Here is a 52,945-nt window from a genome sequence, read left to right on the forward strand (position 1 = left end):
CGCCCACACCGAACCCGGAAAGCACCCAGCCCATCCCCGCGGCGCCCCACCCGCGCTCGTCGGCGAGCAGCGTCAGCCCGACGTTGAACGGTCCGACGAACCCGAGGTCCCCCAGGGCGATGGCCAGGACCAGCGGAGCGAGAACGCGGTGACGGCGGATGTACCGCAGGCCCGCCACCAGGTCGGACCAGGCGGTGCCGCCCCGCCCGTCCACCGCGTCGTCCGGCGGCAGCTCCCGCATCCGTACGGAGACCAGCAGCGGCACGGACACGGCGATCAGCAGCCCCGCGAGCCCGAACGCGGCCGCCGCCCCGCCCACCGCGACGCCGAGCCCGCCGAGCGGCGCGCCCACGACGACGGCGAACCGGTACGCGAGACCCCGCATGCCCTGCACCCGGGCGAGCTGCCCCCGGCCGGTGATCCGGGCGGGCAGCGCCCCGACGGCGGGCACGAACACGGCGTCCACGATGCCGAAGACCAGGGCGAGCGCCGCGAGCGGCCACAGCCCCGGGCCGGTGAGGAACAGCAGTGCCGCCACCGCGAGCACGGCCGCGCAGCGCACGGCGTCACTGCCGATGACGACCCGGCGCGGCCCGAACCGGTCGGCGACCACTCCGCCGCCCAGCATCAGCACCGCGCGCGGGAGTGCGCTGACGGACATCACGAGCCCGGCCTGTGCGGGGGTGCCCGCCTGTACCGCGGCCCAGGACAGGGCGACGTAGTACACGCCGTCGCCGGCCATCGAGGAGGCGTAGGCGCCGACCCAGCGCAGGACGTTGCCGTCCCGGTGGGCGGGCTTCTCGGGGGTGGTGACCGTGGCCGTGCTCTCGAGCCCGGTGGTCATGCGGAGGTCCTCTCAGAGACGGAAGGGGAAGCCGTACGTGTGCACCGCGACGTTCTCCCGGCCCTCGGTGTCGCCGGCGGCCATGGCGGCCCGGCCGCGCTCCTCGTAGCGGCGCACGAGGGCGTTCATCTCCTTGGCCAGGTCGAGCAGTTCGTCGGGGGTCAGGTGCAGCAGCCACTCGGAGAAGTCGGACGCCCTGGTCCACGCGTCGCTCCACTGCGCGCGCTCGTCGAGGTGGCGGCGGACCATGTCGACCCGCTGTTCGAAGAAGAGGCGGCTGGCCGCGATGTGCGCGGCGGCCTTCTCGGGGGCGTCCCGGAAGTCCTCGTCGCGGACGCTCACACCGTCCGAGGCGGGCCGCCACCAGCGCTCGCGCCCGTCCCCGCGCGGCTCGGCCTCCTCGATCAGCCCGTGCGCGGCCAGCTTGCGCAGGTGGTAGCTGACCAGTGACACCGCCTCGTCGACCTGCTCGGCCAGCTGAGACGCGGTGGCCGTCCGCGCGAGGATCAGCAGCCGGTACAGCTGCGCACGCAGCGGATGCGCGAGCGCCTTGAGGGTGCCGACGTCCGTGATGCGGCGGTCTCTCTCGCGGTCTGCCATGCCCTCAGGCTAGATACGAAAGAAAAGTTGCACAATCTTTTTTGCGCAACTTTCCTTTCGCTTCCTAGGTGCTGTGCGAAGAGGACCGCGTCAGCGGACGGGATGCCCCGCGTCCCTGAGCGCCTGCTTCACTTCCCCGATCCGCAGGTCTCCGAAGTGGAAGACCGACGCCGCGAGGACGGCGTCCGCGCCCGCGGCGATGGCCGGCGGGAAGTGGTCGAGCTTGCCGGCGCCGCCCGAGGCGATCACCGGGACGGTGACGTGCTTGCGGACTGCCTGGATCATCTCCACGTCGTAGCCGTCCTTGGTGCCGTCGGCGTCCATGGAGTTCAGCAGGATCTCCCCCGCGCCCAGCTCCGCGGCCCGGTGCGCCCACTCCACGGCGTCGATGCCGGTGCCGCGGCGGCCGCCGTGCGTGGTGACCTCGAAGGAGCCCTCGGGAGTGCGCCGCGCGTCCACCGAGAGGACCAGCACCTGCCGGCCGAAGCGCTCGGCGATCTCCCGGATCAGGTCGGGACGGGCGATCGCGGCCGTGTTGACGCCCACCTTGTCCGCGCCGGCCCGCAGCAGCTTGTCGACGTCCTCCGCCGTGCGCACACCGCCGCCGACGGTCAGCGGGATGAAGACCTGCTCGGCCGTCCGGCGCACCACGTCGTAGGTCGTCTCGCGGTCGCCGGAGGAGGCGGTGATGTCCAGGAACGTCAGCTCGTCGGCGCCCTCGGCGTCGTACACCTTGGCCATCTCGACGGGGTCGCCCGCGTCGCGCAGGTTCTGGAAGTTGACGCCCTTGACGACCCGGCCGTTGTCCACGTCCAGGCAGGGGATGACTCGGACCGCCAGGGTCATGAATCCACGGCTCCTCTGTATGCCTCTAGTTCCACCGAGACCAGCACGCGCGGGTCGACGAAGCCCTCCACCACCAGCAGGGTGGCCACCGGGCGCACGGAGTCGAACAGCTCCTTGTGGGCCCGGCCGACCTCGTCGACGTCCCGGGGATGCGCGAGGTACACGCGCGTGCGGATCACGGACTCGATGCCGAGCCCGAACTCGGCGATCGCCTCAAGCGCGCTGGTGAAGGCCACCTTGGCCTGCTCGTACGGGTCGCCCTCGCCGTACAGCACATCGCCCTTGAAGGACGTGGTGCCCGCCACCAGCACGTGGTCGCCCGCCGCCACGGCGCGCGCGAAACCGAAGGTCTCTTCCCAGGACGTTCCGCTCTGCACACGCCGTACGGCTTCGGACTTCATGACGCCACAGCCTCCAAGGCCTCTTCCAGGGTGAACGCCTTCGCGTACAGGGCCTTCCCGACGATCGAGCCCTCGACACCGAGGGGGACCAGTTCGGCGATGGCGCGCAGGTCGTCGAGCGACGAGACACCGCCCGAGGCCACGACCGGGCGGTCCGTCGCCGCGCAGACGTTCCTCAACAGCTCCAGGTTCGGGCCCTGGAGGGTGCCGTCCTTGGCGATGTCGGTGACGACGTAGCGGGCGCAGCCCTCCTTGTTGAGGCGCTCCAGCGTCTCGTAGAGGTCGCCGCCGTCCCGGGTCCAGCCGCGCCCACGCAGGGTGGTGCCGCGGACGTCCAGACCCACCGCGATCCTGTCGCCGTGCTCGGCGATGACCTTGGCGACCCACTCCGGGGTCTCCAGGGCGGCCGTGCCGAGGTTCACCCGGGTGCAGCCGGTGGCGAGGGCGGCGGCGAGGGTGTCGTCGTCGCGGATGCCGCCGGACAGCTCCACCTTGATGTCCATCGCCTCGGTCACCTCGGCGATCAGCGCGCGGTTGTCACCGGTGCCGAAGGCGGCGTCCAGGTCGACCAGGTGCAGCCACTCGGCGCCCGACCGCTGCCAGGCGAGGGCGGCCTCCAGCGGGGAGCCGTAGGAGGTCTCCGTGCCGGACTCGCCGTGGACGAGGCGGACGGCCTGGCCGTCGCGGACGTCGACGGCGGGGAGGAGTTCGAGCTTGCTCACAGTGTTCCGATCCAGTTGGTGAGGAGCTGGGCGCCGGCGTCGCCGGACTTCTCGGGGTGGAACTGGGTGGCCCACAGGGCGCCGTTCTCCACGGCGGCCACGAAGGGCTTGCCGTGCGTCGACCAGGTGACCTTCGGGGCGTGCAGGGTCGGGTTGTGGGTCTCCAGGGACCAGTCGTGGACGGCGTAGGAGTGCACGAAGTAGAAGCGCGCGTCCGCGTCGAGGCCGGCGAACAGCTCGGAGCCGGCCGGTGCGTCGACGGTGTTCCAGCCCATGTGCGGCACGATCTCGGCCTGCAGCGGCTCGACCGAGCCGGGCCACTCGTCGAGGCCCTCGGTCTCCACGCCGTGCTCGATGCCGCGCGCGAAGAGGATCTGCATGCCGACGCAGATGCCCATGACGGGGCGCCCGCCGGACAGCCGCCGGTCGACGATCCAGTCGCCGCGCGCCTCCTTCAGGCCCTGCATGCAGGCGGCGAAGGCACCGACGCCCGGCACCAGCAGGCCGTCGGCGTTCATGGCCTTGTCGAAGTCACGCGTTATCTCGACGTCGGCCCCCACGCGCGCGAGGGCGCGTTCGGCGGAGCGGACGTTGCCGAAGCCGTAGTCGAAGACGACCACCTTCCTGGGTGCGCTCAATTCCACACCTCCAGCCGCATGATCCCCGCGACCAGGCACATCGCGGCGCCGATCGACAGCAGCACGATCAGCTGCTTGGGCATCTTCTGCTTGACGAAGGAGATGATGCCGCCGACCAGGAACAGCCCGACGACGATCAGGATGGTCGACAGCCCGTTCACAGCGCGCCCTTCGTGGAGGGGAGGATGCCGGCCGCGCGCGGGTCGCGCTCGGAGGCGTAGCGCAGAGCCCGCGCCAGGGCCTTGAACTGGCACTCCACGATGTGGTGCGCGTTGCGGCCGTAGGGCACGTGCACGTGCAGCGCGATCTGGGCCTGGGCGACGAAGGACTCCAGGATGTGCCGGGTCATCGTGGTGTCGTACTCGCCGATCATCGGCGCCATGTTCTCGGGCTCGGTGTGCACGAGGTAGGGGCGGCCGGACAGGTCCACGGTGACCTGGGCGAGGGACTCGTCCAGCGGGACCGTGCAGTTGCCGAAGCGGTAGATGCCCACCTTGTCGCCGAGCGCCTGCTTGAAGGCGGCGCCGAGGGCGAGGGCGGTGTCCTCGATGGTGTGGTGCGAGTCGATGTGCAGATCGCCCTCGGTCTTCACGGTGAGGTCGAACAGGCCGTGCCGGCCGAGCTGGTCGAGCATGTGGTCGTAGAAGCCGACGCCTGTCGACACATCGACCTTGCCGCTGCCGTCGAGATCGATCTCGACGAGCACCGACGTCTCCTTGGTGACCCGCTCCACGCGTCCCACGCGGTTCATGAACTCTGCTCCTTCTTCATTGCACGGACCGCGTCGAGGAACGCGTCGTTCTCCTCCGGGGTTCCGGCGCTGACCCGCAGCCACCCCGGGATGCCGTTGTCCCGGACCAGGACACCCCGGTCGAGGATCTTCTGCCAGGCCGTGTGGGAGTCCTCGAACCGCCCGAACTGCACGAAGTTCGCGTCGGACTCCACGACCTCGTAGCCGGCCGCACGCAGCTCGCCGACCAGCCGGTCCCGCTCCGCCTTCAGCTGCTCGACGTACTTCAGCAGCGTGTCGGTGTGCTCCAGTGCGGCCAGCGCGGTCGCCTGGGTGACCGCCGAGAGGTGGTACGGCAGCCGTACGAGCTGGACGGCGTCGACGACGGCCGGGTGCGCGGCGAGGTAGCCCAGGCGCAGCCCCGCCGCGCCGAAGGCCTTCGACATCGTCCGGGAGACGACGAGGTTCGGCCGGCCCTCGATGAGCGGCAGCAGCGAGTCGCCGTGGCTGAACTCGATGTACGCCTCGTCCACGACGACCATGGACGGCTTCGCCGCCTGCGCGGCCTCGTAGAGCGCTAGGACGGTCTCGGGCGGAACCGCGTTGCCCGTGGGGTTGTTGGGGGTGGTGACGAAGACGACGTCCGGCTCGTTCTCGGCGATCGACCGCTCGGCGGCCGGGAGGTCGATGGTGAAGTCCTCGTCGCGGGGACCGGAGATCCAGCCCGTGCCGGTGCCGCGCGCGATGAGCGCGTGCATCGAGTACGACGGCTCGAAGCCGATCGCCGTACGGCCCGGTCCGCCGAAGGTCTGCAGCAGCTGCTGGATGACCTCGTTGGAGCCGTTGGCCGCCCAGACGTTGGCGAGGCCCACCTCGTGGCCGGAGGTGTTGCTCAGGTACTCGGCGAGCCGGGTGCGCAGTTCGACCGCGTCCCGGTCCGGGTAGCGGTTGAGGTTCCGGGCGGCCTCGCGGACGCGCTCGGCGATCCGCTCGACCAGCGGCTCGGGCAGCGGGTACGGGTTCTCGTTGGTGTTCAGCCGTACGGGGACGTCCAACTGGGGCGCGCCGTAGGGGGACTTGCCGCGCAGCTCGTCCCGTACGGGGAGATCGTCGATTCGGAGGTTCACTTGCTCGTCGGTACCTTCCAGCCGAACCGTGCCTTGACCGCCGCGCCGTGCGCCGGCAGGTCCTCCGCCTCCGCCAGCGTGACCACGTGGTGCGCGACCTCGGCCAGCGCGTCCTTGGTGTAGTCGACGATGTGGATGCCGCGCAGGAAGGACTGGACGGACAGGCCAGAGGAGTGGCAGGCGCAACCGCCGGTGGGCAGGACGTGGTTGGAGCCGGCCGCGTAGTCGCCGAGCGACACCGGGGCCCAGGGGCCGATGAAGATCGCGCCGGCGTTCTTCACCCGGTCGGCGACGGCGGCCGCGTCGGCCGTCTGGATCTCCAGGTGCTCGGCGCCGTAGGCGTCGACCACCCGCAGTCCCTCCTCGACGCCGTCGACGAGGACGATCGCGGACTGGCGGCCCTTCAGGGCCGGGACGATCCGGTCCTCGATGTGCTTGGTGGCCGCGACCTGCGGCTCCAGCTCCTTCTCCACGGCGTCCGCGAGCGCGACGGAGTCGGTGACCAGGACGGCGGCGGCGAGCGGGTCGTGCTCGGCCTGGCTGATCAGGTCGGAGGCCACGTGCACGGGGTCGGCCGTGTCGTCCGCGAGGATCGCGATCTCGGTCGGGCCGGCCTCGGCGTCGATGCCGATCTTGCCGGTGAAGTAGCGCTTGGCGGCGGCGACCCAGATGTTGCCGGGCCCGGTGACCATGGTGGCGGGCGGGCAGGACTCGGTGCCGTGCGCGAACATCGCGACGGCAGTTGCGCCGCCGGCCGCGTACACCTCGTCGACGCCGAGCAGGGCGCAGGCGGCGAGGATCGTCGGGTGCGGAAGGCCGCCGAACTCGGCCTGGGCGGGTGAGGCGAGGGCCACGGACGGGACGCCGGCCTCCTGGGCGGGGACGACGTTCATGACCACGGAGGACGGGTAGACCGACCGGCCGCCGGGCGCGTACAGCCCCACCCGCTCGACGGGCACCCACTTCTCGGTGACGGTGCCGCCCGGTACGACCTGGGTGGTGTGGGTCGTACGGCGCTGCTCGCGGTGGACGAGACGGGCGCGCCGGATGGACTCCTCCAGGGCCGCGCGCACCGCCGGGTCGAGTTCGTCGAGGGCCTTCGCGAGGGCAGCGGCGGGCACCCGCACCTGGTCGAGCCTGACCCCGTCGAACTTCTCCGCGAAGTCGATCAGCGCCGCGTCGCCCCGATGATGCACGGCTTCGCAGATCGGACGCACCTTCTCGAGGGCGGCCTGAACGTCGAAGTCGGCTCGGGGCAACAAGTCGCGCAGGGCGGGGCCCTCGGGGAGGGCGTCGCCGCGCAGATCGATTCGGGCCAAGAAGGGATATTGCAGCACGGGCTCAATTCTCTCAGACCGGGGTCGGGCGTCGTTGGCGCGTATCAATGGCTGATACAGATCCGCCCCGGAAAACGCTCAGGAACCCGGAAGATCGCCTTCACGTCCAGTGATTCGGGTGTTACGCAACGGGCATCACCAGCTGTGCGAACACAGGACTGGAGGAGTTGTGACCGAGGGGGCCGGCCTGCGCGCCGGAGACCTGCCGGACGATCTGACCGCCGCCGAGGCCGGCATGTGGCAGGCGTTCCGCAACGGCAGTGTGTACGACCTCAGCAGCGGGGACGCGGTCGTCGACGATCCGCACGGCGGGCGCCCCTGGGGGCCCGAGCGGACCGTGCGGGCGCGGATCGTGTGCTGGCTGCTGCTGGACGGTCCGCCCGCGCTCGCGGGCCGGGTGTCCTCGCTGAAGCTGCGCGGGGTGCGGATCAGCGGCACGCTCGACCTCGCCGGCGGGATCGTGGTGCCGTACGTCGAGCTGCGCGGCTGCCGTTTCGATGGCGAGGTGCTGCTGCCGGAGGCGCGCTTCACCACCATGCGCATGATCGACTGCTCGGTGCCACGCCTGGAGGCGGCCCGCGTCCACACCGAGGGCGACCTGCATCTGCCGCGCTGCCGGTTCCTGGGCGGTGTGCGCCTGACCGACGCGCACATCGGCACCGACCTGATGCTCAACCAGGCCGTAGTCCACCCCGACCGCAGCGGCCGCTCCATCGCCGCCGACGGCATGACCGTCGGCCAGGACCTCCAGGCCGAGCTGCTGGAGTCGCACGGTGAGCTGAGACTGCGCAGCGCCAAGGTCGGCGTCAGCCTGAGTCTGCGCGGCGCCCGGCTGGCGAACCCGTACGGCCGGCTCGCGCTGAACGCGCCCCAGCTGACCGTGGAGCGCACGATGTACCTGACGCCGGCGGGTGTCGGCGCCTCGATGGCCGGCGGGGCGACTCCCGCGCGCGGGACGCGCATCCAGCGCTTCGAGTGCCAGGGCGGGCTCCGGCTGGACGACGGGCGCTTCGGGGACGCGGTCGACCTGGAGCGGGCCCGGTTCACCCTCACCGACGACCAGGAGCTGTCGCTGCGCCGGGTGCAGACGCCCGAGCTGCGCTTCCTCGGCGAGCGGCCGCAGCGCGGGAAGGTGGTGCTCTCGGGGGCGCGGGTGGTCAACCTGATCGACCGGGCGAGCGCCTGGCCCGGACCGGGGAACCTGCACATGGGCGGCTTCCAGTACGAGAACCTCGTACCGCAGGGGCCCTTTCCGCTGGAGGAGCGTCTGGACTGGGTGGCCGCCGCGACCGCCGAGTACAACCCGGAGCCGTACGAGCGGCTGGCCTCGGTGCTGCGGGCGGGCGGCGAGGACGAGGACGCGCGCGAGGTGCTGCTGGCCAAGCAACGCCGGCGCCGGGAGAGCCTGCCGCCGGCGGCCAAGCTGTGGGGGTACGCGCAGGACTGGACGGTGGCCTACGGCTACCGGCCCGGGCGGGCCGCGGTGTGGATGGCGGTGCTGTGGGCGGCGGGCTCGCTGGCCTTCGCGCACGCGAGCCATCCGCCGCTTCAGCCCGGGGCGCATCCGCCGTGGAACCCGGCGCTGTTCGCCCTGGACCTGCTGCTTCCCGTCATCGACCTGGGCCAGGTCGGCGTGTGGCAGCTCAGCGGGGGCTGGCAGTGGCTGGCCGCCGCGATGGTCCTGCTGGGCTGGATCCTGGCGACGACGGTGGCCGCGGGAGCGACCCGGCTGCTGCGCCGGAACTGATCATCACAGGACGTACACCGATCGCACAGTTGTTGAACAACGTACCTTTACGCGGTCTTGACCGCTCGGCATACAACTTTCGGCAACTTGCCCTTTCCGTCTGGCGCAGCCGTGACCTGCGGCCTTTCAATGGTCGACACCATGGCTCTGCTGCACCCCTTCAGCCGCACGGCCCGGACCTCCCGGACCGCGCCGCGCCCCGCCGCTTCCGCGCCCCCCGCGGACGCCTCCGGCCTGCCCGCCGACGACGAGGTACTGCTCGACGCGCCCGACGACCACCTCGGCGCCACGCTGGTCGCGGCCGCCCGGGGCGAGTACGGGCCCGCGTCCGAGCTGCTGGCCGGCACGCGCGTGCGTGCCGAGTGGGAGTACCGCGACCGGTACACGAGACGGCTGACGGCGTTCGCGCGCTCGCGCGGCGAGTGGCTGGAGCGCTGGTACGCCGAGACCCCCGAGGACCCGGACGTGCTGCTGCTGCGGGCCCAGCTCGCGGTGGACCACGCCTGGGTGTCGCCGGCCCGCGCGGAGCTGCTGCGGGACGTGAGCCCGCTGATCACGGCCGCCGCGCGGGGCGACGACCGCGACCCGGTGCCGTGGCGGATCGCGCTGGACCACGCGCGCGGGACCGGCGCCGGGCACAAGTACTTCTCCGAGCTGTGGGAGGCGGCCCTGCGCCGCGCCCCGCTGCACTACGGCTGCCACGCGGCCGCCCTGCGCTATCTCGCCGCCTCCTGGCGCCACTCCCACCAGGAGTGCTTCGACTTCGCCGACCGGGCCGCGCAGGACGCCCCGCCGGACTCCCTGATCCAGGCGCTGCCCTCGCGGGCGGCCTTCGGCTACCTGACCGACGGCTGCGCGGTGGAGGTGCCGCGCGAGCGGCTCGACGCGGCCGCGGACCGGGCGATCGCGCTGTCGGCCCGCTTCCCGGCGGCGGACCCGTGGCCGTCGGAGATCCGCAACAAGCTCACCTACGTCCTCGTACGCCTGGAACGCTGGCAGGAGGCGCTGGACCAGCTGCGGCTGATCGGTCCGTACGCCACCTCCTTCCCCTGGACTCATCTGTCCGAGGACCCGCTGGCGCTGTTCCTGAAGATGCGCGCCGAGGTCCGCGCGCGGGTGGCCCAGCAGGGGGCGGGAGGTCCGCGGACCGAGCGGGTCGAACGCACACACTCCCGCGACCACTAGGCTTCTGCGTCGTGACCACCGTCCGTCTTCCGCTCTTCCCGCTGAACTCGGTGCTTTTCCCGGGCCTCGTCCTGCCGCTCAACGTGTTCGAGGAGCGGTATCGCGCCATGATGCGCGATCTGCTCAAGACACCCGAGGAGGAGCCGCGCCGGTTCGCCGTCGTGGCGATCCGCGACGGCCACGAGGTCGCGCCGAGCGCGCCCGGCATGCCGGATCCCACGGCCGTGCCCGAGCGCGGCCCCGCGGCGGGCTTCGGCCCCGACCCGGCGAAGTCCTTCCACGCGGTGGGCTGCATCGCCGACGCGGCGACGATCCGGGAGCGGGCGGACGGCACGTTCGAGGTGCTGGCGACCGGGACCAACCGGGTGCGGCTGCTCTCCGTCGACACCTCCGGCCCGTTCCTGACCGCGGAGCTGGAGGAGCTCGCGGAGGAGCAGGGCGACGAGGCCGGCGCGATCGCCGAAGGGGTGCTGCGGGCGTTCCGCCAGTACCAGAAGCGGCTGGCGGGCGCGCGGGAGCGCTCGCTGTCGACGGGCGCCGAGCTGCCCGACGAGCCGTCGGTCGTCTCCTACCTGGTCGCGGCCGCGATGATGCTGGACACCCCGACCAAGCAACGGCTGCTGCAGGCGCCGGACACCGCGTCCCGGCTGCGCGACGAACTGAAACTCCTTCGCACCGAGACGGCGATCATCCGTAGCCTGCCGTCACTGCCGGCGTCGGAGCTGACGCGCGGGCAGACCAGCCTCAACTGACGACACAGCGAAGGCCGCGATGGCGAAGAAGTCCAAGAAATCCCCGGCGCAGGGCGGCACTCCGGCGACCGTGGCGCTGACCTCGGCCGGGGTGCCGTACACGATCCACGCCTACGACCACGACCCCGCCCACCCCTCCTACGGCGAGGAGGCGGCCGAGGCGATGGGCGTCTCACCGGACCGCGTCTTCAAGACACTGGTGGCGGACGTCGACGGCGCCCTGACGGTCGCCGTCGTCCCGGTGGCGGGATCCCTGGACCTGAAGGCCCTCGCCTCGGCGGTGGGCGGCAAACGGGCGGCGATGGCGGACCCGGCCCTCGCCGAGCGCACCACGGGCTACGTCCGGGGCGGCATCTCACCCCTGGGCCAGCGCAAGCGGCTCCCCACGGTCCTGGACGCCTCGGCCTCCGCGCACGCCACGATCTGCGTCTCCGCGGGCCGCAGGGGCCTGGAGGTGGAGCTGTCCCCCGAGGACCTGGCGAAGCTCACGGATGCGGTGGTGGCCCCCATCGGGCGTGCGTGACCCCTCGACGGCCCCGGCTGGTTCGGTTAAGAACGAGGGACATGTCGAAGAAAACGCGGAAACGCAAATGGCGCACCAAGAAGGGCCACTCGAACCACGGCCACCGTCCGGCATGACCCCCAGGCCCGTCGCCAAAGCCCCGCGGCCCGTCCGAAGCGCCGGTCCCGCGACCCAGGGCTTCGGCCACGGGCCCTACCGCAGCGGGGCCCCGTACGGATCCGTCTGCGCGGGGCTCTGCTGGTACGGCTCCGGGTCACGCGGGCCGAACAGCGCGGTCAGCCCGAGGTGCACCACCAGCGCGGCCAGCGATCAGGCCAACCACGGCCACCGTCCGGCATGACCCCCAGGCCCGTCGCCAAAGCCCCGCGGCCCGTCCGAAGCGCCGGTCCCGCGACCCAGGGCTTCGGCCACGGGCCCTACCGCAGCGGCGCCCCGTACGGATCCGTCTGCGCGGGGCTCTGCTGGTACGGCTCCGGGTCACGCGGGCCGAACAGCGCGGTCAGCCCGAGGTGCACCACCAGCGCAGCCAGCGACCACGCCAGCAGCGCCCCCTTCGCGCCCAGCTTCAGGGGTGCCGAGAAGGTGACGCCGTTGCCGGCCCGCTTGGCGTGCGCGATCACGTCCTGCGCGGGCCCGAGCCACACGCCGAGCCGCCAGGCCAGCAGGGATCCCAGCAGCCCGCCGACGCCGAGCGCCACCACCAGGGGGATCCCGCCGCGCCGGCGCACCAGGAACACCACGAGCGCGCTCACCACTCCGAAGGCCAGCGCGAGCAGCGTGAACGTGCCGTCCACGCCTATCGCCTGCTCCCCCTCGCTGTCGGCGAGGTAGACGATCCAGCGCTTGTTCACCAGGTCCCCGACGAGCGGCACGTGCGGGGCGAGCCACCACCACAGCACGCCGAGCAGGACCCCTCCGAGCGCCACCGCGACCGTGATCAGGGCGGCCTCGCGCACTTCGGTCTTCATCCCGGGCCCGTCCTGTCCGTACGTGCCGTCCCACAGGTGATCATGGCCCGAGGGCACCGCAGGTCCCCCGGCGGGCAGCTGCCAGGCCTGCTGCGGTGCGGGCGAACCCTGGGAAGACTGCGAGGACTGTTCATGGGGCGGCGGAGGCGGAGTCAACGGTGCGGTCACCCTGCCATCGTGCCAGGCCCGCCTGTGCGGCGCGTCACCGGACGGCCGCCCGACGGTAGGCCCAGGTGGCCACGGCCAGCGAGACGACCCCGACCCCGGCGCACACGGCGAGGTCACCGGCCACGAACGCCCAGTCGGGATCCCCTCCGAACGTCCGCGCGAACGCCTCGACACCGTAGGTGGACGGCAACAGATCCCGCGCCAGCCGCACGATCTCCGGCATCCGGTCGGCGGGCAGCACACCCAGAAGCAGCGCGGCGGACATCCCCAACTGCCCCAGCAGCGTGGCGAGTTCCGGCCGAGGCGCGAGCAGCCCGAGGGCCGCCCCGAGCCCGGACAGGGCCGCCCCCGCCAGCGGGATCACCGCGGCCAGCACCCACAGATGCGCCAGCGGCAGCCCGAACAGCACGCACCCGAACACCGCGGTCACCACGGTCCCCGGCACGGTGAAGGAGGCGTACGCCCCCGCCGCCCCCAGCACCACGGCGGCCGGCGGCACCGGCAGCGTCGCGTAGTGGTCGAGTCCGCCGCTGGCCCGCAGCTGCCCGAAGTACTGCGCGAGCAGGTTCAGCGCCACGAAGGCCACGACGAGCACCGAAGAGCCGGCGACCACCGACTCGGCCTCGCCGCCGCCGTCCACGACCCCCCGCATCAGGACCATGATCCCGATCGACTGGAAGGTCGCCACGAACAGCAGCGGGATCCGGGCGACCCGAGCGCGGGAGAGCTGAGCCCGGTACACGGCGACCAGCGCCGGCCACATCCGCGCCCGCGGCCCGAGCTCGGCCGCGCGACGCTCGCCCCCCTCCGCGCCCAGGGCGCCGGGCAGGACATCGGCGGGTACGACACTCACGTCGCGCTGCTCCCCTTCTCGCTCGGGCTCACTGGGGCAGTCTCCCGAAGGGTCCATACGGACGCCACGGTCCGCGCACTCACCAGGTCGCTCATGCCTTCACCAACCCCTGCTGTGCGGCGCCCCCCAGCGCCAGGTACACATCCTCCAGGCTGGGCGTGGCCAGCGTGAAGTCGTCGAGCGCGGCGAAGGCGCTGCCGCCGGTGACGGTGGCCACGACCGCCCGCGCCTCCTCCGGCGCGAGCCGCAGCGTCCAGCGGCGCCCGGCCTCCACGGCCCGCTCCCGCAGTGCGGTGACCTCGGGGACGTGCAGCGGCGCGTTCTCACGCCACACCAGTTCGACCCGGACCTCCCCGGCGACCTGCTCCTTGAGCCCGGCCGGGGTGTCACAGGCGATCACCCTGCCCTGGTCGAGGACGGCGACCCGGTCGAGGACGGTCTCGGCCTCGATGACGTTGTGGGTGACGAGCAGCACGGTCGTGCCGCGCTCGGCCCGCCGCCGGTCCACGGCCGCCCACACCGCCCGCCGCGCCACCGGGTCCATCCCGGTGGTCGGCTCGTCGAGCACGAGCAGCGGCCGCTCCCCGACCAGCGCGGCGGCGAAGCACGCCAGCCGCCGCTGCCCTCCGGACAGCTTCTTCAACGGCCGCCCGGCGATGGCGGTGAGCCCCAGTTCCTCGAGTACGGCGTCCTTCTCGTCCCGCGCCTGCCGCCCCTCCAGGCCGCGCAGCCGTCCGGTCGTCTCGGCGGCCAGCGACACGGTGAGCTCGTCGAGCGCGCTGGACTCCTGGCCGAGGTAGGCGAGGATCCGCGCGGCCCGCTCCGGATGCCGCACGATGTCGTGCCCGAGGATCTCCACGCGCCCCGCGTCGGGCCGCATCAGCCCGGTCAGCTGGCGGACCAGGGTGGACTTGCCGGCCCCGTTCGGCCCGAGCAGCCCGAAGATCTCACCGCGGCGGATGTCCAGCCGTACGTCGTCCGTGGCCCGCACCGCCGGCGTGCCCGGCGCCCCGCGCCGCCCGCGCACCGCCGGATAGGTCTTGGTCAGCCCGCGCACCGCGCACACGACATCCCCACCGTGCCGAAGTGCCTGTGCCGCGCGCGTACTCACAAAGGACGAGGGTACGGGGTCGCCGCCGTCCGCCCGCTCTCGGGTTGGTCCAGGACGGCACATCCACCGGTAAAGAACTACTCACCCGCGGGTGCGTGCTCGGCGGCCGTCCGGACGTCGATCTCCCGCCAGAACCCCGCCCGGATGGCGTAACGGTCATGCTCGTCGATCTGGTCGTCCTTGTGCGCCAGCAGCCCGAAGCGGGCCGCGTAGCGCAGCAGCTCGCCGTCGATGCGGTGCGGGACGCGCGGGTACATGGCGGACAGCTTCTGCAGATGGCTCTGATCCCCGAGCCGCTCCATCCACCGCCGCGCGAACACCTGTCCGACCTCGAACGGATCCCCGCCGACCGTGGTGATGTCCTCCTCCCGGTCGGCCCAGCGCTGCTCGGCCGTCGTCAGCTGCGCCAGCGTCGGCATCGAGGCCACCTCGGGCGGCTCGGCGGCCGGCCGGTCCACCCAGCCCTTGTCGGAGGACCAGCGCAGCGTCGCGCTCGCGGGCTGCGGGGCCGGCTGCACCCCGGGCGCGCGCAGCGCGGCGAGGTCCTTCGGCGTGGGCACGCCCTTGGGCGCGGGAACCCGCTCCTGCCTGCCGTTCTCCACGGCGGCGGCCGGGGCGTGCTCGGTCTCCTCGGCGGACCGCTCGGCCGCACCGAGCGCGGACTCCGGCAGCGGCGCGGAGAGGATCGCTGCGATCTCGGGCCGGGGCGCGGGCTGCGGCGCGCAGACCCCGCCGAGGTCCTTGGCCCGTACGGCCTTGGTGATCCAGGTCCGGTCCAGCACCCGCCGCTCGTCGGCCTCGGCGACCAGGTCCTCGGACTGGTTGTAGTCCCCGTCGGCCGCCTGCACCGCCCACAGGTGCACGGCCACCCCGTGCTCCTTGGCGGCCATCATGCCCGGCAGCAGATCGCCGTCGCCGGTGACCAGGACGATGTCGGAGCAGGCGCGGTTGCGGGCCAGTTCGGTGAGCTCCGCGTGCATGGCCGCGTCCACGCCCTTCTGGGCCCAGCGCCCGTCGCTGCGGGTCAGCGCGCCGAGCCGGACGGTGACGCGGGGCATCACCCGCAGCCGGCGGTGTTCGGGCTGGGGCACACGGTCCGGGGCGCCGTCGAACCAGTAGATGCGCAGCAGGGGCCGCTCGGTGTCGGACTCGGCGCGCTCACGCAGCCCCTGGATGAGGGCGGTGTGGTCGACGGTGATGCGGGAGCGGGAGGGCTCCCCGGCAAGGAGACTGGCGGCGGCCCCCAGCAGATACCCGGCGTCCACCAGGACGATGCAGCGGTCCACGCGATCCACCCTCTTTCCGGGAGGTTTGCTTCGGGCTTCCTTCGAGTCTGCCCGACTACGCAGGGGTTAACGGCCCGAACTCGATCTTCGGCGTGGCGTTTCGGAGTGCGTGGCGGGTCCGCACTCCCCGACAAGCCATGTCACAGACGGTAATTATCCGACATGCGCTTGTTGTCAGCCTATGTGAATCTGGTCCCGGCCCTGGCCCCTAGATCACCCACAGGAGGCAGATCACCATGGCCAAGAACAAGAAGCAGAACCGTAAGCAGCCGCAGTCCGAGCGCGGTCGGCAGCAGGCCGAGCAGATCCCCATGGAGTCGCCGGCCGAGCAGCACGTCCCGACGGTCACCCCGGGCGACATGGCCCGCAAGGGGCGGCAGAAGAGCTTCGGTCACAACTGACGCTGTGTAACGGGTTGTTGAGACCCAGGCACCACCGAGGGGCGCACCCGTGAAGGGGCGCCCCTCGCGCGTGGACGCCGTGCTCAGCCGGCCAGGCAGGACGGGCCGAGCAGCACCTTGAGGTCGCCGAAGAGCGCCGGGTCCGGCTTCACCCGGTGCCGGTCCAGTCGCAGCACCGTGGTCTTCGTCGGTCCCTGGAGCTTGATGCGGACCTCGCTGTCGCCCTTGTGGTGCGTGAGGATCTCGCCGAGGCGGCTGACCATCGGCGGGGTGACCCGGGTGGCCGGGATGGTGAGGATCACCGGCGCGTTGGTGCCCGCGTTGGACAGGTCGGGCACCTGCAGCTCCATCGCGACCAGCCGCGGCACGTCCTCGCGCTTGTCTAGCCGGCCCTTGACGAACACCACGGCGTCCTCGACGAGTTGGGTCGACACCAGCTGGTAGGTCGCCGGGAAGAACATGCACTCGATGGAGCCGGCGAGGTCCTCGACGGTGGCGATCGCCCAGGCGTTGCCCTGCTTGGTCATCTTGCGCTGCAGACCCGAGATGATGCCGCCGATGGTGACGACCGCGCCGTCCGCGTGCTCACCGCCGGTGAGCTGGGCGATGCCCGCGTCGGCCTTGTCGGACAGCACGTGCTCCAGGCCGAACAGGGGATGGTCGGAGACGTACAGACCGAGCATCTCCCGCTCCTGGGCGAGCAGATAGGTCTTGTCCCACTCCTCGGTGGTGAACTCGACGTCGAGGCCGAACCCGGGCTCGCTGGAGTCCTCCTCACCCATCCCGCCGAAGAGGTCGAACTGCCCTTCCGCCTCCTTGCGCTTGACCGCGACCACGTTGTCGATCATCGGCTCGTACTGCGCGGTGAGTCCCTTGCGGGTGTGGCCTAGCGAGTCGAACGCGCCCGCCTTGATGAGCGATTCCGTGGTCCGCTTGTTGCAGGCGGCGGCGTCGATCTTGTCCAGGTAGTCGGGGAAGGAGGCGAACTTCCCCTTCGCCTTGCGCGCCCTGATGATCGAGTCGACCACGCCGGTGCCGACGTTGCGCACGGCCTCCAGGCCGAAGAGGATCACGTCGTCGCCCTGGGCGGCGAAGTTGTGCACCGACTCGTTGACGTTCGGCGGGAGCACCTTGATGCCCATACGACGGCACTCGTTGAGGTAGACCGCCGACTTGTCCTTGTCGTCCTTGACGGAGGTCAGCAGCGCCGCCATGTACTCGGCCGGGTAGTTCGCCTTGAGGTAGGCGGTCCAGTAGGAGACCAGTCCGTACGCGGCCGAGTGGGCCTTGTTGAAGGCGTAGCCGGCGAAGGGGACCAGCACGTCCCACAGGGCCTGGATGGCCTCGTCGCTGTAGCCGTTCTTCTGGGCGCCGGCCTGGAAGATGGTGAAGTTCTTGGCGAGCTCGTCGGGCTTCTTCTTGCCCATCACGCGGCGGAGGATGTCGGCCTCGCCGAGCGAGTAGCCGGCGATGATCTGCGCGGCCTTCTGCACCTGCTCCTGATAGACGATCAGGCCGTAGGTGACGTCCAGGACCTCCCTGAGGGGCTCCTCCAGCTCGGGGTGGATCGGGGTGATCTCCTGGAGCTTGTTCTTGCGCAGCGCGTAGTTGGTGTGCGAGTCCATGCCCATCGGGCCCGGACGGTAGAGCGCGGAGACGGCGGAGATGTCCTCGAAGTTGTCCGGCTTCATCAGGCGCAGCAGCGAGCGCATGGGGCCGCCGTCGAACTGGAAGACGCCGAGGGTCTCGCCGCGCTGGAGGAGTTCGAAGGTCTTGGGGTCGTCCAGCGGGAGGCTCAGCAGCTCCAGGTCGATGCCCTTGTTGGACTTCACCATCTTGACGGCGTCGTCCATGATCGTCAGGTTGCGCAGGCCGAGGAAGTCCATCTTCAGCAGGCCGAGCGACTCGCAGCTCGGGTAGTCCCACTGCGTGATGGTCACGCCGTCGGTGTGCCGCACCCAGACCGGCACGTGCTCGGTGATGGTCTCGCTGGACATGATCACTCCGGCGGCGTGCACGCCCATCTGCCGGACCAGGCCCTCGACGCCCTTTGCGGTGTCGATGACCTTCTTCACGTCCGGTTCGTTCTCGTACATGGCGCGCACCTCGCCCGCCTCCGAGTAGCGGGGGTGCGAGGGGTCGGTGATGCCGTTGAGGTCGATGCCCTTGCCGAGGACGTCGGCGGGCATGGCCTTGGTGATGCGGTCGCCCATCGCGTACGGGTAGCCCAGCACGCGCGCGGAGTCCTTGATCGCGTTCTTCGCCTTGATCTTGCCGTAGGTGCCGATCATGGCGACCTTGTCGGCGCCGTACTTCTCGGTCACGTACCTGATCACCTCGACGCGCCTGCGCTCGTCGAAGTCGATGTCGACGTCGGGCATGGAGATGCGCTCGGGGTTGAGGAACCGCTCGAAGATCAGGCCGTGCGGGATCGGGTCGAGGTCGGTGATGCCCATGGCGTACGCGACGATCGAGCCGGCCGCGGAGCCTCGGCCGGGGCCGACCGCGATGCCGTTGTTCTTGGCCCACATGATGAAGTCGGCGACGACGAGGAAGTAGCCGGGGAAGCCCATCGAGATGATGACGTCCATCTCGTACTCGGCCTGCTTCTGGCGGTCCTCGGGGATGCCGCCGGGGAAGCGGCGCTCCATGCCGCGGCGGACCTCCTCCTTGAACCAGGTGACCTCGGTGTAGCCCTCGGGGATGTCGAACTTCGGCATGAGGTTCTTGGCCTCGAACATGCCGTCGGTGTCGACCATCTCGGCGACCAGGAGGGTGTTGCGGCAGCCCTCCTGCCAGGCGTCCGAGGAGTCGATGGCGTACATCTCGTCCGTGGACTTCAGGTAGTAGCCGGTGCCGTCGAACTTGAAGCGGTCGGGGTCGGAGAGGTTCTTGCCGGTCTGGATGCACAGCAGGGCGTCGTGGGCGGTCGCCTCGTGCGCGTAGGTGTAGTGCGAGTCGTTGGTGACCAGCGGGGGGATGCCGAGCTTCCGGCCGATCTCCAGCAGACCGTCGCGGACCCGGTGCTCGATGTCGATGCCGTGGTCCATCAGCTCCAGGAAGTAGCGGTCCTTGCCGAAGATGTCCTGGTAGTCGGCGGCCGCCTTGAGGGCCTCCTCCTCCTGCCCGAGGCGCAGCCGGGTCTGCACCTCGCCGGAGGGGCAGCCGGTGGAGGCGACGATCCCCTCGGACCACTGGGAGATGGTCTCCTTGTCCATCCGGGGCCACTTCTGCAGCCAGCCCTCGGCGTAGGCGTCCGAGGAGAGCCGGAAGAGGTTGTGCAGACCCGTCGAGTTCACGGCCCACATGGTCTTGTGGGTGTAACCGCCGGAACCCGAGACGTCGTCCCGCTTCTGGTGCGGCTGGCCCCACTGGATCTTGCGCTTGTTGCGCCGGGACTCCGGGGCGACATAGGCCTCGATGCCGATGATCGGGGTGATCCCGGCCTTCTTCGCGGAGTGGAAGAAGTCGTACGCCCCGTGGAGGTTGCCGTGGTCGGACATGGCGATGTGCGTCATGCCCATCTCGTTGCAGGCGTTGAACATGTCCTTGAGCCGCGCGGCACCGTCCAGCAGCGAGTACTGGGTGTGGACGTGCAGGTGCGTGAACGGCGGCTTTGACACGGTGGAGCCTCCAGAGGAAACGGTGGACGACGGGCCGGCGACAGTCCTGGGGTCAGCGTCGAAGTCTATGCCTCGGCACTGACAATCCGAGGGCTCCCCCGCGTACCTTCACAGCGGGGGTCGCGGGCACTTCCGTGACCCGCCGCCCGTTGAAGCGGCAGACACGCTGTCGCACCCGTCCATGCACCAGGAGGCATCCCGCGATGTCGGTTCCCCAGCTCAACGACGAGCAGCGCGGCGAGGAGATCCTCGCCGTCTTCGACACCGCCTTCGGCGAGCTCCTGGCCGCCGATCCGGCCGCGTTCCGGGTGAAGTTCCGCAAGATGGCGGCTTCCGCGTTCGCGTTCTACCGGGGCACGGCGTGCCTCTTCTACCACGACCTCGACGCCGACAAGCGGGGCGGCCCGTACCTGGACGAGCGCACCTCGCGCGTGTGGATCCACGGCGACCTGCACGCGGAGAACTTCGGCACGTACATGGACTCCAACGGCCGTCTGGTGTTCAACGTCAACGACTTCGACGAGGCCTACGTCGGCCCGTTCAACTGGGACCTGAAGCGCTTCTCCGCCTCCGTGGCACTGATCGGGTACGCGAAGGCGCTCAGCGACGACCAGATCAGCGAGCTGGTGCGGGTGTACGCGGGCGCGTACCGCGAGCGGATCCACGCGCTGGCGACCGGCGCCAAGAGCGACGAGGTGCCGCCGTTCACCCTGGACACCGCGGAGGGCCCGCTGCTGGGCGCCCTGCGCGCGGCCCGTTCGCTGACCCGCTTCGAGCTGCTGGACTCGATGACGGAGATCCGTGACTTCGAGCGCCGCTTCGCCCCGGGCGGCGGCTCCATCGAGCTGGACGCGGCCACCCGCTACAAGGTCCTGGCGGCCTTCGACGGCTACCTGGAGACGCTGCCGGACTCCTCACTGGCCCGCCCCGACTCCTACCGGGTCAAGGACGTGGTGGGCCGGCGCGGCATCGGCATCGGGTCGGCCGGGCTGCCGTCGTACAACATCCTTCTCGAGGGGCACAGCGACGCCCTGGAGAACGACGTGGTGATCTACATCAAGCAGGCCCAGACCCCGGCCGTCTCCCGGCACATCACCGACCCGGCGATCCGGGACTACTTCCAGCACGAGGGCCACCGCACGGTGATCTCCCAGCGCGCCCTGCAGGCGCACGCGGACCCGTGGCTGGGCTGGACCGAGCTGGACGGCGCGGGCCAGCTGGTGGCGGAGGTCTCGCCGTACGCGGTCGACCTGGACTGGGGCGACATCGACGACCCGGAGGAGATCGCGGCGGTCGTCGCCGACCTCGGCCGGGCGACGGCGACCATGCACGCGGCGGCGGACGACACCTCCGGCGAGTCCCTGGTGCCGTTCTCCACCGAGCGGGCCATCGACGCGGCGATCGCGGCGGACGAGGACGGCTTCGCGGACCTTCTGGTCGGCTTCGCGCACGACTACGGCGCACGCGCGCGTACCGACCACCAGATCTTCGTGGACCTGTTCCGCAACGGGCGGATCCCGGGTCTCTAACAGTCCGGCACAGTCCGTCATCTCACAGGGACCTTTTAAGGGTCCCTTACCGGAGCACGTGACACACTCTCCACGCTATGGACATCTCCGGGACCCGACTCAGAGCGCTGCGCGCGGCGCTGTTCACGGCACTCGTCGTGACGCTCAGCACCGCGTCGCACGTGCTGCTGTCACGGGTCCCGCTGCCGCTGAACACGGTGGCCGCGCTCGCCGCCGCCGTGTTCGCGGTCTCCTACGCACTGGCCGGCCGAGAGCGCGGCTTCTTGCCGATCGCCGGTCTGCTGATCCCGCTGGAGCTGGCCGCCGACACCGTCCTGACCACCGGCCAGCACCTCTGCTACGGCCGCGCGGGCGGCCCGGTCGCCGGCCCCCTGGCCTCGGTCGGCTGGGACGTGCTGTGCGGCAGCAACACCCAGGTCGGCACCCCGCTGGCGCAGGTCACCGGCGCGGACCCCGACCGCCTCGCGGCGCTGCTCGCGCACGCCGACCCGGCCACCGCCTGGCTGCTGCTCGGCGCCCATGTCGGCGTCGGACTGCTCGCCGCCGCCTGGCTGCGCCGCGGCGAGCGGGCACTGGCCCAGCTTCTGCGCGCGGTGGCCGCCACGACCTTCCGGCCGCTGCTGCTGGCGGTCGCCGCCGTCACCGTCCTCCCGGCCCCGACGGTACGGCGCCTCGGGCGCCCCGAGCTCGCCCCGGCCGTCGCGCGCGACCGGCTCCTCGTGCACTCCCTGGGCCGACGCGGACCACCGCTGCCGCTCGCCCTCGCCTGAACGACATCCGGTGCCGACGGCGCCCGTCGCCTTTCACGAGCACTGAGCACTGAGCACGAGCAGTCCCCCACACGTATCCCGCGCACGACATATGCGCGTCCCACATGGAGAACACCAACATGAGCAAGCGGAACACCCAGGCGGCCAAGACGGCGGCCCGGGAGCGGCTGCGCCAGGAGCGCGAGCGTCAGGCCAAGCGGGCCAAGGCGAAGCGGCAGATCATCGTCGCCGGCGCGATCGTCGCCGTCCTCGCGGCGGCCGGCGGCATCGGCTACGCGGTCGTCCAGGCCAACAAGCCCAGCTACTGGGCAGGCCTGAAGGACGCCAAGGTGGTGGCCCCGGCCCACACGACGGGCCCCAACGGCACCACGGTCGTCATAGGCAAGTCCAGCGCCAAGACCCTCAAGGTCTACGAGGACCCGCGCTGTCCGATCTGCGCCCAGTTCGAGCAGACCGTCGGCTCGACCGTGACCAAGGACATCGACAGCGGCAAGTTCAAGATCCAGTACATCGGTGGCACGTTCATCGACGACAAGGACAACGGACAGGGCTCCAAGAACGCGCTGAGCGCCCTCGGTGCCGCGCTGAACGTCAGCGACGACGCGTTCCTCGCGTACAAGACCGCCCTGTACTCGACGAAGTGGCACCCGGACGAGACGACCGACAAGTTCAAGGACGACAGCTACCTGATCAAGGTCGCCCAGACCGTGCCCGCGTTGAAGGACAACACCAAGTTCCAGGACGCGGTGAAGAAGGGCACGTACGACGCCTGGGCGATGGCCATGTCGAAGACCTTCGACGACAACAAGGACGGCGTGACCGGCACCCCGAGCTTCGTGATGAACGGCAAGATGCTCACAGCCGACAGCCAGGGCAACCCGCCGATGACGGTGGAGCAGTTCAACCAGGTGGTGGACGCGGCCCTCAAGGCCTGATCCCGGGGTCGGTGAACGACCTCCGAGGGAAGAGCGGGCGAACTTTTGTGAGTTCGCCCGCTCTCGTGCGTACCGGTCAGTAACCTGTTCGCCCGTGACCAGTCGATACAGATCCACCGAGGCGTCCCAGGACCTCAACTCGCGCTCGCCCCGCCGCCGTACGGTCGTCAAGGCCGCGGCGGCGACGGCTGTTCTGGCAGGCCCGCTCGCCGCCGCCCTGCCCGCCCGGGCCGCCACCGACACCCCGCAGTTCCTGCACGGCGTCGCCTCCGGCGATCCGCTGCCCGACGGCGTCCTGCTGTGGACCCGGGTGACGCCCACCGCCGAGGCGGTGCCCGGCTCGGGGCTCGGCCCGGACACCCAGGTGAGCTGGGTGGTGGCCCGGGACAAGGCGTTCACGACGATCGTCGCCAAGGGCTCGACCACGGCGACCGCCGCCTCCGACCACACCGTGAAGGCGGACATACGGGGCCTGGAGCCGGCCACCGACTACTGGTTCCGTTTCTCGGCCGACGGCACGGACTCCCCCGCCGCCCGCACCCGCACCGCGCCCGCCGCCGACGCGGCCGTCACCGGCCTGCGCTTCGGCGTGGTCTCCTGCGCCAACTGGGAGGGCGGTTACTTCGCCTCGTACCGCCATCTCGCGGCACGCGGCGACCTGGACGCCTGGCTGCATCTCGGCGACTACATCTACGAGTACAAGTCCGGCGAGTACGCGGCCCGCGGCACGGTCGTACGGCCGCACGCGCCGGCCAACGAGATCCTCACGCTCGCGGACTACCGCACCCGGCACGGCAAGTACAAGACCGACCCGGACCTGCAGGCGCTGCACGCGAAGGCGCCGGTCGTCGCGATCTGGGACGACCACGAGTTCGCCGACAACGCCTGGTCCGGCGGCGCGGTCAACCACACCGAGGGCGCCGAGGGCACCTGGACCGACCGCAAGGCGGCCGCCAAGCAGGCCTATTTCGAGTGGATGCCGGTGCGTCCGGCGATCGCGGGCACCACCTACCGCCGGCTGCGCTTCGGGAAGCTCGCCGACCTGTCCCTGCTGGACCTGCGCTCCTTCCGCTCCCAGCAGGCCACCTCCGGCTCCGGTTCGGTGGACGACCCGGACCGCACGATCACCGGCCGCGCCCAACTCGACTGGCTGAAGGCCGGGCTGAAGGCCTCCGACACCACCTGGCGGCTGGTCGGCAACTCGGTGATGATCGCGCCGTTCGTCGTTGGCTCGCTCTCCGCCGACCTCCTCAAACCGCTCGCCAAGCTGCTGGGACTGCCCCAGGAGGGCCTCGCGGTCAACACCGACCAGTGGGACGGCTACACCGACGACCGGCGCGAACTGCTCGCCCATCTGACCTCGAACGCCATCCGCAACACCGTGTTCCTGACCGGTGACATCCACATGGCGTGGGCCAACGACGTGCCGGTGGACGCCGGTACGTACCCGCTGTCCGCCTCCGCCGCCACCGAGTTCGTCGTGACGTCGGTGACCTCCGACAACCTCGACGACATCGTGAAGGTACCCGAGGGCACGGTCTCCGCGATCGCCTCACCGGTCATCCGCGCCGCCAACCGGCACGTGCACTGGGTCGACACCGACCGCCACGGCTACGGCGTCCTGGACATCACCGCCGATCGCGCGCAGATGGACTACTACGTCCTGTCCGACCGCACGGACAAGAACGCGACCTCCTCCTGGGAGCGTTCGTACCGCACCCGCAGCGGCACGCAGAAGGTCGAGCGGACGTACGACCCCGTCTGATCACACCCTCTGATCGGACTCGTCCGGTCAGAGCGTTTCGAGGAAGCCGAGCGCCACCCTCCAGGTGGCCTCGGCGGCCTCCTCGTCGTAGTCCGGCAGTTCGGGGTCGGTGTAGACGTGGCCGGCGCCGGCGTACCGGTAGATCTCGACGTCCGCGCCCGCTCTGCGCATCTGCAGATACCAGGCGCTCAGCCAGTCGTCCGTCTCGAACGGGTCCGGCTCGGCCACGTGCAGCTGGACCGGCAGATCGTCCACCGACGCGTTCGGCGCGATGTCCGAGGTGCCGTGCAGGAGCAGCAGCCCGCGGGCCTTCTCGTCGCCGAGTGCGAGGGTCTGCGCGACGGAGGCGCCGAGCGAGAACCCGGCGTACACCAGGCCTCTCTCGGAGTAGGGCGCGGCGGCCAGGACGGCTCTTCTGAGCAGCTCGTCCTTGCCGATCCGGTCCTTGAAGGCCATGCCCTCCTCCACCGTCTCGAACGTACGCCCCTCGAAGAGGTCCGGGGTCCACACCTCGTGGCCGGCACCGCGCAGCCGGTCCGCGGCCAGGCGCACCCCGGGCCTGAGGCCGTAGGTCGAGTGAAAGAGCATGATGTTCATGGGGCCCATGGTGCCAGCCGGCACTGACAACGCACCGCGACCGCCGTACCCCCTTCGCGCCGGAAGTCACATGTTCATGACCCCGGAGATCCGGTTAGGTTCGGAGGCATGGAGAACGTACTCCGCCCGCTGATCGTGATCGGCGGCTCGGTCGTCCTCACGCTCGTGATCGGCTGGGCCACCGACCAGTTGCTGCGCAAGGCCGACGGACGCCACAGCGAGACGCCGCTGTGGGGTCTGTTGCGCCGTGGCCGCATCCCCTACCAGCTCGTGCTGTGCGCCGCCATGCTGAGAGGCTCCTACGACGAGGCCCGGCTGCTGCGCGAACACCGGGTCGCGGTGGGCCAGTTCCTGACCCTGGTGCTGATCGGGGCGGCGGCCTGGCTGGTGATCCGGATCGCGGCGGCGATAGTCGAGACCTCCTACAGCCGGTACGCCCGCGCCCACCACGACGCCGCCCGGGTCCGCCGGGTGCGCACCCAGGTGTCGCTGATCATGCGCGTGGTCTCGGCGATCGTCGGCGTGGTGGCCGTGGCCGCGATGCTGCTGACGTTCCCCGCGATGCGCGCGGCCGGTGCCTCGCTGCTGGCCTCGGCCGGCATCCTCGGCATCGTCGCCGGTGTCGCCGCCCAGTCGACGCTGGGCAACATGTTCGCGGGGCTGCAGATCGCCTTCGGCGACATGGTGCGGCTCGGCGACACCGTGGTGGTGGACGGCGAGTGGGGCACGGTCGAGGAGATCACCCTGACGTTCCTGACCGTGCGGACGTGGGACGAGCGCCGGATCACCATGCCGGTGTCGTACTTCACCTCCAAGCCGTTCGAGAACTGGTCGCGCGGCAGCAACCAGATGACGGGCATCGTCTACTGGCACCTCGACCACTCGGCGCCCGTCGAGGCGATGCGGGAGCGGCTGCGGGACATCCTGCGCGAGTGCCCGGCCTGGGACGGCCGCGCCCACAACCTCGTGGTCACCGACTCCACGCCCAACACCATCCAGGTCCGCGCCCTGGTCACGGCGAAGGACGCGGACGACATCTGGACGGTACGCGTGGCGGTGCGCGAGCAGATGCTCAGCTGGCTGTGCGCGGAGCACCCGTACGCGCTGCCCCGCGTCAACACGGCGGACGCCGTGCTGCCACCGAGCCGGCCCGCCCTCGACGACCACCTGGACGGCCGTGTGAACGGGCATCTCGACGGCCACCGCGACGCCGCCGCGGCCCGCCGCGCGCGCGAGTAGCCGAACGCGCGAGTAGCCGAACAGGGGGGCGCCGTTCGGGCTCAGTGCCCGCGCTCGGCGCCCCCGTTGACCTGGATCACCTGCGAGGTGACGTGCGCCGCGCCCGGTGAGGCCAGCCAGTGCAGGGTCGAGGCGACGTCACCGGGGGTGCCGGCGCGCTTGTCGAGCGTGTCGGCGACGAGCCGCTCGCGCCGGGCCGGATCGATGGCAGGCCCGAAGAACTCGGTGTCCTCGATGTAGCCGGGCGCGACCACGTTCGCGGTGATCCCGCGCGGCCCGAGCTCCCGCGCCAGGTCATGGGCGTACGGGTGCAACGCGGCCTTGGCGCCCGCGTACGCCCCGCTGCCCGAGCCCCGGTAGGCGGCGATGGAGCTGACGAACAGCACCCGTCCGCCCGGGGAGGCGAGCCGGTCCTTGAGGGCCTCGGTGAGCAGGGCGGCGGTCAGGGTGTTGAGCCGGAAGTTGACGGTCCAGTTGTGCGCGACCCGGTCGAGCGGGTCCTCGCTCGCGGCCGGGGGCTCCAGCTGCCCGGTGCCGCCGGCGCCGTGGATCAGCACGTCCACGGTCCCGAACTCCTCCGCCACGAACTCCGCGACCCCGCGCACGGCGGCGGTGTCGGCCAGGTCGGCGGCGTACGTCGACGCCCCCGGCACATCGGCCTTCGCGAGGACCTCGGCCCGCCGCCCGAGCAGCAGGACCCGATCCCCCTCCGCCGCGAACACCCGCGCCGCCGCGAGCCCGATTCCCGTGCCTCCACCACTGATCACCACATTGCGAGCCATGATCCGACCCTACGCATGCGCGGCCCGGCGCGCGCAACCGTTTCCGGTCAGCGCAGGCTGCGTACGTCGAGATGGCGCAGCACCCGGTCCACGATCTCCGGGTCCGCCCCGGGCTCGCTGCGCGCGGCCATCACCTCGTGCCGTGCGGCGCTCAGCAGCTCGCCCTGGATCCGCCGCATCCGCTTGAGTCGGCGCACCCGCATCTCGTGCGCCTCGCGCCGTTCCTCCTCGCCCATGTCCGGGCTGATCCGCACGCCGATCTCCAGGGCCCGCCGCAGCATCTGCTCCGACAGCTCGTCCGGCAGGTCCTCGACCTCCTCGATCTCCTTGAGCCTGCGTTTGGCGGCCTTCGCGGCGCGCACGGCGAGTTCCTTCTCGAACTCCTTCTCGTGCTCGGTGTCGGCCTGCACCCCGAGCCACCTCACCAGCCAGGGCAGGGTCAGGCCCTGCAGCACCAGCGTGCCCATGATCACGCCGAAGGCGATGAAGACGATCTCGTCCCGGTCGGGGAAGGCCGAACCGTCGTCGGTGGTCAGGGGGATCGCGAGCGCCAGCGCCACCGAGGCCACCCCCCGCATCCCGGACCACCACATCACGATGGTCTCGCGCCAGCCCATCGGGATGTCCTCGTCGTGGTCCCGTCTGGCGTGCAGCCGCTTGGTGAGCCAGGTCGCCGGGAGCAGCCAGGCGAGCCGGACCAGCACCACCACGGCGAGCACCGCCGCCGCCCAGCCGAGCATCTCGCCCCACCGTCCGGACGCGGTGCGGATGGCGTTGTGCAGCTCCAGGCCGATCAGCCCGAAGGCGACCCCGGTGACGAGCGTGTCGACGATGTCCCAGAAGGTGTGCCCGGCCAGCCGGGTCATCACGTCGTCGGGGTCGGACGCGTACTCCGCGAGGAAGAGCGCGGTGGTGAGCACGGCCAGCACCCCGGAACCGTGCAACTCCTCGGCCAGCACGTAGGAGGCGTACGGCACGAGCAGCGTCAGGCCGACCTGCAGGGTGGCGTCGCCGAGCACGTCGAGGAGCCGGTTGGCGCCCCAGCCGAGTGCGACGCCGATCGCGACGGCGACCACGGCGGACAGCACCAGGTCGAGGGCGGCGCGACCCGCGTGGAACTCGCCGCTCACCGCGGCGGCGACCGCGACGTGGTAGAGCACGATCGCCGTGACGTCGTTGAACAGGCCCTCCCCCTCCAGGATGGACACCAGACGGCGGGGCAGGCCCAGTTGGCCCGCGACCGCGGTCGCCGCGACCGGGTCGGGCGGCGCGACCAGGGCGCCGAGCGCGACGGCGGCGGCGACGGGCAGTCCCGGCACGATGGCGTGGGCCATGACGGCCACGCAGAGGGTGGTGACGAAGACCAGCGCCACGGCCAGCAGGAAGATCGGCCGCCGGTTCGCCGCGAACTGCCGCCAGGACGTGCGGCGCACCGCCGCGTACAGCAGGGGCGGCAGCAGCAGCGGCAGGATCAGCTCGGGCGGGACGTTCACGTTCGGCACGAAGTCGGCCACCGCGAGGGCGACCCCGAGCAGGGTCATCAACACTGGCGCCGGCACCCCGAACCTGTCCCCCAGCGGGACGCTCAGCACGGCCCCGAGCAACAGGACGAACAGCAGGGCCAACTGATCCACGGTCAGCGCTCCGGGAGGATCGACGGACGGGAGGCGGACTTCAAGCCTGCCACGACACCGATCCCACCAGCCCTTTCGGCCCCCTTCGTTACAGGGTGCGCCGCATCGCCCGGTGCGGTATCCCCGCCTCCGGGTACTCCGGCCCGTACGCCTCGTACCCCAGCCGCTCGTAGAACCCCAGGGCGTGCGTCTGCGCGTGCAGGTCCACGGCCGTCAGCCCCCGCGCGCGTGCCGCGTCCTCGATCGCCCGTACGAGCGCCACACCGACGCCGAGGCCGCGGGCCTCCCGGGTGACGGCGAGCCGCCCGAGCGAGCCCACCGAGAGGTCGCCGTCGACCTTCGCCGCGGCCGCCTCCCCGTGCAGCAGCCGCCCGGTGCCGAGCGGCACCCCGTCGTCCCGCACGGCCAGCACGTGCACGGCCACGGGGTCGTACGCGTCGTACTCGATGTCCTCGGGCACGCCCTGCTCGCCGACGAAGACCTCCTTGCGCACCGCGAAGCACGCCTCCAGATCGGCCGGGTCCTCGGCGATGCGTACGTCGTACGCGCGCGTGCTCATCCGTACGTCTCCTCGCGGACCTGGTCCAGAGCCTTCTGCAGGTCGGCCGGATAGTCGCTCGCGAACTCCGCCCACTCACCGTCCCCGGGGTGCTCGAAGCCGAGCCGGACGGCGTGCAGCCACTGCCTCGTCAGGTGCAGCCGCTTGGCGAGGGTCGGGTCGGCGCCGTAGGTGAGGTCGCCGACGCACGGGTGGCGGTGGGCGGCCATGTGGACGCGGATCTGGTGGGTGCGGCCCGTCTCCAGCTTCACATCGAGCAGGGAGGCCGCGCGGAACGCCTCGATGAGGTCGTAGTGCGTGACGGACGGCTTGCCGTCGGCGGTGACCGCCCACTTGTAGTCGTGGTGGGGATGGCGGCCGATGGGCGCGTCGATGGTGCCGCTGGTCGGGTCGGGGTGGCCCTGGACGAGCGTGTGGTACCGCTTGTCGACCGTGCGCTCCTTGAACTGCCGCTTGAGCGAGGTGTACGCGCGCTCCGACTTGGCGACCACCATCAGCCCGGAGGTGCCGACGTCGAGCCGGTGCACGATGCCCTGGCGCTCGGCGGCACCGGAGGTGGAGATGCGGTAGCCGGCCGCGGCGAGACCGCCGATGACCGTGGGCCCGGTCCAGCCCGGCGACGGGTGGGCGGCCACGCCGACCGGCTTGACGATCACCACCACGTCGTCGTCGTCGTGCACGATCTCCATGCCCTCGACCGGCTCCGCGACCACCTGCACGGGCGCGGGCGCCTGCGGCATCTCGACCTCGAGCCAGGCGCCGCCGTGCACCCGCTCGGACTTGCCGACCACCGAGCCGTCGACCGTGACCTTCCCCGCCGCGGCGAGCTCGGCGGCCTTCGTCCGGGAGAAGCCGAACATGCGGGAGATGGCGGCGTCGACACGCTCGCCCTCCAGGCCGTCGGGCACGGGCAGGGTACGGATCTCGGGAATCGTGCTCACCCGTCGAGTATGCCGGACGGCGCCGATCGTCCCGACCGCGCCTGTGGACAACCGCCGGTCAGTCCTTGTGGACCGTGCCGTCCGGGTCCAGCCCCTTGAAGGACAGCAGAACGATCAGGATGCCGCCGCACACGATCGCCGAATCGGCCAGGTTGAAGACCGCGAAGCCCTTGGGGGCGATGAAGTCGACCACCGCGCCCTCGAAGACGCCCGGCGAGCGGAAGATCCGGTCCGTGAGGTTGCCGAGCGCGCCGCCCAGCAGCAGGCCCAGCGCGATCGCCCAGGGCAGACTGTAGAGCTTGCGGGCGAGCCGGGCGATCACCACGATCACCGCCGCCGCGATCACCGTGAAGATCACGGTGAAGGCCTCGCCGAAGCCGAAGGCCGCGCCCGCGTTGCGGATCGCCTCGAGCTTCAGCCAGTCACCGATCAGCTCGATCGGCGCGTGGTGCTCCAGCTTCGCGACCACGAGCAGCTTGCTGACCAGGTCGAGCGTGTACGCGAAGGCGGCCACCGCGAACAGCACGGCGATCTTGCGCCTGCCCCTGGGCGGCGCCGACCCGTCCCGCTGCGACTCGGCCCCCGCCGCCTCCGGGGAATCCGGCGTACCGATGATGCGCTCCGCCTCTGCCACGTGAGTCCCTCAACCTAGGTACCTGACTGAGCACGAGGGTACGGCACGCATGTGTGGGCCTTCAGTACCGGCGTTCCTGCTTCTGCTTGCACTCCACACACAGGGTGGCCCGGGGGAAGGCCTGCATACGGGCCTTGCCGATGGGGTTGCCGCAGTTCTCGCACAGCCCGTAGGTGCCGGCGTCCAGCCGCTGCAGGGCGTGCTCGGTCTGGGTGAGCATCTCCTGCGCGTTGGCCGCGAGCGCCATCTCGTGCTCGCGCGTGATGTTCTTGGCGCCGGTGTCCGCCTGGTCGTCGCCCGCGCCGTCCCCGGAGTCCCGCATCAGGCCCTGCAGAGCCTGCTCCGAGGACGTGATCTCGTCACGCAGCCGCTGCTCCTCGGACAGCAGCTCCGCACGCGCCTCCTCGACCTCCTCCGGCGTCCAGGGGTCCTCACCGGGGCGCACCGCGAGCTCGCCCGGCTCCACAGCCGCCGCGATCCGCGCCTTGGGTACGGCGGTCTTCGCCGCCGTGGCCGTGCCAGGAGTCTTCTTCGCAACCACTGTCGTGGCTCCCGTCTGCTCCGCGGTCTGCGCCGCGCCCGCCTTCTTGGCCGTGCTCTTGCTCTTCTTCGCCGCGGCGCCTTTCTCGCCGCCGGCGGCCCTCTTGGCGGCGACCTTCTTGGCGGCGACCTTGCCGCCCACCGCCTGCCCGGTGACCGCTTTCCCAGTGGCCGCCTGCCTGGTGGCCGCTTTCCCAGTGGCCGCCTGCCTGGTGGCCGCTTTCCCGGTGGCCGCCTTCTCGCCGGCCGCTTTCCCGGTGGCCGTCCTCCCGGCAGCGGCCCGCTTCGTGGCCTCCTCCTTCCCGGAGGCCTTCTTCGCAGCGGCCTTCTTCACCGCGGCTTTCTTGGCGGCCGTCTTCTTCGCAGCGGCCTTCTTCCCCGGATCCGCTTCCTTGACCGCCGCCTTCTTCGTCGCCGCCTTCTTCGTCGCCGCCTTCTTCGTCGCCGCTTTCTTCGCCGCGGCCGTCTCCCTGCCCGCTGCCTCCTTACCCGCGGCCGCTTCCTTGACCGCCGCCTTCTTCGTCGCCGCTTTCTTCGCCGCGGCCGTCTCCCTGCCCGGCGCATCCTTACCCGCGGGCGCTTCCTTGACCGCCGCCTTCTTCGTCGCGGCCGTCTTCTTGGCCGCCGTCTTCCTCGCCGCCGCCGACTTCTCCGCCGCGGTTTTCCCCGCCACGCTCCTCTTCGCCGCGGTGCTCCTCGATGCCGGCTTCCCCGCCGTCGGCTTCTCCGCTGCTGACTTCTTCGCTGTCGTCTTCTCCGCCGTCGACTTCTTCGCCACGGCCCTTCGGGCCGTCGTCGCCCCCCTGGCGGCCGGCTTCTTCGCGGCCGTCGCCCTTCCCGTGCCCGGCGGTCTCTCCGACCGCTCCCCCTCGGCCGTCTTCTTCGCCGCCCCGCCGGAGGCCCCCCGTACCGTCCTCACCCTCTTCTTGCCGCTCACATCCTTGGCCGCACCGCCCGAGGCCTGTGTGGACCTGCCGGACGCCGACTGCTGTACGGCGGTCTTCTTCGCCACCATGGCCGCGGCCCCTTCACATATTGTGATCTTGCACGCGAATCGTGCTGGGACGATAAATCGACTTGAGTCCCGCGGCAACGGGGCGCACCGCCCGATTCGCCCGGCTCGCGCACGCCGCTCCGCAAGCCTGCATGCGTTGTGCCCAGCTCCCCGCGGGGTAATCCGCCGTGCCGTCCGTCCCAGGATCCGAACACGCGTACCGCTCCATTCGGGTCACATCCGGCCGTAGGGCACCGCCACCCCCGGGTACCCGAAAACCGGTCGGCCGCTGTCCGCGCGGCGCCGTACACTGGGCGGAGCGAAAAGCGTGGATGGGGACGAGTAGCGGCGTACGCAGCCCAGAGCGACCCGGGGACGGTGGAAGCCCGGGGGCGAGCGCGACGTGAAGATCACCCCGGAGCCGCCGGAGGAACCCCCGAGAGGGGCAGTAGAACCGGCATCGCGACCCCAATGAGGGGGCTCACCGGTGCACACCACGCGCCGGAGGGCCAAGGAGGGTGGTACCGCGGGAGCGCGCCGAAACCGGCGTAGAGAAAGACACGGCTCTCGTCCCTCCGGACGGAAGGCAGCAAGTCCGCCGGAGGAAGCTCGCTGATGACAACGCCGACGTACCGCCAGGTGCCCGCCCAGGTCGACCTGCCCGCGCTCGAGCACGCGGTGCTCGACTTCTGGCGCGAGCAGAAGATCTTCGCCAAGACCCTGAAGCAGTCCGAGGGCCGCCCCGAGTGGGTGTTCTACGAGGGCCCGCCCACCGCGAACGGCATGCCGGGCGCCCACCACATCGAGGCGCGCGTCTTCAAGGACGTCTTCCCTCGCTTCCGCACCATGCGCGGCTACCACGTGGCCCGCAAGGCCGGCTGGGACTGCCACGGTCTCCCGGTGGAGCTCGCGGTCGAGAAGGAACTCGGCTTCAGCGGCAAGCAGGACATCGAGAAGTACGGCATCGCGGAGTTCAACGCCAAGTGCCGTGAGTCGGTGACCCGGCACACGGACGCCTTCGAGGCGCTCACGACCCGCATGGGCTACTGGACCGACCTCCAGGACCCCTACCGCACCATGGACCCCGAGTACATCGAGTCGGTCTGGTGGTCGCTGAAGGAGATCTTCGGCAAGGGCCTGCTGGTCCAGGACCACCGCGTCGCCCCCTGGTGTCCCCGCTGCGGCACGGGCCTGTCCGACCACGAACTGGCGCAGGGCTACGAGACGGTCGTCGACCCCTCCGTGTACGTCCGTTTCCCGCTCACCTCCGGTCCGCTGGCCGGCCAGGCCGCGCTCCTGGTGTGGACGACGACCCCGTGGACGCTGGTGTCCAACACCGCGGTCGCCGCGCACCCCGAGGTCACCTATGTCGTCGCCACCGACGGCACGGAGAAGCTCGTCGTCGCCGAGCCGCTCGTCGGCAAGGCGCTCGGCGAGGGCTGGGAGACCACCGGCGAGTCCTTCTCCGGCACCGAGATGGAGCGCTGGACCTATCAACGTCCGTTCGAGCTGGTCGAGTTCCCCGAGCCCGCGCACTACGTGGTCAACGCCGAGTACGTGACGACCGAGGACGGCACGGGCCTGGTCCACCAGTCCCCCGCCTTCGGTGAGGAGGACCTCAAGGTCTGCCGCGCCTACGGCCTCCCCGTCGTCAACCCCGTCCGCCCGGACGGCACCTTCGAGGAGGACGTCCCGCTGGTCGGCGGCGTCTTCTTCAAGAAGGCGGACGAAAAACTCACCGAGGACCTCCAGCAGCGCGGCCTCCTGTTCAAGCACATCCCGTACGAGCACAGCTACCCGCACTGCTGGCGCTGCCACACCGCGCTCCTCTACTACGCGCAGCCGTCCTGGTACATCCGCACCACGGCCATCAAGGACCGCCTCCTCCAGGAGAACGAGAACACCAACTGGTTCCCGGAGACGGTCAAGAACGGCCGGTACGGCGACTGGCTGAACAACAACATCGACTGGGCGCTGTCCCGCAACCGCTACTGGGGCACCCCGCTGCCGATCTGGCGCTGCGAGGACGACCACCTCACCTGCGTCGGCTCCCTCGCCGAGCTCACCGAGCTGACCGGCACGGACCAGTCGGGCCTCGACCCGCACCGCCCGTTCATCGACGAGGTCACCTTCGCGTGCCCGACGTGCGCCAAGACGGCCACGCGCGTGCCGGAGGTCATCGACGCCTGGTACGACTCGGGATCGATGCCGTTCGCGCAGTGGGGCTACCCGTACAAGAACAAGGAGCTGTTCGAGAGCCGCTACCCGGCGCAGTTCATCTGCGAGGCCATCGACCAGACCCGCGGCTGGTTCTACACGCTGATGGCGGTCGGCACGCTGGTCTTCGACAAGTCCTCCTACGAGAACGTCGTCTGCCTCGGGCACATCCTCGCCGAGGACGGCCGCAAGATGTCCAAGCACCTGGGCAACACCCTGGAGCCGATCCCGCTGATGGACCGGCACGGGGCGGACGCGGTGCGGTGGTTCATGGCGGCCGGCGGTTCTCCGTGGGCGGCACGCCGCGTGGGCCACGGCACGATCCAGGAGGTGGTGCGCAAGACGCTGCTGACGTACTGGAACACGGTCGCCTTCCAGGCCCTGTACGCCCGTACGTCCGACTGGGCGCCCAGCGAGGCCGACCCGGCCCCCGCCGACCGCCCGGTCCTGGACCGCTGGCTGCTGTCCGAACTCCACGCGCTCACCGACCAGGTGACGCAGGCTCTGGAGGCGTACGACACCCAGCGCGCCGGCAAGCTGCTCTCGGCGTTCGTCGACGACCTGTCCAACTGGTACGTCCGCCGCTCCCGTCGCCGCTTCTGGCAGGGCGACAAGGCGGCGCTGCGCACCCTGCACGAGGTCGTGGAGACGGTCACCAAGCTGATGGCCCCGCTGACTCCGTTCATCGCCGAGCGGGTCTGGCAGGACCTTGTGGTGCCGGTGACCCCGGGCGCCCCGGAGTCGGTGCACCTCGCCTCCTGGCCGGAGGCGGACCTGTCCGCCATCGACCCGGAGCTGTCGAAGCAGATGGTCCTGGTACGGCGGCTGGTGGAGCTCGGCCGGGCCACGCGCGCGGAGTCGGGCGTCAAGACCCGTCAGCCGCTGTCGCGGGCGCTGGTCGCGGCGGCGGGCTTCGACTCGCTGGACCGGGAGCTGCACGGTCAGATCACGGAAGAGCTGAACGTCAGCGCGCTCGCGTCGCTGAGCGAGGTCGGCGGCTCCCTGGTGGACACCACCGCCAAGGCCAACTTCCGGGCGCTGGGCAAGCGGTTCGGCAAGCGGGTGCAGGAGGTCGCCAAGGCCGTGGCGAACGCGGACGCGGCCGCGCTGTCGCTGGCCCTGCGTGAAGGCACGGCGTCGGTCGAGGTCGACGGGGAGACGATCACGCTGGCTCCGGACGAGGTGATCATCACCGAGACCCCGCGCGAGGGGTGGTCGGTGGCGTCCGACGCCGGTGCGACGGTGGCCCTGGATCTGGAGATCACGGAGGAACTGCGGCAGGCGGGTCTCGCGCGTGACGCGATCCGGCTGATCCAGGAGGCCCGCAAGAACAGCGGCCTGGACGTGGCCGACCGGATCGCGCTGCGCTGGACGTCCACGGACCCCGCGGTCGTCGCGGCGCTGAGCGAGCACTCCGGTCTGATCGCGGACGAGGTCCTGGCGACGGACTTCGCCCAGGGCGAGGCCGACGACTCGTACGGCGAGCCGTTCACGGACGAGGGCCTGTCCCTCACGTTCCGCCTGCGCAAGGCATAGCCTCCCGCACCCTTGAAGGCCCGGCCCTCCAGAGGGCCGGGCCTTCGGCGTTACGGCTGGGGGGTCATCCGCGCTTGAGCCGGCGGTCACCGCACATGAAGAGCCCACGGCCACCGCGAAGGAAGAGCCCACAACCACCGCGACGGAAGAGCCCTGCGATCAACGCGCATAAAAAGGGCGGGCCCCGGACCGAAATCCGGGACCCGCCCTTGAACGCTGCCGACGCCTACGGCGTACTACTCACCGTGTCGCGGCCGTCAGTTGTCGTCCTCATCGATCAGGAACCCGCGCATGGGCGAGGGGGCCTGGCCCATCGGGGACGGACCCTGCGGACGGACCGGAGCCATCGGCTGAGTCATGGCCGGCGTCATCTGCTGCTGGCCGCCGTAGGACGGACCGGCGGGGCTCGGCCCACCGCCCATGGTCTGGTTGCCTCCGTAGGACGGGGCACTCGCGCCGGCCGGGGCCATGGAGGGCGCCGGGGACGGCGGGAGGCTCGCGGCGGCCGGAGTGCGCGGCGGAGCAAGCGAGTCGTCGGCCTGGGTCTCCAGCTGACGCAGCTGCGACTCCAGGTACGACTTCAGACGCGTGCGGTACTCGCGCTCGAAGCCGCGCAGATCCTCGACCTTGCGCTCCAGCGTGGCGCGGGCGGACTCCAGGGAGCCCATCGCGACGCGGTGCTTCTCCTGCGCGTCCCGCTCCAGGGCGTCGGCCTTGGCACGGGCGTCACGCTCGAGACCCTCGGCGCGGCTGCGGGCCTCGCCGACGATCTTGTTGGCCTCGGAACGGGCCTCGGCGATCGCCTGGTCGGCGGTCTGCTGGGCCAGCGAGAGGACACGGGCGGCGCTGTCGCCACCGGGGCCCTGACCGGGGCCGCCCATCGGACCGCCCATGGGGCCACCCATCGGGCCGCCCATCTGCTGCTGCATGGGGGGCTGGCCCATGGGGCCGCCCATCTGGCCCTGGCCCATCGGACCCTGGCCCATCTGGCCCTGGCCCATGGGGCCCTGACCCATCGGACCCTGGCCCATCGGGCCGGGACCCTGCGGGCCGCCCTGTCCACCGGGACCGGCGGGCAGCTGCGGCGCACCGCTCGGCAGCTGGGGCGGGCCACCCATGGGGCCACCCATCTGCTGCTGCGGCGGGCCCGATATGCCGGCCGGCACGGGGGCGCCCGGCCCGCGCATGCCCTGCTGCGGCATACCGCCCTGCTGGGGCATGCCACCCTGCGGCATGCCGCCCTGCTGGTCCTGCGGACCGCCGGGACCCTCCGGGGGCTTGCGCATGTTCTGCTGGTTCTGAGCAGCGGCGCGCGTGGCCGCGGCCAGTTTGGCGCGCAGGTCCTCGTTCTCCCGGAGCAGGCGGGTCAGTTCGGCTTCGACCTCGTCGAGGAAGGCATCGACCTCGTCCTCGTCATAGCCTTCTCGGAGGCGGACGGTCGTGAACTGCTTGTTCCGCACGTCCTCGGGGGTCAACGGCATCTCTTCACCTCAACGTAGTCGTCGGCATCGGCAAGACGGTAGGTCACATCGCTCACAGCCGGCTCACGATCGAGATCAGGATGTAGACGATGATCATCAGTACGAAGAAGGACAGGTCGAGCGCCACGCCCCCGAGACGCAGCGGCGGGATGAACCGCCGCAGAAGCTTGAGCGGTGGATCAGTGACAGTGTAGGTGGCCTCCAGAACGACCACCATCGCCTTGCCGGGTTGCCATGAGCGGGCGAACTGGAAGACGTAGTCCATGACCAACCGGAAGATGAGCACGATGAGGAAGCACATCAGCGCGATGTAGATGACATCCAGGACCACGCTCATTGCTGGTGCTTCCCTCTCCCCTGTTCCGTGCTGCTGGGTACTACTTTTACTGCTGTTTCCGGTCGTGCGTCTCAGCTCTGGTTGAAGAACCCGCCCTCTGCGATGCGGGCCTTGTCCTCCGCCGTGACATCGACGTTAGCAGGCGACAACAGGAACACCTTCTGCGTCACCCGCTCGATGCTGCCGTGAAGACCAAACACCAATCCGGCCGCAAAGTCGACAAGTCGCTTCGCGTCTGTGTCGTCCATCTCAGTCAGATTCATGATCACCGGGGTGCCCTCACGGAAGTGTTCCCCGATGGTACGGGCCTCGTTGTAGGTCCGCGGGTGCAGTGTGGTGATCCGGTAAGGCTCTCGTTCCGACACGACCTTGGGCATGATCACCGGTGCGTTCTTCTCCAGGCTTGCGCGTTCTTGTGTGATGGACGCCACGGGCGCGATGCGCGCCGGACGGCCGGATTCCGCGGGTAGCGAAGCGGAACGGGCGACCGGCTCGCGCGGAGCGGGCGGCTGTACGATTCGCACCTCTTCGTCCCTTTGGGACTGATGTGCCAAGTGCGACTGGTGGGACGGCTCGTGCCGTCGGTGGTCCCGCTCCGGCTCGGGGTCCAGTTCGGGCTCGAAGTCGTCATCGGGGTCGAATCCCCGGCCGTCGTACCCATCGTCCTCCACGAGGCCGAGGTAGACCGCCATCTTGCGCATCGCGCCGGCCATGCTCTGAGTCCTCCGCTCTGTGGTGGATCGACTGACGACCGTCAAGTGCCCGCGATCCACGAGGCCGTTGTGCCCGCCTTCCGGCGGCATTGACCATATTTTCTGCTGTGGTCCGACTTCCTGGCGACGTTACCCGAGCCGTGCGCGGACTCCGAGTACCGCCGTACCGACGCGTACATGTGTCGCCCCGGCCGCCACGGCCTGCTCGAGGTCCGCACTCATCCCTGCCGAGACCATGTTCGCAGCCGGATGGGCTCGGCGCAGGTCGGTCGACAAATCCATCAACCGCTCGAACGCCGCCCGTTCACGTCCCGCGTAGGGCCCGGTCAGCGGTGCGACGGTCATGAGACCGTCCAGCCGCAGACCCGGCGAGCGGGCGACCAGGTCGCCCAACTCTTCGATTCCCTCGGGACCGACACCCCCGCGCTCCCCGCGACCGCTCACGTCCGCGTCGAGCGCGACCTGGATCAGACAGCCGACTTCGCGTCCCTGCCGCACCGCCTCCTTCGAGAGCGCCGTGACCAGCCGGGCACGATCGACGGACTGCACCATATCGGCGTAACCGACCACGGAACGAACCTTGTTGGTCTGCAACTGACCAACGAAGTGCCAAGTCAGCGGCAGATCCGCACATTCCGCGGCCTTCGGGGCCGCGTCCTGGTCCCGGTTCTCGGCGACATGGCGCACACCGAGCTCCGCCAGGATCCGCACGTCGTCCGCCGGATACGTCTTGGTGACCACGATCAGCGTCACCTCCTCGCGAGCGCGCCCGGCGGCGGCGCAGGCGTCGGCGATACGACGCTCCACCTTCGCCAGGTTTTCGGCGAGTTCGTCCTTACGGTCCGTCATGTCCCTCAGTCCAGCCAGACATATCCCGCGAGTCGCCCCGTGGTGCGATCGCGCCGGTACGAGAAGTGATCGCCCGACTCCCGGGTGCACACCGGCGACCGCTCCAGATCGCGCACCCCGAGCCGTTCGAGCTGCGCGTGCACCCCGGCGGTCACGTCGACCGCCGGCGTGCCCCAACTCGTCTCGGCGTACGCCGCCGGCTCGACGGCGGCCACGTCCGCGCGCATCGCCACCGGCACCTCGTAGCACCGCCCGCACACGGCGGGTCCGGTGCGGGCGACGATCCGGGCGGGGTCGGCGCCGAGCTCGGTCATCGCGCGTAGCGCGGCCGGGACGACCCCGGCGACCATGCCGGGCCGGCCCGCGTGCGCGGCGGCGACGATCCCGGCGACCGGGTCGGCGAGCAGAACGGGCGTGCAGTCGGCGGTGAGCACGGCGAGGGCGAGTCCGCGGCGCGCGGTGACGACCGCGTCGACCTCCGGCACCGGGCGCTCCGCCCAGGGACCGTCGACGACGGCCACCTCGTTGCCGTGCACCTGGTTCATCCACACGACCCGGGCCGGATCGACTCCGAGCGACTTGGCCGCCAGCTCCCGGTTGGTGCGTACGGCGTCGGGGTCGTCGCCCACCGCCCCGCCGAGATTGAGCTCCTCGTACGGAACGGCGCTCACCCCGCCCCACCGGTTGGTGAAGGCGAAGTGCGCGCCGCCCACTGTGCTCGTTTCCGAGCGTTGTTCCATCACGTCAGAAGGATCACTTGAGGAAGTCCGGTACGTCCAGTTCCTCGGCCGCGCTGTCGGTGTAGGACCGGGACGGCGGGACCGGCGGGGAGACCGGGAGGTCGGCGGCCGGCTCGGGCACCGGCTCCGGGTCCTCCTTCGGCGTGACGCTGCCGAGCGAGCCGAAGGACGGGCGGGACTCGGGCTGCCGTACCGGAGTGGGCTCCTCACGGCGGGAGGAGGCGGAGGACGAGCCGAGGACGTTGTCCCGGCGGGCCGGCGGCTGGCCGCCGTCGAAGCCGGCCGCGATCACGGTGACCCGGACCTCGTCGCCGAGGGCGTCGTCGATGACCGCGCCGAAGATGATGTTGGCCTCGGGGTGGGCGGCCTCACTGACCAGCTGGGCGGCCTCGTTGATCTCGAACAGGCCGAGGTCGGAGCCGCCGGAGATGGAGAGCAGCACACCGCGGGCGCCGTCGATGGACGCCTCCAGCAGCGGCGAGGAGATGGCCATCTCGGCCGCGGCCACCGCGCGGTCGTCGCCGCGGGCCGAGCCGATGCCCATGAGGGCGGAACCGGCCTCGGACATCACGGACTTGACGTCGGCGAAGTCGAGGTTGATGAGGCCGGGGGTGGTGATGAGGTCGGTGATGCCCTGGACACCGGAGAGCAGGACCTGGTCCGCGGACTTGAAGGCGTCGAGCACCGAGACCTGGCGGTCCGAGATGGACAGCAGCCGGTCGTTCGGGATGACGATGAGGGTGTCGACCTCTTCGCGGAGTTCGGCGATGCCGTCCTCGGCCTGGTTGGCGCGGCGCCGGCCCTCGAAGGTGAACGGGCGGGTGACCACGCCGATGGTCAGGGCGCCCAGGGAGCGGGCGATGTTGGCCACGACGGGCGCGCCGCCGGTGCCGGTGCCGCCGCCTTCACCGGCCGTCACGAAGACCATGTCGGCCCCCTTGAGGACCTCCTCGATCTCCTCGCGGTGATCCTCGGCGGCCTTGCGGCCGACGGCCGGGTTGGCTCCGGCGCCGAGTCCGCGGGTGAGTTCGCGGCCGACGTCGAGCTTGACGTCGGCGTCGCTCATCAACAGCGCCTGCGCGTCGGTGTTGATGGCGATGAACTCGACGCCCTTGAGACCGACCTCGATCATCCGGTTGATGGCATTGACACCACCGCCGCCGACACCGATGACTTTGATGACTGCGAGGTAGTTCTGCGGTGCTGCCACGTCGAAGGCCTCTCGCCTCGAGTTACGTGTCGCCGTTTCGCGGGTGAGTGCGATCCGACGACTGATGCCGAATGGGACGGTCCGTAGCGCCGACCCGAACCCTAACGTTGAAGTTTAGGGTTACCAGTGTGACTGTTCGCTGGAGTCTTCCGAACAGGACACTAAGTCGACAAGTGGCGCACGTTCAACGAACACGCCGAACCTCCCGTTTTTCTTTTCACCCTATGTGATCAGCCATAGCGCTGCCCAACCAGGGTGCTGGCCTGCGCGGATGTGCGTCAACTCCCCGATGATGCCGGGGCGGTGGGAACCGAGACGTCGAAGTGCCGCGCGTCCGGCGCCGCTTTCATCAGGGCGGTGAGCGTACGGGCCTTCAGCGCGCCTCGCTCGCCGCTTCCCCAGGCGACCGTGCGGCCGTCGCCCAACTCCAGTGAGATGTCGTCGAAGGAACGCACCTTGACGCTCCGGGTCTCGTGCGCGACGGCGGCCGGAATGGACCGGGCGACCGTCACCGCCTCGCGCACCAAGCGGTCCTCGCCGAAGCGGCGCAGGCTCGCGGCGGCGGAACCCGAGCGGGAGATGCTCAATTCGAGCGCGGGAGCGCCTTTGGGTTCCTCGGAAACCGTGGCGAAACGGACGCCCTTGCGGTCCACTTCGATGAAGTTTCCGCCCTTTTGGACAATCAGAACCGGAGTGCGCTCAACCACTTTCAGGCCGATTCCATGGGGCCACGAACGAACCACGTCAACCGTGTCAATTCGGGGCAGTTTCCGGCGCAGTCGTGACGCGATCGCATCGGTGTCGACGGAAATCAGCGGCGCCCCGACGGGGACTTCGGCGGCCTCGCTCACCTGGGCGGGCGTCAGCACCCGGGTACCGGAGACCGTCACGCGCTCCACGCGCGTCCACGAGGAGCCGTACAACGCCCAGAGGCCGGCCGTGCCGAGGAAGACCATCGCGACGGCGAGCATGATGATCGTACGAAGCTGTCGCCGCACCATCCGCCGCAACCGCCGGGCGAGGGGCGGACCGGACGACTCCTGCTGGCGTTCCCCGCGCTCCACGGTCGTCGGTCCGGCCACGGCCCCTGCCCTTCACCTACACGGAATTACAGCCCTGTCAGCCCTATCGGTGTGCACGGTGGGCGGCGATCGCCTCGTACACCATGCCGACGAGCAGGTCGTCGGCGTCCCGGCGGCCGAACTCGCTTGCCGCGCGGGACATCTCGTACAGCCGGTGCGGGTCGCCGAGCACGGGCAGGACGTTCTCCCGCACCCAGTCGGGCGTGAGTTCCGCGTCGTCGACCAGCAGTCCGCCGCCGGCCTTCACCACCGGCTGGGCGTTCAGCCGCTGTTCGCCGTTGCCGATGGGCAGCGGGACGTAGGCGGCCGGGAGTCCGACGGCGGAGAGTTCGGCGACGGTCATCGCGCCCGCGCGGCAGAGCATCATGTCGGCCGCGGCGTACGCGAGATCCATCCGGTCCAGGTAACTTACCGGGATGTAGGGGGGCATTCCCGGCATCTGCTGCACATGCGGCAGTTCGTTCTTCGGGCCGACCGCGTGCAGGATCTGGATGCCGGCCTGCTGCAGCCACGGCGCGACCTGCTGGACCACCTCGTTGAGGCGGCGGGCGCCCTGCGAGCCGCCGGAGACCAGGAGCGTGGGCAGGTTGGGGTCGAGGCCGAACATGTGCCGGGCCTCGGGACGGGCCGCCGCCCGGTCCAGGGTGGCGATGGAGTGGCGCAGCGGGATCCCGATGTAGCGGGAGTTGCGCAGCTTGCTGTCCGGGGTGGCGACGGCCACCTGGGCCGCGTACCGGGAGCCGATCTTGTTGGCCAGGCCCGGGCGGGCGTTGGCCTCGTGGATGACGATCGGCACACCGAGGCGCTTGGCGGCGAGGTAGCCGGGCAGCGCCACATAGCCGCCGAAGCCGACGACCGCGTCCGCCTTGGTGCGCTCCAGGATCTGCTCGGTCGCCTTGATCGTGCCGCGCAGCCGGCCCGGGACGGTGATCAGCTCGGGCGTGGGCTTACGGGGCAGCGGTACGGCGGGGATCAGCGCGAGCTCGTAGCCCCGCTGCGGGACGAGCTTGGTCTCCAGACCCCGCTCCGTGCCCAGGGCTGTGATCCCCACGGTCGGGTCCTGCCTGCGCAGGGCGTCCGCGAGGGCGAGCGCGGGCTCGATGTGGCCGGCGGTCCCCCCACCGGCGAGTACGACATGCACCGAAATTCACCGCTCTCCGGACGGCCGCGCCGTGGGCGCCCGCCGTCGCATCGTGTTCCATCTCCGAGGCCCCCGGTCTCGCATGGCGCCTCCCGCCCGCTTTCTACCAAAGCGGGGTTGCCGCAGGGAAAGCGCCGCCCGCGCAGCGGGCTCGTCGCGCGCGAACGCGATCAGCAGCCCGATGGCGAACATGGTCGGCAGCAGGGCGGATCCTCCGTAGGAGAACAGCGGGAGGGGGACGCCGGCGATCGGCAGCAGGCCGAGCACCGCACCGATGTTGATCACCGCCTGCGCGGTGATCCAGGTGGTCACGCCTCCCGCGGCATACCTGACGAAGGGGTCCTCCGTACGTCCGGCCACGCGGATACCCGCATAGCCTAGAGCCGCGAAGAGGGCGAGCACCGACAGCGTCCCCGCCAGGCCCAGTTCCTCACCGGTGACGGCGAAGATGAAGTCCGTGTGGGCTTCCGGGAGTTGGCCCCATTTTTCCACACTCGCACCGAGCCCGGAGCCGAAGATTCCGCCGGAGGCGAGGGCGTAGATCCCGTGCACGGCCTGCCAGCAGTCGGCGGCCCCGGACCGGGGCTCGGTGGCGCCGATGCAGGCGAGCCGGGCCATGCGGTTGGGGCTGGTCTTGATCAGGATCACACCGAGGGTGGCGGCGATCGACAGCACGCCGACGAAGAGGCGGGTGGGCGCCCCGGCCAGCCACAGCAGGCCGAACAGGATCGCCGTGAGGATGATCGCCGTGCCCATGTCGCCGCCGAGCATGATCAGCCCGAGCAGCAGGAAGGCGACCGGCACCAGCGGCACCAGCATGTGCTTCCACTGGTTGAGCAGGTTCTTGTCCTGTTTGCGGGCCAGCAGGTCGGCGCTCCACAGGACCAGCGCCAGCTTGCCGAACTCGCTGGGCTGGATCTGGAAGGAGCCGCCCAGCGAGATCCAGTTCTGGTTGCCGTTGACCGACATCCCTATCCCCGGCACCTGCACCAGCGCCATCAGGAAGACGGCGCCCGCGAGGATCGGATAGGCCAGCGCCCGGTGCAGCTTGACCGGCATGCGGGAGGCGATCAGCAGCAGGACGCCGCCGATCACGGCCGCGAGCAGTTGTTTGCGGAAGAAGTAGGAGCCGGGCAGGGACATCTGCAGCGCGGTGATCTGGGAGGCCGAGTAGACCATCACCAGGCCGAGCACGGTGATCAGGAAACTGCCGCCGGCGATGAGGTAGTAGGCGGTCAGCGGCCGGTCCCAGGCGCGTCTGGCGTTGAGGTAGGCGCGCCGCAGCGGGTTGTCACGGGACGGCCGGGAAGCGGCGGGACGTCTGACGGCCCGCTGCACGGGCGGCCGTCCGGTACGGCTACTGGGCATCAGCGCCTCCGCTGCGTCGGTCAGGAGCCGAGTTCGCGAACCGCCTCCGCGAACGCGTCACCGCGCTTGTTGTAGTTGGCGAACATGTCCATCGAGGCACAGGCGGGAGCCAGCAGCACCGTGTCGCCTGCGACCGCGAGCCGCCGGGCCTCCCGGACGGCCGCGAGCATCGCCCCAGTGTCGGTCCGGTCGAGGTCGACGACGGGTACTTCCGGCGCGTGTCGCGCCAGGGCTTCGCGGATCAGGGCGCGGTCCTGTCCGATGAGCACGACACCGCGAAGTCGCTTTGCCGACTTGGCGACCAGCTCGTCGAAGGTCGCACCCTTGGCGAGTCCGCCCGCAATCCATACGATCGACTCATATGCCGCCAATGAGGCTTCCGCGGCATGGGTGTTGGTGGCCTTGGAGTCGTCGATGTAGGCGACACCGTCGACATCGGCCACGTGCGCGATGCGGTGCGCGTCCGGCGTGAAGTTCCGAAGCCCGTCGCGTACGGCCTTGGGTGGCACCCCGAAGGCACGCGCGAGGGCCGCCGCGGCAAGGGCGTTGGCGATGTTGTGCGGAGCCGGCGGACGGACGTCGGAGACCTCGGCGAGTTCCTGGGCGTTCTTCTGCCGGTTCTCCACGAAGGCGCGGTCGACCAGGATGCCGTCCACGACGCCGAGTTGGGAGGGACCGGGAGTGCCGAGGGTGAAGCCGATGGCCCGGCAGCCTTCCTCGACGTCGGCCTCGCGGACCAGGTCCTCGGTGGCCTTGTCGGCGACGTTGTAGACGCAGGCGACCCGATTGCCCTCGTAGATACGGCCCTTGTCCCTGGCGTAGGCCTCCATGGAGCCGTGCCAGTCGAGATGGTCGGGGGCGAGGTTGAGCACCGCCGCCGAGTGCGCCCGCAGCGAGGGTGCCCAGTGGAGCTGATAGCTCGACAACTCCACCGCCAGGACGTCGTACTGCTCCTCGCCCAGCACGACGTCCAGCAGCGAGACACCGATGTTGCCGACGGCCGCCGTGCGCAGACCCGCCGCCTTCAGGATCGACGCCAGCATCTGGACGGTGGTGGTCTTGCCGTTGGTGCCGGTCACGGCGAGCCAGGGGGCGGCGTCGGGTCCGCGCAGCCGCCAGGCGAGTTCGACGTCGCCCCAGATGTCGACTCCCGCCTCGCGGGCCGCGGTGAACAGCGGCTTGTCCGGCTTCCAGCCGGGCGCGGTGACGACGAGTTCCGTGCCCTCGGGCAGGGTGGCGCCGTCTCCCAGCCGCACGGTGACCCCCAGGGCCTCCAGTTCGGCGGCCTGTTCACGCGCGCGTGCGTCGTCGCCGTCGTTGACGACCGTGACGACCGCCCCGCGCGCGTGCAGCACCTTGGCCGCCGGGATGCCCGAGACGCCGAGTCCGGCGACGGTGACGTGCTTGCCCTCCAGGGAGAGCCCCTGCCGGTCGGTCACTTGTCCGCTGCCCATCCCGCGTAGAAGAGGCCCAGTCCGACGATCACGCAGATGCCCTGGATGATCCAGAAGCGGACCACCACCAGGACCTCGGACCAGCCCTTGAGTTCGAAGTGGTGCTGGAGCGGCGCCATCCGGAAGACGCGCCGGCCGGTGAGCCGGAACGAGCCGACCTGGATGACCACCGACATGGTGATGAGGACGAACAGACCGCCCATGAGGGCCACCAGCAGCTCCGTGCGGGAGAGGATGGCCAGGCCGGTCAGCACGCCGCCGAGGGCGAGCGAGCCGGTGTCGCCCATGAAGATCTTGGCGGGCGAGGTGTTCCACCACAGGAAGCCGAGGCAGGCGCCCATCAGCGCGGAGGCGATGACCGCGAGGTCGAGCGGGTCGCGCACCTCGTAGCAGGCGCCCGGGTTGGTCAGGGTCTGCGCGTTGGCGCAGGACTCCTGGAACTGCCAGACGCCGATGAACGTGTAGGCGCCGAAGACCAGGACGGAGGCGCCGGTGGCGAGGCCGTCCAGACCGTCCGTCAGGTTCACGCCGTTCGACATCGCGAGGATCATGAACAGCGCCCAGACCACGAACAGCACCGGGCCGATCGACCAGCCGAAGTCGGTGATGAACGACAGCTTCGTGGAGGCCGGGGAGTTGCCGCGGGCGTCCTGGAACTGCAGGGCGAGCACCGCGAAGGAGATGCCGACGATCAGCTGGCCGGCCATCTTCGCCTTGGCCCGCAGGCCCAGCGAACGGCGCTTGACGATCTTGATGTAGTCGTCGAGGAAGCCGACCAGGCCCATGCCGACCATCAGGCCGAGCACCAGCAGACCCGAGTAGCTGGGCGCGTAGCCGGTGATCACCTTGGAGAGGAAGTAGGCGGCGACCGTGGCCAGGATGAAGGCGATGCCGCCCATCGTCGGCGTACCGCGCTTGCTGGCGTGCTCACGGGGGCCGTCGTCCCGGATGTACTGCCCGTAGCCCTTGCGGGCCAGGAGCTTGATCAGCAGCGGGGTGCCGACCAGGGTCAGGAACAGACCGATGACTCCCGAGAACAGGATCTGCTTCATCATCGGGCAGCGACCTCACCCTCGGCACCGGTCGCGAGCAGCGCCTGGGCGACGCTCTCGAGGCCGACCGAACGGGACGCCTTCACGAGCACGACGTCCCCCGGGCGCAACTCGCTGCGCAACAGGTCGACCGCCGCCTGTGCGTCGGACACGTGCACCGACTCCTCACCCCACGAACCCTCGTTATATGCGCCCAGTTGCAGCCAGGACGCTTCCCTGCCCCCGACCGCGACGAGCTTGCTGACGTTGAGCCGGACGGCGAGCCGTCCGACCGCGTCGTGCTCGGCGAGCGCCTCGTCCCCGAGCTCGGCCATCTTGCCGAGCACCGCCCAGGTCCGCCGCCCCCGGCCCATCGCCGCGAGCGCGCGCAGGGCGGCTCGCATGGACTCGGGGTTCGCGTTGTAGGCGTCGTTGACGATGGTCACGCCGTCCGGTCGCTCGGTGACCTCCATGCGCCAGCGGGAGAGGGAGTCCGCCTCGGAGAGCGCGGTGGCGATCTCTTCCGCGGACATGCCCAGCTCATGGGCGACGGCGGCCGCGGCGAGCGCGTTCGACACGTGGTGCTCACCGTACAGGCGCATGGTCACATCGCTTGCACCGGAGGGTGTGTGGAGCCGGAAGGCGGGCTGTCCGGTGTCCGTGAGTCGCACGTTCTCGGCGCGTACGTCCGCTTCGTCGGCCTCGCCGAAGAGGACCACCTTCGCCTTCGTTCGGGACGCCATGGCCCGTACGAGCGGGTCGTCCGCGTTGAGGATCGCGGCGCCGCCGTCCTGTGCCGACGGAAGAGCCTCCACGAGTTCGCCCTTGGCCTGCGCGATCTGCTCGCGGCCGCCGAACTCGCCGATGTGGGCGGAGCCGACGTTGAGCACCAGCCCGATCCTCGGCGGGGTCAGCTCGGTGAGGTAGCGGATGTGGCCGATGCCGCGGGCGCCCATCTCCAGCACGAGGAACCGGGTGTCCTCGGTGGCGGACAGGGCCGTGAGCGGCAGCCCGATCTCGTTGTTGAGCGAGCCGGGCGTGAACACCGTCGGCGCCTTGCGCCGCAGCACCTGGGCGATGAGGTCCTTGGTGCTGGTCTTGCCCGCGGAGCCGGTGAGCGCCACGAGGGTCGCGCCGAGGCGGCGTACGACATGACGGGCGAGGGCGCCGAGGGCGGCCTGGACGTCGTCCACGACGATCGCGGGCACGCCGACGGGCCGCGAGCCCAGGACGGCCACCGCGCCCGCCGCCACGACCTGCTGGGCGAAGTCGTGGCCGTCGACGTGCTCGCCGACGAAGGCGACGAAGAGCCCGCCCGGCTGCACCTCCCGCGAGTCCCGGACGACCGGAGCGGTGACCTGGACGGACGGATCCGGTATGTCGTGCGTCTGCCCGCCGACGACTGAGGCGATCTCGGCGAGAGAGAGGGCGATCACAAGTTCATCCCTGGGTCTGCTGGATGGCTTCTCGAAGCACCTGGCGGTCGTCGAAGGGACGGACCACCCCGGCGATGTCCTGGCCCTGCTCGTGGCCCTTGCCCGCGACGAGCACGGTGTCTCCGGGCCGTGCCCGGGCGACGGCCGCTGCGATCGCGGCCGCCCGGTCCTCGAAGACCTGGACCTCGCCGCGTTCGTGTGCTGGTACGGACGCCGCGCCCTCGAGCATGGTTGCAAGGATGGCGAGCGGGTCCTCGGAGCGGGGGTTGTCGGAGGTCAGTACGGCGGTGTCGGCGAGGCGGGCCGCGGCGGCGCCCATCGGGCCGCGCTTGGTCCTGTCCCGGTCGCCGCCGCAGCCGAGCACGACGTGCAGCCTGCCCTCGGTGACCTTGCGCAGGGCGCGCAGCACCGACTCGACGGCGTCGGTCTTGTGGGCGTAGTCCACGACCGCGAGATAGGGCTGTCCGGCGTCCACGCGCTCCAGCCGCCCGGGCACGCCCGGCACCGCGGCGACACCGTCGGCGGCGGCCTGCGGGTCCAGGCCCGCGGCGGCGAGGGCCACGATCGCGGCGAGGGTGTTGGCCACGTTGAAGGGGCCCGGCAGCGGCGCCTTGGCTTCGATGCGCTCGCCCTCGGGGCCGATCACGGTGAACGTGGAGTCGAGTTGGCCGATCACGACGTCCTCGGCCCGCCAGTCGGCGTCCGGGTGGCCCTCGGCGGAGTACGTCACGACCGGGACGGTCGCCTCCACCGCGAGCCGGCGGCCGTACTCGTCGTCGAGGTTGACCACGCCGAGTCTGCTGCGCCGCGGTGTGAACAGCTGCGCCTTCGCCTGGAAGTAGTCCTCCATGCCGGAGTGGAACTCCATGTGTTCCGGGCTGAGGTTGGTGAAGACGCCGATGTCGAAGACGCAGCCGTCGACCCGGCCGAGGACCAGGGCGTGGCTGGAGACCTCCATGGCCACCGCTTCGACCCCGCGCTCCCGCATCACCGCGAACAGGGCCTGCAGATCGGTGGCTTCGGGGGTGGTGCGCTCGGACTTGATGCGCTCGTCGCCGATGCGCGTCTCCACCGTGCCGATCAGGCCGGTGTTGTTCTTGGTCTTCAGACCGCCCTCGACGAGGTAGGCGGTGGTGGTCTTGCCGGAGGTGCCGGTGATGCCGATCTGCAGCAGGTCGCGGCCCGGGTGGCCGTAGATGGTGGCCGCCAGTTCACCCATCCGCCCGCGCGGGTCGTCGACGACCAGGACCGGCAGGCCGGTGGCCGCCGCGCGCTCGGCGCCGGTCGGGTCCGTCAGCACCGCGACCGCGCCGAGGCCGGCGGCCTGGTTGGCGAAGTCCGCGCCGTGCAGACGGGCGCCCGGAAGGGCGGCGTACAGGTCGCCGGGTCGGACCGCGCGTGAGTCATGGGTGATGCCCGTGACCTCTGCGGCGCTCTCGGGCCTTGCGGCACCCAGCTGATCGGCGAGCTCCGCGAGGGGTGTGACGGAGACCTGAACCGGTCGTGGCGGCCCCGGATATGTCACGGAAACGCCCTTCTGGGTGGTTTGGGACTGATCAGCGTGTGGCACGGCGGTGAGCGTACCGGGCGCACCCGCCCGGGAGCGAAGCGAGGGGCGGGGGGCGTCCGGCTTGCCGGAGTCGGGAGTGATCATGGTCACGGAGCGTTCCTGGCTGGTTGCGCTGATCAGGGTGTGAAGGTGACGGGCAGGGCCGCGGGCTTCGCGCCGGTGGGCGGGACCTGGAGGGTCTTCAGTGCGAACTCCATCACCTCCTTGAAGATGGGTCCGCAGATCTGGCCGCCGAAGTAGCTGCCCTTCGTCGCGTTCTGGATGGCGCAGTAGACGGTCACGCGCGGGTTGTCCGCGGGGGCGAAACCGGCGAACGAGGACGTGTATCCGCGGTACTTGCCGGTGGCCGGATCCACACGGTTGGCCGTACCCGTCTTGCCCGCGACCCGGTATCCGGGGATGCGCGCCTTGGTGCCGGTGCCCTCCTGGTCGTCCACGACCGACTCCAGCATCTGGGCGAGCGTCTTCGCCGTCTTCGCGCTGACGACCCTGGTCTTGTGGGGCTTGGCGGCCGGCGTGAAGCGCCCGTCGGCCCCCTTGGCGCCGCGGACGAGGGTGGGCTCGACACGGACGCCGCCGTTGGCGATCGTCGAGTAGACGGACGCCGCCTGCATGGCGTTGAGGGACACGCCCTGGCCGAAAGGAATCGTGTACTGCTGCGATGTCGACCACTTGTCGGGCGGCGCGAGGATGCCCTTGGTCTCGCCCGGGAAGTCGAGTCCGCTGTAGCTGCCGATGCCGAACTTGCGCAGGTACGAGTAGAGGACCTTGTTGGCCTGCGCCTGCGTTCTGCCGAGCTGGCCGGTGGCCAGGATGGTGCCGATGTTGCTGGACTTGGCGAGCACGCCGTTGAGGGTGAGGTCCCAGGTGGCGTGGTCGATGTCGTCCTTGAAGAGCCGGTCGCCGCGGTGCAGCCGGTTGGGCACCACGACATGCGTCAGCGGGGTCGCCACGTTCTCCTGCAGTACGGCGGCCATCGACATGATCTTGGCGGTGGAGCCGGGCTCGTAGGCGTCCTCGACGGCCCAGTTGTGCAGGGCGTTCGGGTCCGCCTTGGACAGGTCGTTGGGGTCGAAGCCGGGCGAGTTGGCCATGGCGAGGATCTCGCCGGTCCGGGTGTCCTGCACTATCACGTACCCGCGGTCCGCCCCGGACTTCTTGACCTGCTCGCTGATCGCGTTCTGGGCGGCCCACTGGATGTCCCGGTCGATGGTTAGCTCGACGTCGCTGCCGGGCACCGCGGGCGTCTCGGTGGAGCCCGCGGTGGGGATGAGCCGGCCTCCGGACTGGGCGTAGCGGATCTTGCCGGCCTTGCCGGCCAGTTCCTTGTTCAGCTCCTGCTCGACGCCTCCGCCGCCCTGGCCGGTGTCGTTGACCCAGCCCAGTATCCCGGCGGCGAGGTCGCCGTTGGGGTAGACGCGCTTGCTGCTGGGGTCGGCGAAGACGCCGGCCAGGACGTTGGCGGTGCCCGGGTCGGTCGCCGCCTTCTGGGTGAGCGCGTTCCTCAGGTCCTTGATCTGCGTCCAGACCTGCGGGGTCTGACGGCGCGCGAGCAGGACGTAGCGCAGCTTCTTGTTGGCCGGCCGCAGCTTCTTGACGAGGGTGGCCTGGTCCTGCCCGAGGATCGGCGCGAGCAGCGCGGCCGCCTGCTCCGGGCCGTCGTCGATCTTCAGCTGGGCGCGGGTGAACATCGTCGGGTCGGCCGTGAGGTCGTAGGCGTCCACGCTGGTCGCCAGGGTCACGCCGTTGCGGTCGGTGATCCCGCCGCGCTCGGCGGCCAGGGTGTGCACGACGTACCGGTTCTGTTCGGCCTTGGCGGCGTACGTGCTCGCGTCGACGGCCTGGACCTGCAGCAGCCGTACGACGAACGCGATCAGCACCAGGGTGAGCGCCAGCGCGACCATGCGCAGCCGGGGGCGGGGGCTGCCGAGCTTGAGGAGGTTCGGGGCCGCGGTCCGGCCCGCCGCGGGACGGCGGGCCGCCGGACGAGCGCCGGGGC

At 70.8% G+C, this 52,945-nt stretch carries 47 protein-coding genes and 1 pseudogene; 11 read left to right on the forward strand and 37 right to left on the reverse strand.

Features of this window, described 5'->3' with window-relative positions; all coding sequences use genetic code 11:
• From GRC12_RS06875 to hisD, 10 genes are all read right to left on the reverse strand, one after another.
• Nucleotides 1-844, reverse strand: an 844-nt coding sequence (locus GRC12_RS06875) for an MFS transporter (RefSeq protein ID WP_208778182.1), incomplete at its 3' end; no start/stop codon positions are given.
• A 12-nt stretch (nucleotides 845-856) separates the two neighbouring features.
• The gene (locus tag GRC12_RS06880; protein WP_208778183.1) at nucleotides 857-1,444 is read right to left on the reverse strand and encodes an ArsR/SmtB family transcription factor; all 588 of its coding nucleotides are present in this window, start codon (nucleotides 1,442-1,444) and stop codon (nucleotides 857-859) included.
• 90 nt (nucleotides 1,445-1,534) lie between these two features.
• Nucleotides 1,535-2,290 (reverse strand): imidazole glycerol phosphate synthase subunit HisF, encoded by a 756-nt coding sequence (gene hisF / locus GRC12_RS06885; protein ID WP_133042813.1) that lies wholly within the window; start codon nucleotides 2,288-2,290, stop codon nucleotides 1,535-1,537.
• Complete coding sequence (locus GRC12_RS06890) at nucleotides 2,287-2,691, reverse strand: RidA family protein (protein ID WP_208778184.1); 405 nt, start codon at nucleotides 2,689-2,691, stop codon at nucleotides 2,287-2,289. Before GRC12_RS06890 ends, hisF begins: the two co-directional genes overlap by 4 nt.
• On the reverse strand, nucleotides 2,688-3,413 hold the full coding sequence (gene priA / locus GRC12_RS06895; protein WP_208778185.1) for a bifunctional 1-(5-phosphoribosyl)-5-((5-phosphoribosylamino)methylideneamino)imidazole-4-carboxamide isomerase/phosphoribosylanthranilate isomerase PriA: 726 nt from the start codon (nucleotides 3,411-3,413) through the stop codon (nucleotides 2,688-2,690). Before priA ends, GRC12_RS06890 begins: the two co-directional genes overlap by 4 nt.
• On the reverse strand, nucleotides 3,410-4,051 hold the full coding sequence (gene hisH / locus GRC12_RS06900) for an imidazole glycerol phosphate synthase subunit HisH (RefSeq protein ID WP_208778186.1): 642 nt from the start codon (nucleotides 4,049-4,051) through the stop codon (nucleotides 3,410-3,412). Before hisH ends, priA begins: the two co-directional genes overlap by 4 nt.
• Nucleotides 4,048-4,212: a hypothetical protein gene (locus GRC12_RS06905; protein WP_208778187.1), complete on the reverse strand. Its 165-nt coding sequence runs from the start codon at nucleotides 4,210-4,212 to the stop codon at nucleotides 4,048-4,050. Before GRC12_RS06905 ends, hisH begins: the two co-directional genes overlap by 4 nt.
• On the reverse strand, nucleotides 4,209-4,802 hold the full coding sequence (gene hisB / locus GRC12_RS06910; RefSeq protein ID WP_015661105.1) for an imidazoleglycerol-phosphate dehydratase HisB: 594 nt from the start codon (nucleotides 4,800-4,802) through the stop codon (nucleotides 4,209-4,211). The genes GRC12_RS06905 and hisB overlap by 4 nt, the downstream gene beginning before the upstream one ends.
• Entirely contained in the window at nucleotides 4,799-5,908 is a 1,110-nt protein-coding gene (locus GRC12_RS06915; protein WP_208778188.1) for a histidinol-phosphate transaminase, read from the reverse strand. Before GRC12_RS06915 ends, hisB begins: the two co-directional genes overlap by 4 nt.
• Nucleotides 5,905-7,227 (reverse strand): histidinol dehydrogenase, encoded by a 1,323-nt coding sequence (hisD, locus tag GRC12_RS06920; protein WP_208778189.1) that lies wholly within the window; start codon nucleotides 7,225-7,227, stop codon nucleotides 5,905-5,907. Before hisD ends, GRC12_RS06915 begins: the two co-directional genes overlap by 4 nt.
• Nucleotides 7,228-7,414: 187 nt before the next feature.
• On the opposite strand from hisD, the gene GRC12_RS06925 reads away from it, so the two are divergent.
• The 4 genes from GRC12_RS06925 to ybaK all read left to right on the forward strand — a co-directional run bounded on the left by GRC12_RS06925 (nucleotide 7,415) and on the right by ybaK (nucleotide 11,452).
• The gene (locus tag GRC12_RS06925) at nucleotides 7,415-8,992 is read left to right on the forward strand and encodes an oxidoreductase (RefSeq protein WP_208778190.1); all 1,578 of its coding nucleotides are present in this window, start codon (nucleotides 7,415-7,417) and stop codon (nucleotides 8,990-8,992) included.
• Between the two features lie 129 nt (nucleotides 8,993-9,121).
• The gene (locus tag GRC12_RS06930) at nucleotides 9,122-10,177 is read left to right on the forward strand and encodes a hypothetical protein (protein WP_208778191.1); all 1,056 of its coding nucleotides are present in this window, start codon (nucleotides 9,122-9,124) and stop codon (nucleotides 10,175-10,177) included.
• Between the two features lie 11 nt (nucleotides 10,178-10,188).
• Nucleotides 10,189-10,929, forward strand: coding sequence for an LON peptidase substrate-binding domain-containing protein (locus GRC12_RS06935; protein ID WP_208778192.1), 741 nt, complete (start codon nucleotides 10,189-10,191; stop codon nucleotides 10,927-10,929).
• A 19-nt stretch (nucleotides 10,930-10,948) separates the two neighbouring features.
• Nucleotides 10,949-11,452, forward strand: a complete 504-nt coding sequence (gene ybaK / locus GRC12_RS06940; RefSeq protein WP_208778193.1) for a Cys-tRNA(Pro) deacylase — start codon at nucleotides 10,949-10,951, stop codon at nucleotides 11,450-11,452.
• Between the two features lie 192 nt (nucleotides 11,453-11,644).
• On the opposite strand, the pseudogene GRC12_RS45380 reads toward ybaK, so the two are convergent.
• From GRC12_RS45380 to GRC12_RS06960, 5 genes and pseudogenes are all read right to left on the reverse strand, one after another.
• A pseudogene (locus GRC12_RS45380) lies at nucleotides 11,645-11,761 on the reverse strand (DUF2567 domain-containing protein); the annotation flags it as partial.
• A gap of 107 nt (nucleotides 11,762-11,868) precedes the next feature.
• Nucleotides 11,869-12,588, reverse strand: a complete 720-nt coding sequence (locus tag GRC12_RS06945; RefSeq protein ID WP_208778194.1) for an AAA family ATPase — start codon at nucleotides 12,586-12,588, stop codon at nucleotides 11,869-11,871.
• A gap of 34 nt (nucleotides 12,589-12,622) precedes the next feature.
• A complete protein-coding gene (locus GRC12_RS06950; protein ID WP_308286489.1) occupies nucleotides 12,623-13,441 on the reverse strand; it encodes an ABC transporter permease in 819 nt (272 codons plus the stop codon).
• 91 nt (nucleotides 13,442-13,532) lie between these two features.
• Nucleotides 13,533-14,507, reverse strand: a complete 975-nt coding sequence (locus tag GRC12_RS06955; protein WP_208778219.1) for an ABC transporter ATP-binding protein — start codon at nucleotides 14,505-14,507, stop codon at nucleotides 13,533-13,535.
• Between the two features lie 122 nt (nucleotides 14,508-14,629).
• Entirely contained in the window at nucleotides 14,630-15,838 is a 1,209-nt protein-coding gene (locus tag GRC12_RS06960; protein ID WP_208778196.1) for an NYN domain-containing protein, read from the reverse strand.
• Between the two features lie 236 nt (nucleotides 15,839-16,074).
• Between GRC12_RS06960 and GRC12_RS06965 the strand changes: the two genes are divergently transcribed.
• Nucleotides 16,075-16,239, forward strand: coding sequence for a hypothetical protein (locus GRC12_RS06965; protein WP_208778197.1), 165 nt, complete (start codon nucleotides 16,075-16,077; stop codon nucleotides 16,237-16,239).
• An 83-nt stretch (nucleotides 16,240-16,322) separates the two neighbouring features.
• Here the strand turns inward: GRC12_RS06965 and dnaE are convergent, their stop codons facing one another.
• A complete protein-coding gene (gene dnaE / locus GRC12_RS06970; protein ID WP_208778198.1) occupies nucleotides 16,323-19,862 on the reverse strand; it encodes a DNA polymerase III subunit alpha in 3,540 nt (1,179 codons plus the stop codon).
• A 203-nt stretch (nucleotides 19,863-20,065) separates the two neighbouring features.
• Here dnaE and GRC12_RS06975 point away from each other — a divergent pair, with 203 nt between their 5' ends.
• From GRC12_RS06975 to GRC12_RS06990, 4 genes are all read left to right on the forward strand, one after another.
• Nucleotides 20,066-21,391 carry a DUF2252 domain-containing protein gene (locus tag GRC12_RS06975; RefSeq protein ID WP_208778199.1) on the forward strand — a complete coding sequence of 442 codons (1,326 nt, stop codon included), beginning with the start codon at nucleotides 20,066-20,068 and terminating at the stop codon, nucleotides 21,389-21,391.
• A 77-nt stretch (nucleotides 21,392-21,468) separates the two neighbouring features.
• Nucleotides 21,469-22,161 carry a hypothetical protein gene (locus GRC12_RS06980; protein WP_208778200.1) on the forward strand — a complete coding sequence of 231 codons (693 nt, stop codon included), beginning with the start codon at nucleotides 21,469-21,471 and terminating at the stop codon, nucleotides 22,159-22,161.
• 119 nt (nucleotides 22,162-22,280) lie between these two features.
• Nucleotides 22,281-23,096, forward strand: coding sequence for a thioredoxin domain-containing protein (locus GRC12_RS06985; RefSeq protein ID WP_208778201.1), 816 nt, complete (start codon nucleotides 22,281-22,283; stop codon nucleotides 23,094-23,096).
• A gap of 94 nt (nucleotides 23,097-23,190) precedes the next feature.
• Complete coding sequence (locus GRC12_RS06990) at nucleotides 23,191-24,861, forward strand: alkaline phosphatase D family protein (RefSeq protein ID WP_208778202.1); 1,671 nt, start codon at nucleotides 23,191-23,193, stop codon at nucleotides 24,859-24,861.
• A 27-nt stretch (nucleotides 24,862-24,888) separates the two neighbouring features.
• Here GRC12_RS06990 and GRC12_RS06995 read toward each other — a convergent pair whose 3' ends face one another.
• Complete coding sequence (locus GRC12_RS06995; RefSeq protein ID WP_208778203.1) at nucleotides 24,889-25,458, reverse strand: dienelactone hydrolase family protein; 570 nt, start codon at nucleotides 25,456-25,458, stop codon at nucleotides 24,889-24,891.
• A 108-nt stretch (nucleotides 25,459-25,566) separates the two neighbouring features.
• Between GRC12_RS06995 and GRC12_RS07000 the strand changes: the two genes are divergently transcribed.
• Nucleotides 25,567-26,697, forward strand: a complete 1,131-nt coding sequence (locus tag GRC12_RS07000; protein WP_208778204.1) for a mechanosensitive ion channel family protein — start codon at nucleotides 25,567-25,569, stop codon at nucleotides 26,695-26,697.
• A gap of 41 nt (nucleotides 26,698-26,738) precedes the next feature.
• Here GRC12_RS07000 and GRC12_RS07005 read toward each other — a convergent pair whose 3' ends face one another.
• The 6 genes from GRC12_RS07005 to GRC12_RS07030 form a co-directional block, all read right to left on the reverse strand.
• The gene (locus GRC12_RS07005; protein ID WP_208778205.1) at nucleotides 26,739-27,479 is read right to left on the reverse strand and encodes an SDR family NAD(P)-dependent oxidoreductase; all 741 of its coding nucleotides are present in this window, start codon (nucleotides 27,477-27,479) and stop codon (nucleotides 26,739-26,741) included.
• A 47-nt stretch (nucleotides 27,480-27,526) separates the two neighbouring features.
• Nucleotides 27,527-29,113 carry a Na+/H+ antiporter gene (locus GRC12_RS07010; RefSeq protein WP_208778206.1) on the reverse strand — a complete coding sequence of 529 codons (1,587 nt, stop codon included), beginning with the start codon at nucleotides 29,111-29,113 and terminating at the stop codon, nucleotides 27,527-27,529.
• A gap of 88 nt (nucleotides 29,114-29,201) precedes the next feature.
• Nucleotides 29,202-29,672 (reverse strand): GNAT family N-acetyltransferase, encoded by a 471-nt coding sequence (locus GRC12_RS07015; protein WP_208778207.1) that lies wholly within the window; start codon nucleotides 29,670-29,672, stop codon nucleotides 29,202-29,204.
• Nucleotides 29,669-30,613 (reverse strand): RluA family pseudouridine synthase, encoded by a 945-nt coding sequence (locus GRC12_RS07020; RefSeq protein ID WP_208778208.1) that lies wholly within the window; start codon nucleotides 30,611-30,613, stop codon nucleotides 29,669-29,671. The genes GRC12_RS07015 and GRC12_RS07020 overlap by 4 nt, the downstream gene beginning before the upstream one ends.
• Nucleotides 30,614-30,671: 58 nt before the next feature.
• Complete coding sequence (lspA, locus tag GRC12_RS07025) at nucleotides 30,672-31,247, reverse strand: signal peptidase II (protein ID WP_208778209.1); 576 nt, start codon at nucleotides 31,245-31,247, stop codon at nucleotides 30,672-30,674.
• 61 nt (nucleotides 31,248-31,308) lie between these two features.
• Complete coding sequence (locus GRC12_RS07030) at nucleotides 31,309-32,802, reverse strand: TraR/DksA family transcriptional regulator (RefSeq protein ID WP_244372190.1); 1,494 nt, start codon at nucleotides 32,800-32,802, stop codon at nucleotides 31,309-31,311.
• Nucleotides 32,803-33,396: 594 nt separating this feature from the next.
• Here GRC12_RS07030 and ileS point away from each other — a divergent pair.
• On the forward strand, nucleotides 33,397-36,534 hold the full coding sequence (ileS, locus tag GRC12_RS07035; RefSeq protein WP_208778210.1) for an isoleucine--tRNA ligase: 3,138 nt from the start codon (nucleotides 33,397-33,399) through the stop codon (nucleotides 36,532-36,534).
• A 257-nt stretch (nucleotides 36,535-36,791) separates the two neighbouring features.
• Here the strand turns inward: ileS and GRC12_RS07040 are convergent, their stop codons facing one another.
• The 14 genes from GRC12_RS07040 to GRC12_RS07105 all read right to left on the reverse strand — a co-directional run.
• Nucleotides 36,792-38,015: a DivIVA domain-containing protein gene (locus tag GRC12_RS07040; RefSeq protein WP_208778211.1), complete on the reverse strand. Its 1,224-nt coding sequence runs from the start codon at nucleotides 38,013-38,015 to the stop codon at nucleotides 36,792-36,794.
• A 52-nt stretch (nucleotides 38,016-38,067) separates the two neighbouring features.
• A complete protein-coding gene (locus tag GRC12_RS07045) occupies nucleotides 38,068-38,352 on the reverse strand; it encodes a YggT family protein (RefSeq protein ID WP_016435858.1) in 285 nt (94 codons plus the stop codon).
• Between the two features lie 71 nt (nucleotides 38,353-38,423).
• Nucleotides 38,424-39,065: a cell division protein SepF gene (locus GRC12_RS07050; protein ID WP_133042841.1), complete on the reverse strand. Its 642-nt coding sequence runs from the start codon at nucleotides 39,063-39,065 to the stop codon at nucleotides 38,424-38,426.
• A gap of 129 nt (nucleotides 39,066-39,194) precedes the next feature.
• Entirely contained in the window at nucleotides 39,195-39,914 is a 720-nt protein-coding gene (locus GRC12_RS07055; RefSeq protein WP_208778212.1) for a YggS family pyridoxal phosphate-dependent enzyme, read from the reverse strand.
• 5 nt (nucleotides 39,915-39,919) lie between these two features.
• Nucleotides 39,920-40,654 (reverse strand): peptidoglycan editing factor PgeF, encoded by a 735-nt coding sequence (gene pgeF, locus GRC12_RS07060; RefSeq protein WP_208778221.1) that lies wholly within the window; start codon nucleotides 40,652-40,654, stop codon nucleotides 39,920-39,922.
• 13 nt (nucleotides 40,655-40,667) lie between these two features.
• Nucleotides 40,668-41,864, reverse strand: a complete 1,197-nt coding sequence (ftsZ, locus tag GRC12_RS07065) for a cell division protein FtsZ (RefSeq protein ID WP_208778213.1) — start codon at nucleotides 41,862-41,864, stop codon at nucleotides 40,668-40,670.
• Nucleotides 41,865-42,142: 278 nt separating this feature from the next.
• Nucleotides 42,143-42,946: a cell division protein FtsQ/DivIB gene (locus tag GRC12_RS07070; RefSeq protein ID WP_208778214.1), complete on the reverse strand. Its 804-nt coding sequence runs from the start codon at nucleotides 42,944-42,946 to the stop codon at nucleotides 42,143-42,145.
• A 43-nt stretch (nucleotides 42,947-42,989) separates the two neighbouring features.
• Nucleotides 42,990-44,087 (reverse strand): undecaprenyldiphospho-muramoylpentapeptide beta-N-acetylglucosaminyltransferase, encoded by a 1,098-nt coding sequence (gene murG, locus GRC12_RS07075; protein WP_208778215.1) that lies wholly within the window; start codon nucleotides 44,085-44,087, stop codon nucleotides 42,990-42,992.
• A 6-nt stretch (nucleotides 44,088-44,093) separates the two neighbouring features.
• Nucleotides 44,094-45,455, reverse strand: a complete 1,362-nt coding sequence (ftsW, locus tag GRC12_RS07080) for a putative lipid II flippase FtsW (protein WP_208778216.1) — start codon at nucleotides 45,453-45,455, stop codon at nucleotides 44,094-44,096.
• 20 nt (nucleotides 45,456-45,475) lie between these two features.
• Nucleotides 45,476-46,909 carry a UDP-N-acetylmuramoyl-L-alanine--D-glutamate ligase gene (gene murD / locus GRC12_RS07085; RefSeq protein WP_208778217.1) on the reverse strand — a complete coding sequence of 478 codons (1,434 nt, stop codon included), beginning with the start codon at nucleotides 46,907-46,909 and terminating at the stop codon, nucleotides 45,476-45,478.
• Complete coding sequence (gene mraY / locus GRC12_RS07090) at nucleotides 46,891-47,961, reverse strand: phospho-N-acetylmuramoyl-pentapeptide-transferase (protein ID WP_208778222.1); 1,071 nt, start codon at nucleotides 47,959-47,961, stop codon at nucleotides 46,891-46,893. The genes murD and mraY overlap by 19 nt, the downstream gene beginning before the upstream one ends.
• The gene (locus tag GRC12_RS07095; protein ID WP_133042848.1) at nucleotides 47,961-49,376 is read right to left on the reverse strand and encodes a UDP-N-acetylmuramoyl-tripeptide--D-alanyl-D-alanine ligase; all 1,416 of its coding nucleotides are present in this window, start codon (nucleotides 49,374-49,376) and stop codon (nucleotides 47,961-47,963) included. Before GRC12_RS07095 ends, mraY begins: the two co-directional genes overlap by 1 nt.
• 4 nt (nucleotides 49,377-49,380) lie before the next feature.
• Nucleotides 49,381-50,901, reverse strand: coding sequence for a UDP-N-acetylmuramoyl-L-alanyl-D-glutamate--2,6-diaminopimelate ligase (locus GRC12_RS07100; RefSeq protein ID WP_208778218.1), 1,521 nt, complete (start codon nucleotides 50,899-50,901; stop codon nucleotides 49,381-49,383).
• 161 nt (nucleotides 50,902-51,062) lie between these two features.
• A partial coding sequence (locus GRC12_RS07105; RefSeq protein ID WP_244372192.1) for a peptidoglycan D,D-transpeptidase FtsI family protein occupies nucleotides 51,063-52,945 on the reverse strand: 1,883 nt, incomplete at its 5' end.

Origin of the sequence: Streptomyces griseorubiginosus (assembly GCF_017614965.1) — a bacterium.
In the GTDB taxonomy this organism is placed as follows: Bacteria; Actinomycetota; Actinomycetes; order Streptomycetales; family Streptomycetaceae; genus Streptomyces; species Streptomyces griseorubiginosus_B.

Coding starts and splice junctions, on each gene's coding strand:
- GRC12_RS07045 (WP_016435858.1), bottom strand. CDS start 38,352: ATGAGCGTGGTCCTGGATGTCATCTACATCGCGCTGATGTGCTTCCTC.
- GRC12_RS07050 (WP_133042841.1), bottom strand. CDS start 39,065: ATGGCCGGCGCGATGCGCAAGATGGCGGTCTACCTCGGCCTCGTGGAG.
- murD (WP_208778217.1), bottom strand. CDS start 46,909: ATGGGCAGCGGACAAGTGACCGACCGGCAGGGGCTCTCCCTGGAGGGC.
- ybaK (WP_208778193.1), top strand. CDS start 10,949: ATGGCGAAGAAGTCCAAGAAATCCCCGGCGCAGGGCGGCACTCCGGCG.
- GRC12_RS06980 (WP_208778200.1), top strand. CDS start 21,469: ATGGACATCTCCGGGACCCGACTCAGAGCGCTGCGCGCGGCGCTGTTC.
- hisF (WP_133042813.1), bottom strand. CDS start 2,290: ATGACCCTGGCGGTCCGAGTCATCCCCTGCCTGGACGTGGACAACGGC.
- GRC12_RS07005 (WP_208778205.1), bottom strand. CDS start 27,479: ATGGCTCGCAATGTGGTGATCAGTGGTGGAGGCACGGGAATCGGGCTC.
- GRC12_RS06975 (WP_208778199.1), top strand. CDS start 20,066: ATGTCGGTTCCCCAGCTCAACGACGAGCAGCGCGGCGAGGAGATCCTC.
- GRC12_RS07055 (WP_208778212.1), bottom strand. CDS start 39,914: ATGACGGACCGTAAGGACGAACTCGCCGAAAACCTGGCGAAGGTGGAG.
- GRC12_RS07030 (WP_244372190.1), bottom strand. CDS start 32,802: ATGGTGGCGAAGAAGACCGCCGTACAGCAGTCGGCGTCCGGCAGGTCC.
- pgeF (WP_208778221.1), bottom strand. CDS start 40,654: ATGGAACAACGCTCGGAAACGAGCACAGTGGGCGGCGCGCACTTCGCC.
- ftsW (WP_208778216.1), bottom strand. CDS start 45,455: ATGCCCAGTAGCCGTACCGGACGGCCGCCCGTGCAGCGGGCCGTCAGA.
- GRC12_RS06965 (WP_208778197.1), top strand. CDS start 16,075: ATGGCCAAGAACAAGAAGCAGAACCGTAAGCAGCCGCAGTCCGAGCGC.
- GRC12_RS06890 (WP_208778184.1), bottom strand. CDS start 2,691: ATGAAGTCCGAAGCCGTACGGCGTGTGCAGAGCGGAACGTCCTGGGAA.
- GRC12_RS06985 (WP_208778201.1), top strand. CDS start 22,281: ATGAGCAAGCGGAACACCCAGGCGGCCAAGACGGCGGCCCGGGAGCGG.
- hisB (WP_015661105.1), bottom strand. CDS start 4,802: ATGAACCGCGTGGGACGCGTGGAGCGGGTCACCAAGGAGACGTCGGTG.
- GRC12_RS07000 (WP_208778204.1), top strand. CDS start 25,567: ATGGAGAACGTACTCCGCCCGCTGATCGTGATCGGCGGCTCGGTCGTC.
- GRC12_RS07015 (WP_208778207.1), bottom strand. CDS start 29,672: ATGAGCACGCGCGCGTACGACGTACGCATCGCCGAGGACCCGGCCGAT.
- GRC12_RS06995 (WP_208778203.1), bottom strand. CDS start 25,458: ATGAACATCATGCTCTTTCACTCGACCTACGGCCTCAGGCCCGGGGTG.
- GRC12_RS07040 (WP_208778211.1), bottom strand. CDS start 38,015: ATGCCGTTGACCCCCGAGGACGTGCGGAACAAGCAGTTCACGACCGTC.
- GRC12_RS06930 (WP_208778191.1), top strand. CDS start 9,122: ATGGTCGACACCATGGCTCTGCTGCACCCCTTCAGCCGCACGGCCCGG.
- mraY (WP_208778222.1), bottom strand. CDS start 47,961: ATGAAGCAGATCCTGTTCTCGGGAGTCATCGGTCTGTTCCTGACCCTG.
- GRC12_RS06880 (WP_208778183.1), bottom strand. CDS start 1,444: ATGGCAGACCGCGAGAGAGACCGCCGCATCACGGACGTCGGCACCCTC.
- ileS (WP_208778210.1), top strand. CDS start 33,397: ATGACAACGCCGACGTACCGCCAGGTGCCCGCCCAGGTCGACCTGCCC.